A 57,671-nucleotide genomic window follows, 5' to 3' on the forward strand; every position below is an offset into this window, starting at 1 on the left:
GGCGGGGGTCGGGGTCGTGGCGGGGGTCGGGGTCGGGATGGTCGTTCCGCTCGTGGCACCACCCGGCGCCGGGCTCGGGGGCCCCGGCGAGCCGATGCCGGTGCCGGCAGGGGTGGGAGTGCCGGGGGTGGGAGTGCTGAGGGCGGGCGCGGCGGTGGCCCCGGTCGCCGTGGGCCGAGGTGCGGAGAGCAGCGGCGCCACGTAGGGCGGGGGGGTGAGGGCGTCACCGGTCGGCACGATCGGAGAGATCTGGCGGACGGGTGAGGGGGCCCGGACCGGCGCTGGTGCCCGCGGGCCGAGCCTGCGCCTGACGTCGTCGATGAGATCCAGAGCCGCATGCGCCGGTCCGACCGAGCCCACGGGAAGCGATCTCAGCAGGTTCTTCAGCCCGCGGGACTGCTCGGTGGTGAAGGCGTTCACCGTGGTCCAGGCGTCCGTGTCCCCGGCGGCGACCCGGGCCAGCAGTACCTGCGTGCCGGCGCGCACCTCGGCGATCCAGTCCCGCAGCAGCGCGTTGACCAGCTCGGGGTCGAGGCGGTCCCCGTTGCCGGGGCCGGGCGGGTCGCTCGGCGCGTCGGGGCCATCGGATTCGCCGGCGTCGCCGGAGACGGCGGGNGTGCGGGGACCGGGAGGCCACGTCCCCGCAGTGGGTGACACCGCAGCGGGTGACACCGCGATGGTCGGTGACACCGCGATGGTCGGTGGTGCGGCGGTCGCCGTGGGGNTCACCACCGGCACCCGCGGGCTCGTCTCCGGAGCGCCGGCACCGGTTTCCGGGGCGATCACCCCGCCGTCGTTCACCGTGATCGTGCGCAGTTCGCTCATCCGCAAGCCGGCCATGCCCAGCCGGGTCTTCGCCCGCTCGACCGGATCGCGGACCAGCGACACCTGGAGGTCTTCGACCTGTCGTTTGACGCCGTACAGGGTATCGCCGGGTAGCGAGTCCCCCGAGCTGACCGCGAGGGCCGCCGTGGTGACGGCGGCGGTGAGTGCTCCGGCCAGCAGCGGCCGGGCGGCCCGGGTCATCCTGCCCCGGCCGGAGACACCGCAGGCAGAGACACCGCGGGCACCGGTCCGGCGTACCCACCGCGCGTCGACCGGATCGTTTCCCGGCAGGTCAGGATCGACGCCCTCGGGAGGCGTGCGTGCGGGACGGGTTCTTGTGGGACGGGCCTCGGTCTCGTGGCCCTTCACGGAGGTGCCGGGGGAAACGGCGGCGGGGGAACGGACGGGATCGCATGCCGGGGAGCCGGTGACGGCGGCGAACAGCTGTCCGCGCAGGGCGGCGTGCCGTGCCGGATGCAGCCGCGGTGACGGCAGGTCCCGGAGGGCCGCCACGGTGTCGATCAGCCGCGCGTCGGTCTCGTCATACGGGGGGCGCTGTCCGTCCAGCAGGTCGGCGACCCGCTCGGCCCGCCGTCCACCGCCGGCCATGCCCCGCCACGACGACTCCCGCCACCACGACGACTCCCGCCACCACGACGTCGGCCGCCGCGGGCCGGCGGGCCACCGGCCACGACCACGCGCTGCCTTCACGCCGTCGTCCCCCCGGGGAAGCGGTCGCGGATCTTTCGCCCACCGCGCGATTCGTTGCACAATATGATCAACCTGGTGGAGGATGGCGGCTCAGCCGAGGGGGTCCCACGTTGTGTTGACGTGCACGGTACTTCCTTTTTCGATTTTGCNCCCGGCCTTGGCGGACTGCGATGTCNCCCGGTCGCCCGGCCCGCCGATCCAGCCGATACGGTCAATCTTCAACCCCCGGCGCTGCAGGATGTTCTCGGCTTCCCGGTAGCTCTTCCCGACCACGTTCGGCACCGGGACCTGGATCCCGCTGCCGTCGCCCCCGGAACCGTCACCGTTGTCGAACCCGTCGGCCTCGGCTACGGTGAGGGTGACGGTGCCGCCGGGTGAGATCGGCTGCCCCACGTCGGGAGAGACCCCGAAGACCTCACCGGGCTGCACGGCGTCGTTCACGGCGTCGGTGCGCTGCACCACGAGGCCGATGTTCAGGCCGACGAGCTCGGCCTTGGCCTCCTCGAACGACTTGCCGATGATGTCGGCCGGCACCGGCTTCGTCGCGGGGCCCGTCGAAGTGATCACGACGACCTGGTCCTTCGGCTTGAGCGCGGTGCCGGCCCCGGGGTTCGTACCGATCACATGGCCCGCCGGCACCGTGTCACTGGACTGTGGGCTCAGGCCGCCGAGGGTCAGGTCCACTTCGGCCAGCCGGGCCTTGGCCTGGGTCTCGGTGAGGTTCGCCAGGTCCGGCACGCGCACCGTCGCGGGGCCGGAGCTCAGCCGCAGGGTGATGAGCGCGCCCTTGTCAACCTTCGATCCGTCCCGGGGATCCTGCTGGGCGACGTGGCCGACCGGTACCGTGGCGCTGGCGACCGGGTCGAGGTAGGTGAACTGGAAGCCGGCGTCGCGCAGCATTTTCTCGGCGTCGGATCTGCTCAGGTTCGTCAGCAGCGGGACCTCGGTCCCTCCGCCGGACAGGGAACGGAACGCGAGGATCCCGAGCAGCAGGACCAGGACGGCCATGCCACCGACGACGACCGGGATGAGCCCTCGGGAGCGTGGCGATGCGGCGGCCCGTCGCCGCCCGCGCCCGCCACCGCCCCCGAGATAGGCCGTGGCGGTCGGCGAGGGCGGGGAGGCGGATCGATAGAGCGCGCCGGTGCCTGGCTGGCCCGGCCCGGCACCGGCGAACGCGCGCTCCGCGGCGGCCCCCGGCCCGGCGCCCCGGGAGTCGTCGTAGTCCTCGGCCTGGAACGGCTGGGTGTACCCGGGCTCCTGGGGGTACCCGGGCTCCCGGGCCCCTGAAGGCCGCTCGGCCAACCCGATCCGTTCGATCTCGCCGGTGAACCCGCTCGGGTAGGCGTCCTGCGGGGGCAGGAACGGCTCGATGCGCCGCAGCTCCGCCAGCAGGGCCGCACCATCGACCGGCCGGCGCGCCGGGTCGCGGGCGGTGGCCCGGAGAACAAGACCGTCCAGCTCGGCGGGAATGCCCTCGATCATGGTGGACGGCGCCGGCACGTCGCCGTGGACCGACTGGTAGGCCACCGACATCGGGGTGGCGCCGCTGTGCGGGAGCTGCCCGGTCAGGGATTCGAAGAGCACCACACCGGCGGCGTAGACGTCGCTGCGGGTGTCGGCGACGCCGTGGGTGACCTGCTCGGGGGCGAGGTACCCGACAGTGCCCATCACCACGCCGCCGGTGAGTGCCTGGGTGGGCTGGCTCACCGGACGGGCGAGGCCGAAGTCCGCGACCTTCACCTGGCCGTCGTCACCGAGCAGGATGTTCTCGGGCTTGATGTCGCGGTGGATGATGCCGGCGGCATGCGCGGCGGCGAGGGCCTCGATCACGGGCTCGATGATCTCGATGGCCTCGGTGACCGGGAGCCGACCCCGGGCGCCCAGGTGCTGGCGCAGCGACCGGCCGCGCACCAGCTCCATCACCAGGTAGTTGACCAGACCGGCGGGGATGTGGTCGGAACCCTGGTCGAGGATGGAGACGACGCGCGGGGNGTTGAGCCGTGCCACGGCCTTGGCCTCGCGATGGAAACGGGTGACGAACTCCGGGTCGTGATTGAGAGTGGGATGCATGACCTTGAGGGCGACGAGCCGGTCCAGCCGGTTGTCGTGCGCGACGTACACCGTCGCCATCCCGCCGACGGCGAGCCGTTCCTGCGCCGTGTAGCGGCCGTCGAGAAGCCGACCTACGACGGGGTCGGCCACGGTGGCATCCACGAGGGAGAGTTTACGATCGTTGTCGAAGGATGCCGCTACCGAGCCCCGCGAGGTTAACCCGGATACGTCGTTCGAGCGAGAAGTACCTCGTCGCGCAGCATGGTGTCCACCGGGTGAAACCCGGGTGCCCACATTGAATCGGTTCTCAAGGCCGCGATGATCGTCGACGGGCGTGGATCAGTGTCGCAGATCGGCGTCGCAGATCGGCGTCGCGGCGGGACACCCGAAGCCGCGGCCAGGAAGCAGCGGTTACACTGTCGATTGCTCCGGGGAGCCCACGGACGTGGGCTGAGAGGCTGGCCAGTATCCCGTCGGCGACCCGTATACCCGATCGCGGTCATGCGCGCNTGGGGAGGATGAAAGATCGTGTCGCAGCACCCCCTACGTCCTGCCGGTTCCCGTCCCGGCGATTCTCCCCCCGACGGTTCCTGTCCCGATGGCCTCGCCGGTGAAGGTTCCGCCGTCGGCGGCGGGGGTGGTGGTGAGGCCGGACCCGGTGCCGCGGGGGCGGACGATCTCGTCATCGCCGGGCGGGCCTACGGCAGCCGGCTGCTGATCGGCACCGGGAAGTTCGCGAGTCACCGGGTGATGCGGGACAGCCTCGTCGCATCCGGTGCCACCATCGTCACCGTGGCGCTGCGCCGGGTCGACATCGGCCGGATCGGTGACGGCGACGTTCTCGACTTCATCCCGCCGTCGATGACCCTGCTGCCCAACACCTCGGGCGCGGTGGACGCGGCCGAGGCGCTGCGGCTGGCCCGCCTCGGGCGGGCGGCGACGGGCACCGGTCTGGTCAAGCTGGAGGTCACCCCGGATCCGCGCACCCTGGCGCCGGATCCGCTGGAGACCCTGCGCGCCGCCGAGCTCATGGTGGCCGACGGCTTCACGGTCCTGCCCTACTGTTCGGCCGACCCGGTGCTGGCCCGCCGGCTGGAGGAGGTCGGCTGCGCCACCGTGATGCCGCTGGGCAGCTGGATCGGCTCGAACCGCGGGCTGCGCACCCGGGACGCGATCGAGGCAATCGTGGCGAGCGCCGGGGTGCCGGTGGTCGTGGACGCCGGGCTCGGGGTGCCCTCGGACGCGGCCGAGGCGATGGAGATCGGCGCGGCCGCGGTGCTGGTCAACACCGCTATCGCGGTGGCCGCCGATCCGGCGCGCATGGCGCGGGCCTTCGCGCTCGCCACCGCCGCCGGCCGGTTGGGTTTCCTGGCCGGCCGAGGGGCTGCCGGCCCGGCCACGGTGGCGTCCGCCTCCTCCCCGCTCACCGGGTTCCTCGGCGCCCACCCGTCACCGGCGTCCCACCCGTCACCGGCGTCGCCCGTGCCCTCGGTGTCCCGGGCGACGTCCCCGGCTGCGGTGGTGGGCGAGGCGTCCAGGTGAGCGCCCCGCCAGGGGAGTTCGCGCGCGAACTTGCCGGTCACGACCTGGCCGGGCTGTCCGCGATGTCGCGGCGGGCCACGTCCGCCGAGGTGGACACGGTGCTGCGGCGGGTTCGGCCCNGATCCGGNGGGNCGGCCNCCCCCCNGNTCGGNCTCGNGGNGCTGGCGATCCTGCTCTCACCCGCGGCCACCGCCCGGTTGGAGGAGCTGGCGATTGCCGCCCGGGAGGCGACCCTGCTCCGGTTCGGTCGGGCGGTCCGGCTGTTCGCCCCGATGTACGTGTCGAACGCCTGCCTGTCGTCCTGCACCTACTGCGGCTTCGCCAAGGGCCTGCCGGTGGTGCGCCGCACGCTGGACCTTGAGGAGGTGGTGGCGGAGGGACGCCTGCTGGTCGACCGGGGGTTCCGTCATCTGCTGCTCGTCTCCGGCGAGCATCGCGTCGAGGTATCGGCCGACTACCTCGTCGCGGTGGTCGAGCGGCTACGGCCGATGTTCCCCTCGATCAGCATCGAGACCCAGACCTGGTCGGACGACACCTATGCCCGGCTGGTGCGTGCCGGGTTGGAGGGAGTCGTCCATTACCAGGAGACCTACGACCGGGCCCGCTACGCCGAGGTGCACGTCGCCGGCTGGAAGCGTGACTACGACCGGCGGCTGTCCTCGTTCGAANGGGCCGCGCGGGCCGGGGTGCGCCGGCTCGGGATCGGCGCGCTGCTCGGGCTCGCCCCGGACTGGCGCGCTGACGTGCTCGCGCTGGCCGCGCACGCCTCCTTTCTCTCCCGTCGCTACTGGCGGACCGAGGTCTCGATCGCGCTGCCGCGCATCAAGCCGAGTGCCAGCGGGTTCCCGCCGGTCGTCGTCGTTGACGACGCGGAGTTCGTCCAGGCGTACGCGGCCCTGCGCCTGTTCGAGCCGGACCTCGCGCTGTCGCTGTCGACCCGGGAGCCGGCGGTGCTGCGCGACGGGCTCGTCCGCATCGCCGTGACCACCATGAGCGCCGGCTCCTCCACCGAACCCGGCGGCTACACCACGCCCGGCACGGCCCAGGAACAGTTCTCGATCTCCGACGAGCGTTCGCCGGCACAGATCGCCGCGATGCTCGCCGAAGCCGGGTACGAGCCGGTGTGGAAGGACGCCTTTCCGCTTGTCGACCCGGTGCGGTGACGGCGGCCCGGCGTCGCGGGTCGTCGATAGTCTGCTCGAATGCAGCGAATAGTCGTCGTGGGCGCGGGAATGGCGGGGGGCCGGGCCGCCGCCGAGGNGCGCGCGCGNGGNTTNGCGGGNGAGGNGATCCTGCTCGGGGCGGAGCCGCACCGGCCCTACGATCGTCCGCCGCTGTCCAAGGCGGTGCTCTCCGGCCGCATCGACGACACGACGTTGCCCTTCGACCTCGACGGGGTCGAGGTGCGCCTCGGACGGCGGGCGACGGGCCTGCGACCGGGCACTGTGGAGACCGACGCGGGGCCGCTGGACTACGACGGCCTGGTGCTGGCGACGGGAGCCGACCCGGTAACCCTGCCGGGCGACGGCCCACAGCGGGTCCTGCGTTCCATTGACGACGCCCGGGATCTGCGTGGCGCCCTGCGTCCCGGCGTCCGGCTCGTCATCGTTGGTGCCGGCTGGATCGGCGCGGAGGTCGCCACGGCGGCGGCAGCGATCGGTGCCGAGGTCACCGTCGTGGAGGCAGCCGCCTCGCCGCTGTTCGCCGCGCTCGGCGCGCAGGTGGGCCGGTGCACGATCGCGTGGTACGCCCGGGCCGGGGTTACCCTGCGCCTGGCCACGGCCGTGGAGCGGGTCACCCCCGACGGGCTGGTGCTGGCTGGCGGTGAGGAGCTGATTGCGGACGAGGTTGTCGTCGGCGTCGGGGTGCGGCCCGGCACCGCCTGGCTCGCCGGTTCCGGGCTCGCCCTCGACCGGGGAGTCGTGGTTGACGAGCATCTCGCCGCCCGGTGGACCCATGGTGCCGACGGTGCCGACGGCGACCGGCCGCCGGTGGTCGCGGTCGGTGACTGTGCTGCTTGGTGGTCGCGTCGCTACGGTCGGCGGCTGCGGGTCGAGCACTGGGACTGCGCCCAGCAGTCGCCCGCGGTCGCGGTCAGCACGCTGCTCGGCGGGGAGGCCGTCTATGACCCGGTGCCCTACTTCTGGTCGGAACAGTTCGGCCGCATGGTGCAGTTCGCGGGACTCCCTTCGGCAGAGGCTGCCCCGGTGTTCCGGGGCGATCCGGGCGTCGTCGTGCCGCCCGACGGCGGGCGTCCGTCTGGCTGGTCGGCCGGGTGGTTCGCCCCGGACGGCCGTCTCGAGGCGCTGGTCACTGTGGGGCGCCCGATGGACATGGTCGCCGGTCGCCGGTTGATGGCGGCCGACGGTATCCCGGATCGGGAGCGTTTCGCCGATATCTCCGTGTCGATGAAGGAACTGGCCGCGGCAAGTCGATGACGCCCGGTGACGACCCGGTGTTCCCGGTGCTCCGGATTTTCCAGGCGTTCCAGGCGTTCCGATCGGCCGGACGGCGGGATTTCTGGATATCAGGATCATTGGTACTCTTGCCCGGCATTGCGTTATGTATGCATCCTTGTGTAAATCTTTGCGCGGATCTTTATTTGGATCTTTGTTTGATGACCCCAATCGCCGGAACGTCGGGAACAGTCACTAGAGTGCGGAGACGTGCCTCGCATTCACCTGGTGTCGAACCTGGCCGGTGTGAACGCGCTCGGCGACCATTTGCGGGCAGCGGGTCTCGGCCCGACCTCGGCACGGTCGGCCGACGCGCTTCTCGTGCTCATCGACCGTCCGCTCGACCACGTCGAGCAGGAGTTGCTGGACCGGGCCCGGCAGACCGTCCCGGTCCTGCTCGCCGGGCCGACCATGCGGGCGCTGCCGCCGGGAAGTCCGCTCATCGAGGCGTCCGGTTTCATCCCGGGGCGGACCACCGCGCCCTACGACCTGCGGTTGACCGTCGGGCCGCAGGGCGGCGCGGTCATGGCCCGGTCCGCGGACTTCCGCCCCCGGGAGAGCTGGATCATCCCCGACAAGATTGCCGACGACGTGGAGCGGCTGCTCCTGGTCCGGCACGAGATGGGCGAGCATCCCGTCTGCACCTGGCGGCCCTCCACGGGCCTCGGCATATTCNCCCTGGGTACCGGTCCCGCCGTGCTCGCCGATCCCGCCTACCAGCGGCTCGTGGGACGTTGGCTGCGGCACTGCCTCGGCGTGCTCGACGCCGCGCCGGCCAGGGTCGGGCTGCTGGGCACCCCGGACATCACCGGGACGCACCACTCGGCGGTGGACGCGACCGAGGGCCTGGAACTCGCCGCCCTCTGCGACGGCGGTGCCGGCCGGCTCCCGGCGCACGCGGCGGGTCGCCCGCCGCGCCGCGTCGACGACCCGGACGACCTGGTCAACGATCCGGATCTCGGGGTCGTCATCGTGGCCACACCGACCCACACCCGTCTCGAATGGGCTGGTCGTGCGCTGGAGGCCGGCAAGCACGTCGTCGTGCACGCCCCGCTCTGCCTGTCGACCCCGGACGCCGACCAGCTCGCGGAGCTCGCGGAGGCCCGGTCCCTGGTGCTCGCGGTGTATCCGGAGGGTCGGGACGACCCGGGCTACCGGGCGGTCCGCGCCGCCGTGCACCGCGGCGCCGTCGGCGAGCCGCTGCGGCTGGACGCCCACCGGGGCGGCTTCCGCCGGCCAGCCGGCACCTGGCACGACGACGAGCGGATCAGTGGTGGGCAGCTCCATGATCGGGGCAGCGCCTGCGTTGACCAGATCCTCGCCCTCGTTGACGAGCCCGTCGAATGGGTCAGCGCGTCCACCGTCAAGCGGGTCTGGCACCACGTCAGCAACGCTGACCACAGCCGGCTGCTGCTGCGTTTCGCGAGTGGGGCCGAGGCGCAGGTCACGGTCTCCGATCTGACGGTGGCCCGGCGCCCGCGGTTCGAGGTGCTCGGGTCCACCGGCTCGCTGATCCTGGACGGGGCTTTCCGGGACGGCGGGGCTTTCCGGGACGGGGAGGGGAAGCTGGTGCCGCGGTTGGGACGGCACGCCGGTCGTCGGTCCGAGGTCGAGGCCGAGGCCGAGATACTCGAGGCGGAGGCGGGGTCGCTCGTGCTGATCACCCATGACGGGGTGCGCAGCCACATCCCGCTGGCACCCACCTCGGGCAGTACGTTTCACCGGGACCTGGCGGACTGTCTCGTCTCGGGCTGGCCGCTGTCCGGCTACGGCGTGCAGACCGCCCGTCCGGTGGTCGCGGTGTTGGAGGCGGCGGTGCGCTCGGCGGCCGCGGGCGGCGCCCAGGTGGCTGCGCTCTGACCCGTTCCGGCCGGACCGTCCCGGCCGGAAACCGCCTGGTCATCCCCTCGCCGAGGGGCGCGGCCAACGTCCGCGGCCGCGCCGGCACCATACGACGCCATCGAGACTTAGGTGTTTACTCTTGACCATGGACTGGCTGACCCTGCCTGACGTCGCCGATCAGCTGCAGGTTCCCGTGACCCGTGTCCGGCAGATGGTGCGCGACCGGACGCTACTGGCCCGGCGGGAGGGGGGCGTCCTGCGGGTGCCTGCCGATTTCATCCGGGACGGCGCCGTCGTCAAGGGGCTGCCCGGCTTGCTCACGGTGCTGGCCGACGCGGGGTTCACCGATGAGGATGCGCTCGACTGGATCTTCCGGGAGGATCCGAGTCTGCCGGGCACCCCCATGCAGGCACTTATCGAGAACCGTGGCAAGGAGGTCAAACGGCGGGCCCAGGCGTCGGCCTTCTAGCCCCGGCCCGGTCCCGGCCGTACCCACCGCCCGCACGGCGGGCGCTGCTCCCGTAGGGTCGAAAAATGGTCGATCGTCCGCCGCACTTGCACCCGCGTGCGCACCCGGAGCCGCTCGCCCGGGCGCGGGTCGTCGTCAATGGTGCGCCGCGGGGCATCCCGGGTGGCCAGCCGCTGCCCGACCTGCTCGCCGAGCTGGGCCTGCCGTCTGGTTCGGTGGTGGTCGAGCACAATGGCGTGGCTCTGACGCCGTCCGAGATTCCCGCCGTCCGGCTCGCCGACGGCGACATTTTGGAGATCGTGCGTGCTGTCGCCGGAGGTTGAGGGATCGTCGCCGCGCGCCGGTGGGCCAGCCCGGGCGGACNGGTTGCGGCGGCTGGCCGACGCCCGCCTGTACCTGTGCACGCCGCGTCGGGCCGAGTTCGACGCCTTCCTGAGCGCCGTGGTCGGCACGCCCGAGGCCCCCGGGGTCGATCTGATCCAGCTCCGGGAGAAGGGGCTCGAATGGGACGAGGAGCTCGGCGGGCTGCGGCGGGTGCAGGCCGCCGCCGGCGCCAGGGGAGTGCTGGTCAGCGCGAATGACCGCGCCGACCTCGCCGCCTTCGCCGGGGTCGACATCCTGCACGTCGGTCAGGGCGACATCCCGCCGCGGTTTGCCCGGCGCCTGGTGGGCCCGGACGTGCTGATCGGACAGTCGNCGCACGATCCCGACCAGTTCCTCGCGGCGCTCGCCGACCCCGACGTCGACTACGTGTGCGTGGGGCCGGTGCACGCCACGCCCACCAAGGAGGGCCGGCCGCCGGTCGGCCTGGGTCTGCCCCGGCTGGCCGCGCGGCACGCTCCTCCGTTCGCTCCGGGCGTGAAGCCGTGGTTCGTCACCGGTGGCGTCGGTCCGGATACCCTGGATCAGATTCTTGCGACGGGAGCGCGCCGCGTGGTGGTCGTGCGGGGCCTCACCGGGGTCGAGGATCCGGCCGCGAGCGCTGTTGCCCTCGCTCGGCGTCTGAGAGCTGTCTGAGAGTTGTCGATGCGCCGTCCGAGCCGCCGATGCGCCATCTGAGCTACCTCGCGGTCCTGGCGGGATGCCTGCTCGGAACGGCGCCGCTTGAGGTGTTTCTGGGCACCCGGGTGTACGCCCGGCCGGTTCGGCTGCTGCTGACCCTCGCCCCCGTCATCGTGATCTTCGTTGTCTGGGACCTGTTCGCCGTCTCCGCGGGGCACTGGAGCTTCGACCGGCGCCGCATCACCGGGATCCTGCTTCCGGGGGGCCTTCCCCTGGAGGAGCTGCTGTTCTTCGCCGTGGTGCCGATGTGCGCGATCCTGACGCTGGAGGCCGTGCGCGCGGTGCGGGGCTGGGACGTCGGCGACGAGCCCGCCCATCCGAGCGCGACGCGTTCCGATGGGACTCCCGATGGTGATCGGCCGTGAGCTACACGGCCCTGGCGGTCGTCGGGGTCGCGTTGGCGATCGCGATGGACCTGTGGGTCCTGCGGACCCGGCTGCTGACCCGGCGGGTTTTCTGGACTTCCTATGCGATCATCGCGTTGTTCCAGTTGATCTCCAATGGGATCCTCACCGGGTTCGGCATCGTCGTCTACGACCCCCGCCGGATCCTCGGCCCGCGGATCGCGCACGCTCCGGTCGAGGATCTGCTGTTCGGCTTCGCGCTGGTGACCCAGACGTTGGCATGGTGGGNCTGGTGGGGGCGCCGGCTGCGGGGCGGGCCGCCCGGCAGGCCTCGCAGCCGGCGGACCGGGGAGAGCCGGGAGGCCAGCGACAACGGCGACAACGGCGACAACGGGGTCAATGGGGAGAATCGGGGCATCCCGTCTCGNCCCGAGGGCCGAGAGAGATCTCGGCGTACTTCGTGACGGAAACGAGCGAATTGGTCCCCTAGCGAGAATCCGTCGGCTTAATCTCGTCACGATGACGCATGATGGTGCGGGGGGCCCGGGATCGCCGGGACGTCACCGTTCTCCCTGGGGGCGTTCAGGCCGGATCCTGCCGATCCGGTGGGGACGCATCATCGCTGTGGTGGCTGTGTTGGTCGTCATCGTTGCGGGTCTGGTGGTTGTGCGTGGGCGGATGGCCGGCGACCATCGTGCGGGTTCCTCCGGAGGCAGGCCGGGTGCGCCGGTCGCAGCGCCGGCACCCACGCCCGGTGACGAGGACGGGCCGGCGGACGTGACGGCGGCCCCGGTCACTGCCCGGCCGGGTGCCGGTCCGGCCCTTTCCACCGCGTCCGCGGCCTCCCCGAGCACCGGCATCGGGTCGGTTTCGCCACGGGTTGCCCCGACCGCCGCGAGGCCGCGGACCGGACCGCCGCCCGGGTCACCGGCCGTCCCGGTCGCTGCGCGGCCCGCCGGCCCGGCCCTAAGCCTGAGCTCGACCAGGGTCGACCTGGGTGACGTCGACTCCGTCTGGCGGCTTGACCTGCGTGGCGAGGGCACGGCGCCGGTCGACGTCGTGATCGGCGCCAGCCCGTCCTGGCTAACCGTGGTGCCCGGCCGGTCGCGGATCGATCCGGGGGCCGTCGTCCCCCTGGTGATCACTCTTGATCGGGCGGCGGCACCGTCCGGACCGATCGATGTGACCGTTCCAGTCAGGCCCCGCAAGGGTGATGGCGGGGGCGACGTGCGGGTCACCGCCAGGGTCGACGGCTCGCCACAGGTGGTGTCGATGGTCGCGGCGCCGACGACGCTGTACCCGTCCGGCTGCGCGCCGGCCGCGAGGGTGACCGCGTCCCCGGTGACCGCGTCCCCGGTGACCGCGTCCCCGGTGACCGCGTCCCCGGTGACCGCGTCCCCGGTGACGGTGTCCACGGTGACGGTGTCCGTCGTGGACGCGACCGGCATCTTCGCCGCGGAGCTCGTGGTGAACCTCCCCGACGGAGGCAGGGCTAGTGTGTCGCTGGTCCTTGACCGGGCGACGGGTAACCGGTCGACGTGGTCCGGCCCGGTGGGCCCGGCCCGTGTGGCCGGGGCGATCACCTACACGGCCACGGTGACCGATCTCGACGGGCGGCGCTCCCGGGCACCGGGATCCCTCACCGTTCTGCCCTGCCCCTCCTGACCGGCGCGGTGACGGTGACGGCGGTGACGGCGGTGACGGCGGGGGGGAAGTATGGCGCCGCCCCGGTCGGGGGGGACCNGGCGGNGCGGGATAGCATGACAGGTTGGCCGGGACGCGCCAAGGTTCCGTCGGGTGGCGCAGGCCCAGAGACGGGTGCCGCAGGCCCGGGGCGCCGCGGTACGCGATGCACGCGCCGTCGGGCGCCGGAGAAAACGGGTGGGTGAGGTCGTGGACGCTGCTCTCGGGGATGTCGGTGTGCCGCGTCAGACCGGGCCGCAGCCGGCCGTGGAGCGGGCCGGCCGGGACGGTGCCGCGCGGTGGCGTCGGCCCCTGCCACCGGTCGAGCAGGTGCGTCCGGGACTGTGGAGTATTCCCGTCCCGTTGCCCTGGGCCAAACCGGCGCACGTGTTCGTGTACGTTTTCGAGACCTCCACGGGCCCGTTCCTGATGGACGCGGGCTGGGACTTCGACGAGGCGTTCGACGAGCTGCAGGCCGGACTGGCGATGATCGGGATGTCGGTGGCCGACGTGCGGGGCGTCGTGGTGACCCATGCGCACCTGGACCACTACGGCCTGGCGAACCGGATCCGGGAGGCATCCGGGGCGTGGGTCTCGTTGCATCGCCTGGACGAGGCGATGCTCCGGCACTTCGAACATGGTTACGCCGACCGGATCTCCGAGCTGATGATCCGGGCCGGGGCGCCCGCCGAGATGACCGAGCGGCTGCTGGCGGGCTACCAGCAGCCGGCCCCGGGCCTATCGCGACCCGACATCCTCCTCGAAGACGGCGACCGGCCGGACATCCCGGGCTGGGATCTCACCGCGCTGTGGACACCGGGCCATTCGCCGGGACACCTCTGCTTCTGGGAGCCGACCAACCGGCTGCTGTTCTCCGGGGACCACGTCCTGCCCTCGACGGCGGTCGGGGTATCCGCGCCGGAGGAGGCCGTTCCTGATCCGCTGGGGGACTACCTGCGTTCGCTGGCCCGGCTGCGGAGCCTGCCGGCCGAGGAGGTGCTGCCGGCGCACGAGTACCGGTTCACCGGGCTGGAGCGCCGGCTCGCGGAGCTCGACGCGCATCACGCCGGCCGGCTGTCCGAGGTCGTCGAGGGACTGCGCGCGGGTGCCTCGCGGGTCTGGGACGTCGCCGGATACGTGACCTGGCATCGGCCGTTCCGCAACCTGCGGGGGGTGGCGCTGCAGAACGCCGTGATGGACACGATGTCGTACCTCGCGACGCTGGAGGCAACCGGCGCGGCGCGTTCCGAGCCGGGAACACCAGACCGGTGGCGCCTGATCGAGCCGTAGGGCCCGCCGGTCGGCAGGGCGGGGACCATTCGTACTAAGGTGAGGATATGACCTCCGTGTCGCTGTCCAAGGGCGGCAATGTCTCGCTGAGTAAGGTCGCCCCCAACCTCACTGCCGTGACGGTGGGCCTGGGGTGGCAGGTGCGGCAGACCACCGGTGCCGCCTACGATCTCGACGCCAGCGCGATCATTGTGAATGACGCCGGCCAGGTCCTCTCCGACGGCTATTTCGTGTTCTTCAACAATCTGGTGAGTCCGGACGGTGCGGTGAAGCACCTGGGTGACAACCTGGTCGGTGGCGGCGGCGGTGACGACGAGCAGATCAACGTCGACCTGCGGATGCTGACCCCGCAGGCGGCGAAGGTCGTGTTCACCGTGTCCATCTACGATGCCGACTCGCGTCGGCAGGCCTTCGGCCAGATCCGCAACGCGTTCATCCGGGTGACGGACGCGACGAACGGCGCGGAGGTGGCCCGCTACGACCTCACCGAGGACGCCTCCACGGAGACGGCGATGATCTTCGGTGAGCTGTACCGCTACGGTGGGGAATGGAAGTTCCGCGCTGTCGGTCAGGGATACGCCTCCGGGTTGCGCGGGATCGCCTTGGACTTCGGCGTCAACGTCTCCTGACCGCCCGGGCCTCGTGACCGCCCGGGCTCAGACCCGGCGCCATCCGGTTGCGGGGCGGGCGTTGCCGATCGTTGGCACGATCCGGGAGCGGGCACCTCGCGGCGCGACGACCATAACGCGCACAGAGCGTGTGTTGGCGTCGATCCGGTAGAGGATCCGCCAGGTCCGCCCGCTGGCCTCGTGCATGCCGACCTGCTCGCCGGGGATCGGAGTGCCGGCCTTGCGCGGATCGTCGCGCAGGGCACCGTCGAGGAACCGACGGACCTCGCCGCGGGTGAGCTCGGCCAGCTTCGACAGGTCCCGCTCGGCCGAGGCGGACAGCGTCACCTCGTGCTTGTCACTCACCGCCGGCTCCAGCCCCGGCGGCCAGCCGTCCCCCGGCGGCCGGAAGCGGGGAAAGCTCCACGTTCTCCACGTGAAGATCCTATGCGCCCGCCTCCACCGGGGCTCGTGCTTCTCGCCCCCGTTGCCGGGAATCGTTGCCGGGAACTGAGAAGTCCTTCCGCGGTCCGGATGAACCGGGCGGCATGGGCGGTTATGCGGGTATGCGCTTCGGAGATGACGACACCATTCGCCGCATGCTCACCGACACCGAGGTCTGGGCGGTGGTGGGGCTGTCCAACGACACCCGCCGGACCGCCTACAGCATTGCGGACTACCTGCGACGGCACGGCAAGCACGTCGTGCCGGTGCATCCTTCGGCACCCGTGGTCGCGGGGGAGCAGGGATACGCGACGTTGAGCGAGATCCCGTTTCCCGTCGACGTCGTCGACCTGTTTGTCCGGTCGGAGCTGGCCGGCCCGCTCGTCGACGAGGCGGTGAAGATCGGCGCGAAGGGGGTCTGGCTCCAGCTCGGTGTGCGGGACGAGGCTGCCGCGGCGCGTGCGGGCGAGGCCGGGCTGGACGTCGTCATGGACACCTGCCCGGCGATGGAGGCACCCCGGCTGGGGCTCGGCTGGAGCCGTTGATCCCCGGCTCCTCCGCGGGCGCCCGGCGCGATCGATTGAGCAGCACGAACCGGCGGGTCGCGAGCGCGGCGGCAGGCGGGNAGAGCACGAGGACGGGGNGNAGGNAGCGGTAGTCGAAGCACACCNTCGCGGCCGGGNCGATGAGCGTGGCGGCCCCGGCCGCCACGAGGAGGGCCATGTCCGCCCGCAGCCGTCGATCTTCGGCGGCCCGGTCCCGCAGGCCTCTCCGGCGCCGGGAGCCACGGTTCCCCGGCGGCGCACGGCGGTCCCGTCCCGGGATCATGATCGCGACGACGGCAAGGATCACCATCCCGGCCAGGGCCGGACCGGGCGTGAAGACGAGATGCTGGTAGCTCCGCAGGAAACCGGCGGACGGCTCGCGGATGACGCGGCTGGGCGCGTCCCCGTGGAAGCCGAGCAGTGGCTCGCCGTTGTGCAGGTAGCGCGGTTCGTTACCGGTCGGGAACCGCCAGGTCGCGTCCGGCCAGTCACGGTGCCCGACCGGTCGGCCCGGGGCGAAGTAGTGCGCGATCTCCCCGCCGACCATCCGGGCGTAGTCACCGAACTGATACCGGATGACCTGGCGGGTGAAGTCGCGCAGCAGCGCGTCCCGCTTGTCGTCGGGCATGTCGAGCCGCCAGTGCGGGCTGTTGCCGTTCCAGACGTAGTAGCTGGGATCGGGCCGCCCCGCCACCGGATGCGGGGAGCACAGGACGAGCTGGCGCGTGCTCAGGTGTAGGCGATCACATTCGGCGATCGGTGCCACCCGGCCGTACATCCACACCGCGTCCCCACCGGTGAGCGCGTACTTCCCGTGCGCGTGGTGGAACCAGCCCGCGTATCCGACGAGTGGAACGGCGAGCATCACGGCGAAGGCGGCGGGCCGGAGCCATCCGACGCGACGAAGAAGCAGGTAGCCCACGGCGAGCACACCCATGGCGACCCCGATGGTGCGGACCAGGCCCGCCCCGCCCAGTAACAGGCCGGCGAGCCCGCACGCCCACACCGACGGTCGTGCCGACCAGGTCAGGGCGATCATCGCGGCGACCAGCAGGACCGCGAACAGGGTCTCGGCCATCACGTAGTGCTCGAGGACCAGCTGGTAGGCGTCCAGCAGGACCGGCGCGGCGGCGAGGGCCGCCACCGGGGCCGCCACTCGGCGGTGGACCAGCAGGACGTAGATCCCCACCCCGAGCGCCAGGCCCGCGACGTGCTGGACCACCGTCACCCACCACAGGTCGCCGGTGTGCGACAGCAGGCGCAGGAAGGCCGGGTATCCGGCCGGCCGCATCGGGTCGGGCGCGTGCAGGGTGGAAAGTCGCAGGTAGGCGTAGGAGTCTCCGCTGAACTCGAACGCCGGCCGGTAGGCGTACCCGGTGACCACCCGCAGGGTCATCCCGGCGACCAGGAGAACCGCGAAGGGCAGATGCCGCGCGACCGGCTGGGCGGGTCGGGCCGGCTGGGCGGGTCGGGCCGGCTGGGCGGGTCGGGCCGGCTGGGCGGAGGCCGGACCCGATTCACGGCGCCGCGCGTTCGGGCCGTAGAGCGGGCCGGGGTGCTCCCCGGACGGCACCCGGCCCGGGGCGGCGAGGTCATCCGCGGGGTCATTCCCGGAGGCGGGGTCATCCCCGAAGACAGCGGGATCGCATAGGGAGACGGGCGCGGCGTCACCGGGCAGCGGTGGAAAGCGGCGTCTGCCCGAGACGACCATTCTGCCCAGGACGGCCATGATGAATATCCGCCGTTTTCAGAACCTGACGACCTCGGCCGGGTGTTCCGGCGCCTCGAAGCACAGGCCGAGGCCGGGCGTGTCGGCCCGTGGACCGCTCGCCTCGGCCTGGGTGGAGCCCGCGCCGGCACTCGCACCCGCACCCGCGTCAGGGCCCGTGCCGGTACCCGTGCCGGTACCCGTGCCGGTACCCGTGCCGGNCCCGTGCCGGTACCCGTGCCGGCACGGGTACCGCGGGCCGACGCCCGCTGATGCCCCCCGCTGGGTCCGGCGGTCAGCAGCCGCAGGAAGAAGGATCCGAAGGCGGTCTGCGCGCCCAACACCATCAGCGTCATCGCGAGCAGGGCCGGGCGCATCTCGTTGAGCGGTCCGAGATTGTTGACCAGCCAGCGGACGAGGACGACCACGTCCACGACAAATCCGACGATGAACAGGCCCGCGCCGAGCGCAAGCCCGCGTTCGAGGGTGAACAGGCGGTGGATGAGCGGCAGCGGCCAGCGGCGGCGCTCCTGCCAGCCGAGGGCGTGGTTGTGGACGTCGGCGCAGACCCCCAGCAGCACCAGTTGCCAGCCGAGTAGCGCCAGCAGCGCGAACAGGATCGAGAAGTGCAGGTCCAGCCGGTGGAAGCCGAGATTGAGCGAGCCGGGCAGCAGCGCCGCCTGGCCCACGATCCCGAGCGCCAGCAGCACCAGGCCGGGCAGCACGAACAGGTGCCTCGGCGCCAGCAGCAGCATGAACCGCAGGTGCCGCCAACCATCCCGCAGGGAGTGCAGCTTGGAGGCCCCGACCCGCGGATGGTAAGTGATCGGCACCTCCTCGATCCGAAGCTCGGCGCGGCCCGCGGCGATCACCAGTTCGGAGGCGAGCTCCATCCCCTCGCAGCGCAGCTGCATACGCAGGTACGCCTCTCGGCTGAAGGCCCGCATGCCCGAGTGCGCGTCGGAGGAACGGACGTCGAACAGCCGGTTCAGGATGCCGGTGAGCACAGGGTTGCCGACGTAACGGTGCAGCCAGGGCATCGCTCCCGGCAGGATCTCTCCAGCGAAGCGCGACCCGAGCACGTAGTCGGCCCGCCCGGCGCGCAGCGGAGCGAGCAGGACGCCCAGATCCGAGAAGTCGTAGGAGTCGTCGGCGTCGCCCATCACGATCAGCCGGCCTCGGGCGGCGGCGAACCCGGCCAGGTAGGCGTTGCCGTAGCCGCGCCGGGTCTCGCGGACGACCCGGGCACCTGCGGCTGCGGCGACGTCCGCCGACCGGTCCGTGGATCCGTTGTCGACAACGACGACCTCGCCCGCGGCACCCGCGGTGGCCAGTCCCGCAAGGGCCTTGCGCACACAGACGCCGACCGACTCCTGCTCGTTCAGACACGGCATGACGACCGACACCTCGACCGGCTGTCCGCCGGCACGCGGGCCGAANCCCCCGCCGGTGGGGATGCCCCCGAAGGCGTCGGTACCGGTACCGACACCCGTGGCACCGTCCATCGTCCGTACCCCCCCTTGTGGCCGGGCATGTCCGGGTCCGTGGCCGTTCACCGGTGCCTGTCCGTGGCTCTGCCGTGTCGATGCCCGGTCGCCGGGGACAACGGGCGCCGTTCATGCAGGTGGGCGCATCAGCGGAACCGGCCCACGTCATTGTTGCGGTCAGGATGGCGGAACCGCTCGGCCACCGCCCCGTAACCTACCGATCCGATGGTCCGGTCCTGTTACCGGTATCTCGCTGTAGACACCCCGTGGTCCGTCCGGCTGGTTCCCGATGTGCCGCGTTTCGCATCCGCGCTGGTCACGGCCGTTGCCCACGCTGACTTGCGAGTCAAGGGTCGCAGACACGTCGGCCCCTTCACACGCGCCTCGGTGTGACGCTTCTTACGGAGAGGCGTAACGTCTGGTGCTCGTGCAAGCTGTTCGCGTTTCAGACCCGGCATCGGCGTCCCCGGTGCCCACCGACGACCCGGAGCCCTCCTCGCCCGAGCCGTCCTCAGTTCCCCTGCCCGCTGACGCCTCACGCACAGCCGCGCTCCGGCGACGTGGTTGCCCGCACTGTCCGCCCTGCCCCACGGCGGACAGTGCGGATCGCGACGCTGCCCGGGTGGCCAGCCAGCATTGGGACCAGGGCTGGATCCTGCTGTGTAACGGGGTGATTCTGTTCGAGGACACCGGCGAGATCCTGCCGACAGGTCGCACCGTCGAGCCACGACGGGCGCTGCCCCGGCCCGGGGGCGTGGCACGGCCGCCGGCTCCGAGATGGGCGAGCCAGGCCCCGGTCGCGTTCTGACGGTCGCGTTCTGACAGGCGCGGCCTGACAGCGAGCTCCTTCTGCTCGCTCCTTCCGTGGAGTTCGGGAGGATGTGAAGTTCATCCCAGTTGATCTGGGTGTCCCCCTTACGGGTACGGTGCCGGCGTGGCGTCAAGGTCGGTGACGAGGCCGGGAAACGGGACCGCTCCCCGCTGGCCCGCGGAGAACCGGGTCGGTCGGCGCGTCCGGATCCTCATGCGCCGTGACATCGCGCTGGGCCGGACGTTCCTGCACGCCTTCACCAGTGCGGACCGGTCGCTGTTCGCGGCGCTGGCCGGCGGCAGACCGCTGCTCGACCCGGCGCTGCCGCGGCTGTCCCACGCTGCCGATCATGGTCTGCTCTGGTGGGGGGTGGCCGGGGCGCTCGGTGCGACGAAGGGACGCCGTCGCCCGGCGGCCGTCCGTGGCCTGCTCGCCCTGGGAGTCGCGAGCGTTCTCGCCAACGGGCCGATGAAGGTGGTGTTCCGCCGGGACCGCCCACCGACTCACACGATTCCCCCGCTGCGGCGGCTTCGCGAGGATCTCACGACGTTCTCGTTCCCCTCTGGGCACGCGGCGTCGGCAGCCGCCTTCGCCACCGGAGTCGCGTTGGACGCACCCGGCGCGGCGGTGCCGGTGGCTGTGCTCGCCGCCGCGGTGGCGTTCTCCCGGGTGTACGTCGGGGTGCACTATCCCGGGGACGTGGCCGCCGGCGTGCTGCTGGGGATAGGGGCGGGCCTGGCGACGACGAAGGTGATGCCGCGTCGGCCGTGGGCCCCCGCCCGGGCCAGCCCCGCGTCGGCGTGGGCGCCCGCCCTGCCCGACGGCGACGGCCTTACCGTGGTGGTGAACGCCCGTTCCGGTCCGGGTAACCACACGGACCTGCTCGCCGTGCTGCGGGCCGACCTGCCCAGGGCCCGGGTCGTCGAGGTCGACGCGGGCGGCGACGTAAGAACCGTGCTGAGGTCCGCGGCGGCGCGGTCCCGTGTGCTGGGCGTCGCCGGCGGCGACGGCACCATCAACGCGGCCGCCCAGACCGCGCTGGCGCACGGCGTGCCGCTGGCGGTCTTCCCCGCGGGCACGCTCAACCACTTCGCCGCGGACGTCGGACTCGCCGGGGCGGGTGACTCGGTGCAGGCGATACGGGAGGGTTCGGCGGTCGCCGTCGACATCGGCCGGGCCGAGGGCATCGGCGCGACGTTCAGTCGGTTCTCCCGCATCTTCGTGAACACCGCGAGCCTCGGCGGTTACCCGGACATGGTCGCCATCCGTGCGCGGTTCGAGCGCCGCATCGGCAAGTGGCCGGCGATGCTCATCGCGCTGAGCTGGGTGCTGCGCCACGAAACGCCGTTCGAGGTCGAGATCGACTCCGAGTACCGCCGGGTCTGGCTGATCTTCGTCGGCAACGGGATCTACCAGCCCGANGGNTTCNCCCCCNCCTNCCGCNCCCGCCTCGACGAAGGGCTGCTGGACCTGCGGGTGGTCGACGCCGCGGCGTCGCTTGCCCGGCTCCGGCTGGTGGGGGCGGTGCTGACCGGCCGTCTCGGGCGCAGCCGGGTGTACGAACAACACACGGTCGAACGGGTCACGATCTCATCCCGTCAGCCCGGCCCGCTGCCGTTCGCCTGTGACGGCGAGGTCACGGAGGGAGTGGAACGCATCGTCATCACTCCGGGCGGAGCCCGACTGATCGTCTACCGGCCGCGGCGGCCCGGCGCATCCGGCTGAGCCGGGCCGGTGGACCGGCAGCCGGGCGGACCGCGGCGGCGTCAGCGACCGCGGCGGTGCTGCAACGGGATGAGCGTGTGCAGCGGGCTGGTCAGCCGGGTGAACTGGTCGGTATCGAGGAGATCCTCGACGAGCAGCGCGCAGGCCAGGTCGGCGCACAGCNCCATGNCCCGCCGGTCCTCGCTCGAATCGGTGCCCCGATGGCCGCGGCAGTACGGGCACAACCGCCAGAAACCCTCGGCGGCGCTGCGCCGGACCAGGGTCCACACCCGGCGACGCCCGGTCACCACGGCGCTCGCGAAGGCGGCGTCCATCGCCATCTGATGCGCGGAGTCGTCGCGGGTGAGTGCGGACACCAGCAGGCCGTCGAAGACCTCGAGGCTGTCCGGATCGTGGCAGCGCCCGGCGAGGACCGGGAGTGCCGCGAGAACCCGCTTCACGTCCGCCGCGGCCGGGCCGAGGTCGGGTTCGTGCGAGCGCGCGCGGGGGTAGACCGTGCGCCACGGACGCATCAGTGCCGCGTACTCCGCGCGGCCGAGGATGGGCCGGGAGTAGGAGGCGGCGACCGCGTCGCGCATCGCGCGCAGAGCCGTGGCGGCGATCGTCGGTTCGACGGTGACGTACTCCGCGCCGGTGAGGTCGTCGGCGTAGATCGCGCTCAACGCGTCGAAGGCGGCCAGCACCTCGACGATCAATGGAGAGTCGGGGGAGAGCGCCTTGTCCCGGGCAGCGGCGAGGTACCCCGAGTTGCGCCAGGCGGCGGCGAGCGAGACGAGCTCCGTGTCGGTGGTGTGGACGAGTTGGGCGAGGATGCCGAGAATGCCGCGGAGGTTGGGATGTTCCTCCAGCCGCTCGATGCGACGGGCCCGCAGGATCATGCCGCCGTCCCGTCCACGCGGCTTGCGACGCCGCACTGGGACCGCCGTGGGCTCACCGCGCTCCCGCCTGTCCGCGGTTCAGGTGATGCCGCCGCGGGTGCGGTGGTCGTCGCCACACCATTCACCTCGTCCTCCTCGACCGTCGCAGCAGACGCCGCGCGGGCCTCGTCACGACCCGCAGCCGCGCGCCGGCCGGTCGGCTGGTTATCGGCTGGCCGGCCGGCTCCTGATTGACCTGACAATTGACCTGACAGCGACCTGACAGATGCCTGACCGTACCGGACCGCGACGTGGCCGTGCGATGATCGGCAGGCGGGTTTTCGTTGCTCTCCGACACCGACGGGGGCCGGGAGTACGTGCCGGAGGGCTTCGCCGCCGGCGGTTTCACAGCTGGTAACGCCGCGTGACCAACCTTTGGACATCACCCTCGAGAGACTAGTGTCCGCGGCGGCGATGCGGAACTCAACGCGTCATCAAGTGGAACATGGGGTACCGCGAAAGACCCGGGGCGTAACCGAATCGGGGACGGCGGTGGACCCCGATGAAGCCGAGCGCGGTGGAGTTCATCACGGACAGTGCCGATGCGCTGGGTAACTCCTCCGGGGGGTCCGGGCCGGGCCCGCCGGAACCGGGCGCGCCTGGATGCAGGGGGGCAACGCGGTGGGCCCGGAGAATGAAACCCGAGGTCGCGGGGCCGAGATCGGACGCCAAGGGGTTCGGTGCGCGGCCCGCTGCCCGGCCGGGGTGGCTCGGAGGTACCGATCCGAATGCGGTGGGCCGGATGGGCCGGATGGGCGGGCCTGGAGGCGATGGCCCGAACGCGGTGGGCCGGATGGGTCGGTCTGGAGGCGGTGATGCGGGCGCGGTGGGCCGGATGGGTCGGTCTGGAGGCGGTGATGCGGGCGCGGTGGGGCCGGACGGCCCGGCGGCTCCGGTGCCGTGGGATCCGGTCCGGCGGGNGNGGNGTGGNGGGNTCCNTCGCGCGGGCCCCACCTTCCGGGCCCCACCTTCCGGACCCAGCCACCCGGGCTCCGCGCCGGGTGGGCCACGCGGGGGTCCGGTCCGGCACCGTGACCTCGGGCCCCGGCGCCGGGGAGCCCGCAGGTGGCTCCGTCGGCGCCGGGGAGGTCCCGGATGGCCCGAAGGCCTGGGCAATCCGGGACCTGAGTGGTCCGGGGCCTGAGTGGGTCGGTCAGCCCGAGATCGGCCGCTCGTCCTGCTCGGCGCCGGCCACGATCCTGATGCCGGCCACGATCGCCTCGGGCCCGTCCAGGCCGGCCTTGTCGGCACGCAACCCGAATCGCCTGATCGCGTCCCCGACCGTGGTGGCCTTGACCTCACCGGCCCGGACGAGGGCTTCCAGGGTCGCGACGACGATCGACTCGGCGTCGACCTTGAAGTGCCGGCGCAGGGCGGCCCGAGTGTCGGAACGGCCGTACCCGTCGGTGCCCAGCGAGGTGAACGGCTGCGGAACCCACCGGGAGATCTGGTCGGGCACCGCGCGCATCCAGTCGGAGACCGCCACGACCGGGCCGGCGGCCCCTTCGAGGGCACGGGTCACGTACGGCACGGCGTCGTCGGCCTCGGGGTTGAGCAGGTTGGCGCGGTCGCAGTCGAGCGCATCTCGCCGAAGCTCGTTCCACGAGGTCACCGACCACAGGTCGGCGGCGACCCCGAAGTCGGCGGCAAGGATCTCCTGCGCCGCCAGCGCCCAGTGGATGGAAGTCCCGCTGGCCAGCAGTTGCGCCCGCGGCGGGGAGCCCACGCCGGCCCCCGCCGCCGGAAGCCCGCCGGCCAGGTCCTCGGCCGAGCGGAACCGGTACATCCCGGAGATGATCTGCGCCGGGTCGAGACCCGCGGGCTCGGCAGGCTGCGGCACCGGCTCGTTGTAGACAGTGAGGTAGTAGAAGACGTTGTCGTCCCGCTCGCCGTACATTCGGTCGAGCGCGTCCCGGACGATGTGTGTCAGCTCGAAGGCGAAGGCGGGGTCGTAGGCCACGCAGGCCGGGTTAGTCGACGCCAGGAGCAGGGAGTGGCCGTCCTGGTGCTGCAGGCCCTCGCCGTTGAGAGTGGNCCGACCGGCGGTCGCCCCGAGCAGGAACCCGCGGCCGAGCTGGTCGCCGAGCGCCCACATCTGGTCGCCGGTGCGCTGGAAGCCGAACATCGAGTAGAAGACGTAGACCGGGATCATGTGCTGCGCGTGGGTGGCGTACGCCGTGCCAGCGGCGATCACCGAGCCCATCGACCCGGCCTCGCTGATGCCCTCGTGCAGCATCTGACCGGTCTCGGACTCCTGGTAGGACAGCAGCAGTTCGCGGTCGACGGCCTCGTAGCGCTGCCCGTGCGGTGAGTAGATCTTCGCCGTCGGGAACATCGCGTCCATGCCGAAGGTGCGGGCCTCGTCGGGGATGACCGGCACGAAGCGCGCGCCCATCTCCTTGGTCTTCATGAGGTCCTTCAGCAGCCGGACGAAGGCCATCGTCGTGGCGACGGGCTGTTTGCCGGAGCCCTTCCGGAGTTCGTCGAAGATCTTCGCTGGCGGTTGGGGGAGCGGCTTGGCCCGCACGACCCGACGCGGGATCGACCCACCGAGCGCGGCCCGGCGTTCCCGCATGTACGCGATTTCCTCAGAGTCCGGCCCCGGGTGGCAGTAGGGCGGCAGGTCACCCGACAGGGCCGAGTCCGGGATCTCCAGATAGAGCCGGTCGCGGAACTCCTTGAGCTCGCTCTTGGTCAGCTTCTTCATCTGGTGGGTGGCGTTGCGGGCCTCGAAGTCCTTGCCCAGGGTCCAGCCCTTGATGGTGTGCGCGAGGATGACCGTGGGCTGGCCCGCGTGCTCGGTCGCCGCCTTGTAGGCCGCGTAGAGCTTGCGGTAGTCGTGGCCACCGCGGGAGAGCTTGCGCAGATCGTCGTCGGAGAGGTCCGCGACCATCCGGCGCAGCCGGGCGTCCGAGCCGAAGAAGTGCTCCCGGATGTATTCGCCCGACGACGTCGAGTAGGTCTGGAACTGCCCGTCCGGCGTGGTGTTCATGCGGTTTACCAGCACGCCGTCGGTGTCCTTGGCCAGCAGCGGGTCCCAGTCGCGGCCCCAGACCACCTTGATGACGTTCCAGCCGGCGCCCCGGAACAGCGACTCCAGCTCCTGCATGATCTTGCCGTTGCCGCGGACCGGGCCGTCGAGGCGCTGCAGGTTGCAGTTGACCACGAAGATGAGGTTGTCGAGCTCCTCGCGGGCGGCCACGCCCAGCGCGCCGATTGACTCCGGCTCGTCCATCTCGCCGTCGCCGAGGAACGCCCACACCCGGCTGCCCGAGGTGTCCTTGATCTGGCGGTTGAGCAGGTAGCGGTTGAACCGGGCCTGGTAGATGGCGCCGATCGGCCCGAGTCCCATCGAAACCGTGGGGAACTCCCAGAAATCAGGCATGAGCCGAGGGTGAGGGTAGGACGACAGGCCGCCCGACTCGCCCTCGCGCCGGAAGGCGTCGAGCTGCTTCTCCGTCAGCCGGCCTTCCAGGAAGGCGCGGGCGTAGATGCCCGGGGACGCGTGACCCTGAATAAAGATCTGGTCACCCGAGGCACTTCCCGGCGAGGAACTGAGATGGTCCTTGCCGCGGAAGAAATGGTTGAAGCCCACCTCGTAGAGGCTCGCGCTTGAGGCGTAGGTCGCGATGTGACCGCCGACATTGNACGCGGGGCGGTTGGCGCGGCTCACCATGATGGCCGCGTTCCACCGGATATAGGCCCGGATGCGGCGTTCGATGTGCTCGTTGCCGGGGAACCAGGGCTCCCGCTCCGGGCTGATGGTGTTGATGTAGTCGGTGCTGGTGAGACCGGGAACACCGACCGCCTTCTCCCGGGCCCGTTCGAGGAGCTTCAACATGAGGAAGCGGGCCCGGCCGCGGCCGGACTCCTCGATGACGGCGTCGAGCGACTCCAGCCACTCGCTGGTCTCGGAGGGATCGATATCCGGCAGCTGACTCGGTAGCCCATCGGTGATGACCGAGAACTTCCGGGGTGTGTCCTGCGCCACGCCTTCTCCTGCTCCTCGAGCTTCCCGGGGCCGTCACGACCATGCGAAAAGGTCCTGATCGTATGACCGTCGGCCCAGTGGTCACTTTCGCAACGTACCGGGGTGGAAACATGCATGATCAATGCGCCGCCGCATCCCGGCCGCTCGCTCATCCCATACGACGCCTGTGCTCTGGGTGATGGCCGACCCTCGGTGGCCGAGAGGGGGGTCACCCGGAGAACGGGCCTGTCATGGACCATCGTGCTCTATCGCAGCTGCCTCGTCACGTACGTCTTGTTACTTCCGGGTCGGGACCTGGGCGATGTGCGGTGCGTTGTTGGCATGTCGTCCGTAGTGCGGCCGATGCCGGGCCCCGCCGTGGTGGACAATCACCCTGATGGAGACCCGGATGAAGACGACGACGCTGTCCGTGCGCACCGGCCGGCGAGAAAGTGTGGTGGACCTCACACCCGATGCGCGGCGGTTCCTTGCCGGTTCCGGTGATGGGTTGCTGTCGGTCTTCGTGCCGCATGCCACGGCCGGCGTGGCCATCTTCGAGTTGGGCTCCGGTAGTGATGCCGACCTGCTCGCGGCGCTCGCGGATCTGCTCCCCGCCGACGGCAGATGGCGCCACGCACATGGAACGCTCGGTCACGGCCGCTCGCATGTGATGCCGGCCATCATCCCGCCCTCGTTGACGGTCCCGGTGATCGACGGCCGCCTCGCGCTCGGGGTCTGGCAGTCCATTGCGCTGGTGGACCTCAACGTGGACAACCCCGATCGAACGGTCCGGATGTCGTTCCTGGCGGGATGATTCCGCTCTCTCCGGGGTACTGGCGGGGNGNCACATCANGCTGACCACGCCNTCGCTTGTCCACAACCGACGGCGTGGCACTTGCGCAGTCACCGGAAGGTCCGGTGGACTAGGTCGAGGNGCACCGATCGATGAGGATCATCATTGGATGCGTCCACCGAGACGGGACGCCCTCGCGGCTACGCGGAGCGTCGACATACGAGCAGGAGGTAGTGGAGGGTGAGTCCGACCGCGGCGAACGCCGAGGGTCAGCGCCGAGCGGAGCGGCTGGGAGTCTCCGCCGGGACCCAGGTGCAGTCGCTCAACGAGGACGACGACATCGCCCAGGACCTGCTGGACGCCGTCACGAGCGCCAGCGGGACCGAGCTTGTCCCCGAGGACTCCGACGACGTCGTCGACATCGTCCTGCTGTGGTGGCGGGAGGATGACGGGGACCTGGCGAACGCCCTCATCGACGCACGGCGGCAGCTGTCCGACGACGGCGTGATCTGGCTGCTGACGCCCAAGGCCGGGCGTGCCGGCCATGTCGAGCCGAGTGACGTGCTGGACGCGGTGCCCACCGCGGGTCTCGTCCAGACCAGCACGTTGAGCGTCGCCCAGGAGTGGTCCGGCCAGCGGCTGGCGGCGCCGAAGTCGCAGCGGGTGCGTCACCGCTGACCCAGGGTGCCCGGTCCGGCCCAGCTGGGCCTGGCCGGTCCGGGCCCGGCCGGGCCTGGTCGGTTCGGCCGGGCCTGGTCGGTTCGGCCGGGCCTGGTCGGTTCGGGCCGGTTCCCCCGGTTTCGGGGTCCGGGTCGAGGCAGGCGCGCACCGCCGTGCTCGCGTGCCTCCGGGACGTACGCGGGGTGTATGGGCGTCTCTCGCCGCCGTGGGCGGCGCTCCAGGTGGGCCGGGCGGCGGGCGGTCACCGGTAGGGCGGTCACCGGTAGAGCGGCACCTGCTGGCCCTCGACCGCCCCGGGGTAGCGGTCCCAGATGCGGTTGATTCCGAACTGCAGGACCAGCGCGCCGCCGCCGATGAGGAAGAGAGCGAAGGCCAGGACCGGATTCGTCTCGGCTACCCCGGCCGCACGCTGGGCGTCGCGGACGCGGGTGCCGAGCCGCCAAGCCGCGACGAACGGCGGGACGATGATTACCCAGCCGATCAGGAAGGCCAGCAGCGACAACGTCGGGTTCACCTCGATGCGCCGGTCATACTCGGCGAGTTCCTTGTTCGTCCGGTAGATCCAGACGAACGGGTAGACACCCAGGGTGATCAGAGGAAGACCCAGCCACACCGCGAAGGGGTTACGCCTCCTCCCGAGTAGGCCGGACCCCTGGAACGTGTCGGGGGAACCAGGTGGTCCGGCCAGACCCGGTGTCCCGTAGTCGGGGGTGGCGGGGTAGCCTTGCTGCGGTTCGTGGCCGGTCAGAGACTCACGAAACGCATAGATCGGAAATCCGCCGGTGGATGTGCCCGGCCCGTCGATCGGGTGGGGTTCCCGGGCGGGGTATCCGTGCGGGGTGGAACTCTGATTGGTCAACGTGGCCCTGTCCTCATCGGTGTCCATACCAGTGGTGGCCGCGGGGCACGGCACCATGCCCCCACGCATGTCCGGCGGGTGCGGCTCCCGCGTCGATCGGCCAGACTAGGGCACTCTGGCCTCNAAANCCCGCGCNCCCGCCGCATCGGGGTCACCGGACCGGGAAGGACACCCTTCGTCCCGATCTGATCGCCGTGATCTGATTGTCGAGCATGCGTGTGAACGTCCAGGTCGGGTGCGGTTCCAGGCGGTACGGCGGAGATCCGGAAGGTCGTGTAGGGCACGCCGCGGATGGGTGGCCAGCTTCGAGGTAGCCGGCAATGGCATGCTGGATCGGGACATCCATGCCGATCGGTGAGTACCTTCGCCGGATCTGGCGCGGGGCCCGCCGCCGTAGTGATCACCCGTTGTGGTCACCGGTCCCTGATCAGTTCCCCACCGTTGTGGAGAGGAAGAGCCCATGGCCGTCGAGGTTGGCTCCGTCGCCCCGGACTTCTCGCTGAAGGACCAGAACAACGAGGTTGTCACGCTGTCCGAGTTCCAGGGTAAGCGCAACGTGGTCCTGTTGTTCTACCCGTTGACCTTCACCGGCGTCTGCCAGGGCGAGCTGTGCTCCGTGCGGGACGATCTCGCTTCGTTCCAGAACGACGACGTCCAGGTGCTGGCCGTGTCGGTCGACTCGCCGTTCGCCCACAAGGTCTGGGCCGACCAGCAGGGCTACGAGTTCCCGCTGCTCGCCGACTTCTGGCCGCACGGCGCCGTCGCGAGCGCGTACGGCGTCTTCAACGCGGAGCGGGGCATCTCCCTGCGGGGCACCTTCGTCATCGACAAGGAGGGTGTTGTCCGCTGGAAGGTCGTCAACAACATCCCCGACGCGCGGGACCAGGCCGAGTACCTCAAGGCGCTCGCCATCCTCTAAGATCGTCCTTGCGGGAGCCGGCCTGCGTCTGGGGAGTCGTGGAGGGCCGGCTCCCGCCGGGGCTCGCCGCTGCGTAGTCTTAGTCGGCCTCGTCATCTCCCGGGCGCGTAGCTCAGCGGAAGAGCGCTCGCCTTACAAGCGAGTGGTCGCAGGTTCGATCCCTGCCGCGCCCACGGGCTGGTTCCGCATGCTTGTTGATCTGCGATCAACTGCGCCAGCAGCCGCGATGCTAGTCGGGGGACGACCCCCCGAACCCCCCGACGGGGCGCCTCTGGGGCCGGGAAATCCGACCGTTTGTAGCAACCGGTGTAGCACGCCTGCCGGGCCGCCGTCGGGGGGAGTGGGGCATCTCAGCCGCCGATCAGATGATCGTCGAGACGGGTGAGCGCGGCGCGCTTGGCCGCCACCTCGCCGCGAACGGCGGCCCGGCCGACCCGGCCGAGTTGGAACGCTCCCACGTCGAAGCCTTCCTGGCGGACTACGCGGCCACCCACGCCCCGGCAACCGTGTCCCTCGTCTTCCGGGCGTTGCAGCAGTTCGGCCAGTGGCTCGCCGAGGAAGAGGATCTCGACCGGTCGCCGCTCGACCGGATGCGCCCGCCCGTCGTCCCCGAACAGCCGGTGCCCGTTCTCACCGACGATCAGATCCGGACTTTGCTCGCCGGCTGTGCCTGCCGGGACCTGGTGTCCCGCCGCGACGAGGCGATCATCCGCCTGTTCATGGACACCGGTGCGCGTCGCGCCGAGATCGCGAACCTCACCGTCGAAGACGTCGACTTCACCCAGGACGTGATCCACATCGTGGCGAAGGGCCGCCGGGCCCGTGCCGTCCCGNTCGGGACGGGCCAGCGACCCCGGGAGGCCGGGCCGGCACACCACGCACGGAGAATGGGCAGCATGAAGATTCGGCTCGAAGGCAGCGACCGTGCTCGCCGAGGTCATGGATGTGATCAGGGTGTCGTCCCCGGAGGGGGACCGTCGGTACAGCGCCGTCCGGATGCACCTCGAAGTGCGGCTTCGGGCTGGCGGCCGCGGCGAGGCGGAGGACCCGGCCGCGTAAAGCCTGTTCGACACGCTCCGCCAGGCCACGGAGGCGGTCCGGTCTGTGTGCGCCGACCGTGGATGTTGACCTTCCCGGCTCCGCGAAGGTCAACATCGGCCACCCGGGGGTTCTTTCGCAGTTCCTTCGCACTTCTTTCGCAGCGAGGGAAGGCGGGCCGACCGCGGGTGTTCTGAGTGATCTTATGGCCACCCATACGATCACATGCGGCCTCCCGGTTCGGCCGCTCAGCCTGTGTCGGCGGGGGCGCTGGCCTGCCGGCGAGCGGCCCAGTCGTGGCGGGTGATCGCGTAGATGTTCCGGGGTCTCCCGCCCCGGTCTACCGGACCTTCGGCCAGAGCGAGGCCGAGCTTCTCCGCGACACGGATCGAGGCCGCGTTCTCCGGGTGGATGATGCTGATCAGCCGCTCCCGGGCCAACACCTCGAAGGCATACTCCAGGGCCGCAGCGCCGCCTTCGGTAGCGAGGCCCTCGCCCCACCGTTCCCGGCGGATGGTCCAGGCCACCTCGGTGCCGGGCCAGCCGTACTCCTCGTACAGCCCCACCCGGCCCACGAACTCGCCGGTCGTCCGGTCATGCGCGAGCCACANCCCGAACCCCTGCAACGCCCAGTGCCCCACCTGGAAAGCGAACATTCGCCAGACCGCGCCCTCGTCTGCCGGTGAACCGGTGTACGCGCTCATATCCGGGTGGGCTGCCATCGCCGTGTACGCCGGGATGTCCACGGCTGTCCAGCCGCTGAGGCTCAGCCGGCGGGTTGTCACGGTCGGCACGTAGACCTGGGGCGTGGGCTCGGCCAGTTCCAACGTCATCAGCCCATCAAAGCGGGACGCGGGGCGGTAGTGAGCTGTTCCCGGAAAGAGGTCACCTCCGGCACCGAGCCGTACCCGGAGAGATCGTTGACGAGGCGGCAGGCGCGCGTAACGACGGTGTGCGTAGGCCGGTCCGCTACCAGCTCCAATGCGCGGCTGCCAAGCATCGCGGCTTCCGCCGGGTCCGGACGCTCACGGCGAAGCAGAGTAGTCGCCAGGACCATAAGGGCATGGCCGTGGTCCTCGAAGCCTGTGGCCCGGCCGCTATCGAACGCCTCGACAGCCTGACGCGCGAGCGGCTCGGCCTCCGTACCAGCACCCAGCCGGGCGAGCAGCCCGGCGGTGAACCAGTCGGCGTTCGCTCGGCCGAACGGGGAACTCCCCGGCCGTGGTTGTGTCTCGATGACGGCCGCATTCATGCGTGCGAGCGCCTCCCGCGTGGCCGTCGGGTCGCCGAACGCGGCGTAGGCGCGGGCCTCGTAGGCGAACAGGCGGGCCCGGGNGTAGGGGNGATCCGCGACTGCCCCAGCCTTACGGACGATCTTCGCCGCCTCGTCGTACTGCTGCCTGTAGAAGCACAGAGTGGAGTCCATCGCGGCAACAGACGCCGTCAGCACATCGTCATCGATCTGTTCGGCGTNGTCCCGGGCTTGGATCACGAGTTGCTGGGATGCGTCCTGGTCGCCCATGTTGAAGGCAAGCCGGGCGAGCATGTAAGCGGACAACCCAGCCACACGGGTCAACTTCGCGTGTGCGCGTGGCTTGACCCCGGATTCGATGTGCTTCTCCGCAGACTGCCAGGTCCTGAACACCTCGGGCGCGAGCGCGTCGTGAGGCGTGCTCGTGAAGGCGGCTGCGTGACGGTCCACCGCCCCATCAAGGCTGGCGAGGGTCAGCGCATCAGGACCGAGCCGCGCGCGCCGCCGATAGGTGTCGGCTGCAAGGGCCGCGGTGAGCTCGAAGAACGTTCGCCTGTCCGTCCCCCTCNCCTCCCCTTCCGACTCTGCGGCCTGCGGCTCGGGGATATCTNCCCCCGCCGCGGCGGTCAACTCGGTCAGCCGTACCGCCTTCTGCGCCGCGCGGATTCGTTCACCGAGGTCGGTTAGCTCGCTGCGGGTGCCGAACACCTGGTCGTACGCCTGGAGGATGTCGCGGGTCGGGAGCCGGCCGCGGTTGCGGATGGCGGAGGCGTTCTTCCGGTTGTGGGTGGTGCGTTTCTCCAGCTCAGTGCCTGTAAGGCCCTTCTCGGCCTGGAGCTGGCAGAACCGTTCGGCCAACTGCGCCTTCAGTGCCTCGACCCCATCAGCGTGCACGACGTTTCCCCTCGGCCGTCGGTGCGCCATGGGTGAGACATTTTTTCCCACCCATGGGACAGAAGATCTCACCCTCCCATCGAGGTGTCACGCGCTGTGTGATGGGTCGTGCGCGGAGGGACACACGCCGGCCACCTTCCCGGACCAGCAGAGGAGCGCATCGTGACTTCCCCCATGCGGGCGCCAGGCGGGTCCGCCGGCCGGATGCCCTCCGCCTGCCACCGGGTCCGCCTTGGCCTGCCCCTCACCGCCGCGGGGCGTTCCCTGGCCGGGCAGGGCCCCGTGGCCGGGGCGGGAGGAGGGCCAGCCGCAGACGCGAGCGGCGGCCCCCNCCCNCCCCNCCCCNCCCGGACACCGCNNGCCGTGTGGGATGCTGCGGTGGCTGACCCGGACGGGCCGCTGCGAACCCGGGTCGTCCGTGGGGTCAGGGTCGCTGAGGCTCGCCGGGCACCAGTCGACCCCGAGGGCGACCGGCTGTGGACGGTGGTCGTCCTCGACCACGACGACGACCCGGTAGGGACTGTCCTCGGCTTCCCCTCGCTGGACGCGGCCGACGACTACGCCGCGCGACACCCGGACATTCTGCGCTGGGTGTCGGTGCCGTCCCGGCCGGCGATCCCCGCCGGACTGCCCGGCCCCTGAGACGAGGGGCCGCCTCGTCGTCCACAAACCTGGCGGTCTCCTCCCGCACGGCCCTTCCACCCGAGGTGGGGCGCCTGTCGGATACAGGCGTCCCGGATTCCGGCCTGCGGGTGGGAGGCCCCACGTTCCCCGTCTGCCCCGGCGCCGACCCGCTCCGCCGCGGCAGGCGGGCCCCACCATGAGAGGACCCGTCCCGTGCAGCCGTCCAGCTTGGCCCCGGCCGACGTGACATCGCCGTGGCGCCGCCCGTCACGGATGAACCGGAACGCGGTCGACGTGGTCGAGGTAGCCCGCGGGGAGCACCGGGTCCTGATCCGCTCGTCCCTCGGCCCCCCGATAAGGATCACGCCGCAGGCGTGGGCCGATCTCGTCGCCGCGGTGAAACGCGGCGAGTACGACGACCTCTGATCGCGCCGCCGGGTAGCCGCCCGGAGGTAAACCTCAACGCGAGGGAGCACGATCATGACTGTTGTTGCTGAGGCCCCGACGTTCTTATGGCTGGAGATCACCGGCCGGTGCCAGCTCGCATGCGGCCACTGCTACGCGGACTCGTCGCCGCTCGGGGACCACGGGACGATGAGTGCGGCCGACTGGCGTGCGGTGATCGACGCCGCGGCCGAGCTCGGTGTGGGGATGGTGCAGCTGATCGGAGGGGAACCGACGCTGCACCCCGGCCTGGCCGGCCTGGTCGGCCATGCGCTGGCCGCCGGACTACAGGTGGAGATCTACACGAACCTGCTGCACGTCACGGCCGCCCTGTGGAAGGTCTTCACCCTGCCCGGGGTGCGGCTGGCGACCAGCTACACTACGCGGCCGACCCAGCCGGCCATGAGACGGTCACGGGCGGGCCGGGCTCGCATGCCCGGACCCGCGCGAACATCGCCGAAGCGGTCCGCCGCTCGGTACCGCTGCGTGTCGGCCTGATCGACACCGGTGCGGGTGCGGACATCGACGCCGCACACGCCGACCTGGTCGCCCTCGGGGTCACCGACACCGGCCGCGACCAGGCCCGCGGATTCGGTCGTGCCGCGCCGGCCGGCGTCGACGTGGCCGACACGTGCGGGGGCTGCGGGCACGGCACTGCCGCGGTTCTGCCGGATGGCACGGTGTCTCCGTGTGTNTTCACCCGCCATGCGGTCGCGGCAACGTCCGGCGGACCGGGCTCGGCGCGATCCTGGCCGGGGAGGCGTTCGGCGCCCAGGTCGAGGCGCTCGACCAGGCCCGCCGGCATGTCGGAGTGCCGATGGCGTGCAAACCGAACCCGAAGTGCGCCCCGGCGTCGTCGTGCGCCCCGTCCTGCACCCCGTCCGATACCGGTAACAAGGGGTCGAACTGCCAGCCGAAGGGGAAGTGAGCAGGCGATGAGGTGGGTGCCGGTCCGGGTCGACGACGCCTGGATGGGGTCGGTCTGGCGTGACGGCGCCGCACAGCTCGGGGTGCAGCCGCAGGGCGCGCCGGCCCTCAGCGCGTCCGGGAACGTCATCGGCGGGCCGGNCACCCNCCNCGGNGAGACGGCGNGGCTGCGGGNCGCCCCGTTCCTCGAAGACGCCATGGACGTGGAGCCGTGGCACGGTACCCGCGACGCCGGGCCCCTGACCGGGATCTGTAAACCGACGCTGCTCGACAGCGCCGAATGGACCCNCCCCGNCCCTGTGCCGGTGCCGGTCTGCGCCGAGCTGATGNCCTNCGTGCCGGNCCCGCCCGCCACACCCGGGGATCAGTACCTGGGGCGGCCGCTCGACCTGTCCTCGGCGTGGCTGGCGGACCTGCGTGCATCGTTGGACGCGCTCTCCCGGCAGCCGACCGGGCGGGAGATCTGGGGAAACCGGATCGACCGGTACACCAACCTGCTGCACGCCGTGTTCGGTCGTCCTGCACCGGCCGATGCCGTGCCAGGGTGGGGCAGCACCGAACATCTCGACCTGCACTGGGGCAACGTCACCGTCCCGAACCTGATGATCCTGGACTGGGAGCACTGGGGCACCAACGTCGCCGGCTACGGCGCGGCCCGGTTGTACTGCACCGCCCTGGCCGTCCCTGACGTTGCCTCCCGGATCTACACCACGTTCGCGNACGTGTTGTCGAGCCCGTCCGGCCGGTACGCGATCCTCGTCAACGCNGCCGACATCCTCTCCGACTTCACCCACTACCGGGACGAGGTCGGGCTCTGCCCCGCCCTCCACCGGGTCGCCGCGGAGATCCTGTCCTGATGGCGCCGGAACAGTGGCGGGCTCATGCCCNCGCCCTGGCCGGCCAGGNGACGCATCCCNGCTCCCGCTGGCACGAGCAGATCGCCGACACCCCGCGGCATCTGCTCGTGCCGTCCTGGTGGGAACGTGACGGCGGAGCATGGATGCTGCGCCGGGGTCAGCTCGCCGGCGCCTACACGGACCGGTCGCTGGTGACCCGCGCCGGGCCGGCGCACGCCGACCACGCCAGCGCCAGTGACCGGCCCGAGGGGTGTCCGATGCCCGTTCATGCGCTGGCGCGGATCCCATCCGGGTGGCACCGGGGGCAAGGGGTGCCGCGGGGCCGGCCGGTGTCCGTCCGGTACGACGGGTTGGCCTGCATGACGGCCGGGGAGTGACCGGCGTCCCCACCGCAGGAGCCACACCACGCAGGCAGGCCCGTGCTGGCCGTACGGGGCGTGGGCGCAGACATCCACGCCGTCCATCCCGGTTCGGCGGTGTGCGTGGCTGCTGGGCGGCATTCCGGGCACGTCCCGTCCGGGTGGAACGTGGCCGTCGGGTGGGTGAGGCACACCAGCTTCGACGGGTCACCGGCCGGACCGGACGCTGTGACCCGGGCCTGCTCAGCCTCGAAGGCGCGGGCGGTCTCCTTCCGGCGCAGCGGGCGTCCACCCGGGTTCATGTCGACCGGCCACCCCGTAGCAGGGTCGATGTCCAGGCCGGTCATGCCACGCGGCTCGTGGATCGTCGCGTTCGGGTCGAAGCCGCGCCGCGGCCGGCTGTGGGCGCTGCCCGCACGCGGCGGGACGAACGTCTCCAGGAACCGTGTGGGCGCCGTCTCGACCGCTGTCCGCAGGTAGGCCACCGGATCCGACACAGGCCGCGGTGTGCCGTCCTTCGCCCGCAGGACCATCGCCACCCCCTTGCCGGCAAGGTCCCGGTCGATCGTCTGCCCGGTCACCGCACGGACCAGGTCGATCAGCGTCTGGACCAGGTCGGCACCGGCGGGTACGGCGGGAGCTGACTCCCCGCCTGCCTTGCTGCCTGTGGTGGAGCTGGCCGCGCTGGGGTCGGGAGAGGGCAGCGAGGGGCGGGGATCCGGCGGGTCGTCCTCCGCGGTGCTGGCCTCGATCGGGTCGGGCGGGGTGGTTTCTGCCCTGTGGTTGGGGTTATCCACATACGGACGTTCCGCTGACGGACCATCCGAAACCGGTAGTTCCGCTGGCGTGTTCGCATCACCACTCTCTGGCATGGCCCGGACCGCCAACGGAGCCCAGATCACCCGACCACCCGGACCCGGAACCCGTCTCCGAACGAGATGCCCGGAGGATTCAAGCTCCTTGAGAGCGGCGGCAACGACCCGCCGACCCCAGCCCCGGAACTCGCGCTCGACAGCGTCCGCGTTGACGGTGGCCAAGTACTCGGGTGTGTGGGAGAGAAGCCAGATCAGGATCATCCGCGCGTACCCGCTCAGCGTTGGGTGGCTGATGATCGTGTTGGGGATGGGGGTCCAGCAGCCCCGATCTACACCGCTCGGTGGGGCTCACCCAGCTCGTGCGGATGGGCGCGGTGCGGGTAGGAGTACGGGTAGGCAGGGACTGCATACCGCTGACGGACTGCATACCGCTGACGGACGGGATGCCGCTCACGGACGGGGAGGCGAGACATGGCGCAGGTGGGAGAACGGGAAGCGCGCAGGGTCGCCGAGGCGGCCCGGGAGGCCGAGTGGCGGCTTCCCTCGTTTGGCAAGGAGCTTTTCCTCGGTCATCTCCGGCTCGATCTGATCTCCCCGCACCCGCGGCCGAAGGAGGGCGACCGGCGGCGGGGGGAGGCGTTCCTGGCCCAGCTCGAGTCGTTCCTGCGGGAAACGGTGGACCCGTTGCAGATCGAGCGGGACGGGCGGCTGCCCGAGCAGGTGATCGACGGGCTGCGGCGGATAGGCGCCCTCGGCATGAAGATCCCCGAGGAGTACGGCGGACTCGGGTTGACCACCGTGTACTACAACAGGGCGCTTGAACTGTCCAGCTCGTGGCATTCGAGCCTGCCCACGCTGCTCTCGGCGCACCAGTCGATCGGCGTGGCCGAGCCGGTCCTGGGGTTCGGTACCGAGGAGCAGAAGCGGACGTATCTGCCGAAGGTGGCCCGCGAGGAGATCAGCGCGTTCCTGCTGACCGAGCCCGATGTGGGCAGCGACCCGGCCCGGATGAGCAGCCAGGCGGTGCCGGTCGAGGGCGGCGCCGCCTACGAGCTGAGCGGCCGCAAGCTGTGGACCACCAACGGTGTGATCGCCGATCGGCTGGTGGTCATGGCGGTCGTCCCGCGCTCGGCCGGTCATCGCGGNGGCATCACGTGTTTCATCGTCGACGCCCACGCACCCGGCGTGAAGGTGGAGCACCGCAACGAGTTCATGGGTCTGCGCGGCATCGAGAACGGGGTGACCAGCTTCGAGCGGGTCCGGGTCCCGGCCGCGGACCGCCTCGGGCGGGAAGGCGATGGGCTCAAGATTGCCCTGACGACGCTGAACACCGGCCGCCTCGCCCTGCCGGCGACCTGCGTGGGCGGCGCCAAGTACGCGCTGCGCATCGCCCGGGAATGGTCGCGGGACCGCGTCCAGTGGGGCCGGCCCATCGGCCAGCACGACGCCATCGCCCAGAAGATCGCGTTCACGGCCGCCACCACGTTCGGGCTGGAGGCGATGCTGGAGCTGTCCGGCCTGATGGCCGACGAGGGACGCGGGGACATCCGGATCGAGGCTGCCCTGGCCAAGCTGTATGCCAGCGAGATGGCCTGGCTGATCGCCGATGAGCTGGTCCAGATCCGCGGCGGCCGCGGGTACGAGACCGCCCAGTCCCTGGCCAACCGGGGGGAACGACCGGTACCGGCCGAGCAGATGCTACGCGATCTGCGCATCAATCGGATCTTCGAAGGCTCCACCGAGATCATGCGGTTGCTCATCGCGCGGGAGGCCGTGGACACCCACCTCGCGGTGGCCGGCGACATCATTTCCCCGGACGCGCCGGTCGCGGCGAAGGCCCGCAGCGCCGGACGGGCGGCTGCCTTCTACGGCCGCTGGCTGCCCGGCCTCGCCGTCGGCAGTGGGACGTCGCCGCGCTCGTTCCTCGAATTCGGCCGGCTCAGCACGCACCTGCGCTTCGTGGAGCGCTCGGCGCGCAAGCTCGCCCGGTCGACCTTCTACGGGATGGCTCGCTGGCAGGGCGGGCTGGAGAAGAAGCAGGCGTTCCTCGGGCGTCTCGTCGACATCGGCGCCGAACTGTTCGCCATCAGCGCGGCGGTCGTGCGGGCCCGGATGCTCGACGAGGAGGGCGAGCCGACCGCGACCGACCTGGCCGACCTGTTCTGCCGGCAGGCGCGACGCCGGGTCGAGGCGTCCTTCGCGGCGCTGTGGCGCAACGACGACGCCCGCAACTACACGGCGGCGCAGGAGGTGCTCGCGGGCCGCTTCAGCTGGGCCGAGTCCGGCGTGATGGACCCGAGCGGCGAAGGGCCGTTCCTCGCCGCGGAGCGGCAGCGGGCGGTCCCGACTCGACCGGCCGTCGACCTGCTCGCCGCGGGCTGACCATGTGCGCCTCGCGTGATCATGCCGGGCAGGCGGCGCGGCACCAGAGGGCTTGGGCCGGCCTTCCACTACGCGGTCGGGTCGGGCCCGAGGGCCGCGTCCAGGAGCGCGCCCAGCTGGTCGAGTTGGTCGGCCGACAGGGCGCGGAACGAGGAATCGAAGACGGCGTCCACGGCGTCCTGGCCGGCCGCGCGCAGCCGCGCGCCCTCCTCGGTGAGCCGGTGTCGCACGGCACGGCCCGGCCCCGGAACCCGCTCGATCAGCCCGCGGGCGGCCATCCGGGCCGCCAGGGAGCCGAAGGACTGGTCGGTTTGGAACGTCAGCACTGCGAGGTCGTGCAGCGATGCGTCCGGGTGCCGGTGCAGGTGACGCAGGGTGTCCCACTGCGCGAGTGAGAGTCCCAATGGTGCCAGCGCGCGGCTCAGCGCGCGGTGATGGCGGTACTGCAGGCGTTTGACGGACAAGGCGACGTCCGCGGTGCGGTATCTCACGGCCTGAGCCTAGCGCGTCGAGTAAGGTTGCTTGTATCATGAAGCTGATATAAGGTTGCTTATATTCCTGTCAATAAGAGAGGAATCATGAGTACTCCGATCATGGCCGGCTCCCTCCGGCCCACCCACACCCACACCCACACGCTCCAGGTCGGCTCCGCGGGAGCGGTCGAGATCACCGTCCAGGACCGCGACCGCACCCGGCCGTTTCTGCTCCTGCACGGTGGAGGTGGCACGGTCACCATGACCGGCTTCGCCGATCTGCTCGCCGAGCGCACCCACTCCCGGGTACTGCTGCCCACTCACCCCGGCTTCGGCGGTACGCCGAAGGCCGAAGCGCTGACGGGAGTCATCGAGCTCGCCCGGATATATGTAGCGATGATCGAGCAACTCGACCTCACGGATGTGACCGTCGTCGGCAACNCCTTCGGTGGGTGGCTCGCTGCCGAGATCGCCTTGCAGCAGAGCCCCCGGGTCAGCGGCGTGGTGATCATCGACGGTATTGGTATTGACGTCGACGGCCATCCGATGCTCGATGTCCGCGGTCTCTCGCCTACTGAGATCCGGTCGTTCTCCTTCCATGACCCGAGCAAGATGCCTGCTTCGCCGGGTACCGGCGATGCCGGGCCGAGCCCGGATGTGCGAGCGCTGGTCGGGTACACGGGCCCGGTCATGTCGGACCCGACGCTGGCCGAGCGGCTGGGTGGTCTCGACATCCCAGCCCACGTTCTGTGGGGCGAAAGTGACGGCATCGTTGACCCGGAATACGGCAGGGCCTATGCCGCCGCGATCCCACTGTCGACGTTCACGCTGCTGCCCCGGTCCGGCCACCTGCCGCAGGTCGAGACGCCCGAGGAACTGCTTGGTGCACTGCTCGACGTGGGCAGTTACTGACATCCCAGCTGAACAAGGGAGAACCATCCATAGGTTCGGTGTTGGACGTCAGGGGCTCGGCGGGCCACGGTGTCTCGATTCGTCGGAGCGGTCAGTAGGCGTGCGTGCCGGGAGCGCTGCTGCCGGTGTAGGAGGCAAGACCGGATACCAGCTTCGCGAGGGCGGGGTCCTCCTCGTAGCGACGCTTGTGCAGGGCGGCGATCTTCTCGGCGATCTCCGGGTCCTTGTGGTCGGTGACGTCGAACGACACGAACGTGTCGACCAACGGGAGCCCGATCTCGTCGGTATGCCGGTGGGCGGGGTGCTTGAGGTACTCCCAGTATCCGTCGAGGTCCTCGATGACATAGGTCGCGCCCCACGCGAACTCGCCGCCGACGTCGCGGCCGACCACGAACGAGGTCACCGACGGGATGACACGACCTTGGTTGCGCAAGCTCTCGACCGCTTCTTCCACCTTGTCTGCCGGGGCGTCGGGGCGAAGGGTCATGCGGACCGTGTGGTAGATCATCGGGTGTCGTCCTTTCCTAGATGGGGTGAACGGATCAGCAGTGCCGCGGCGATCGCGCCCGCGAGGGCCGCGATCCCGGTCCAGGTGAAGGCTCCGGCGACGCCGGAGACCTCGATGCCGCCGCGAGCACGGTCGCCCGAGCGGCGCGCGTCGGGGACTCGCACAGGTGGCCCGTGGTCATGGACACCGGGACTCCCGCCGTCGAGTCGGGTAGTGGCTCGACACGAGGCTCGCACTGGTCCGGCACCGCCCGCGTCGGTGAAAACCACCTACATCGGCGCGCATACTGTTCCCGTTGTGGGGACACCGGTCCGGACGTTCGTCGGCAGGGGCGAGGAACGCCGCAGGCTCGAGGTGCTGGTCGCGGGCGCCAAGAACGGCGAGGGCGGGGTGCTGGTGCTCCGCGGCGAGGCCGGCATCGGCAAGAGCGCTCTGCTCGACCACCTGCGGCGCTCGGCGCAGGGGATGCGGGTCATCGAGGCGACCGGATCCCAGTTTGAGACCGAGCTCCCGTTCGCCGCGCTGCACCAGCTGTGCGNCCCGGCCCNGGGCGNCCTCGCGNCNCTNCCCCCGCCACACCGCGCGGCACTGGAGGCAGCGTTCGGCCTCGCCGACGGCACACCAGAGATGTTCCGCATCGGCATGGCGGCCCTGGAACTGCTGGTCACCGCGGCGGGGTCGGAACCGGTGCTGTGCCTCGTCGACGAGGCCCACTGGCTCGACGACGCATCGACACGGATACTGACGTTCCTCGCGCGGCGCATCTCGGCCGAACCGGTGGCGATGGTGCTAGCCGCACGGCACGGACTCGACGAGCTACCGAGCGTCGAGGTGACCGGGCTGGCCGACGACGACGCCCGCCGGCTGCTGGTGGACACCCGCGCCACGCTGGACGAGACCGTGCGGGACCGCGTGCTCGCCGAGGCCAGGGGCAACCCGCTCGCGCTACTCGAACTGCCCGGCGCCGGCGGCTTTGCCCTGCCCGACGCGTCCTCGGTGCCCAGCAGGGTCGAACGCAGTTTCCAGGATCGTCTCGTGCCCCTGCCCGAGGACGTGCGATTGCTGCTGACCGTGGCTAGCGCCGACCCGACCGGTGACCCCGGCCTGCTGTGGGCCGCCGCCGAACGACTCGGTGTCGGCCCGGCGGCCGGCGCGCACGCCGAGGCGTCCGGGCTGGTCGAGCTCGGCCCGCGCGTGCGGTTCTGCCACCCGCTCGCCAGGTCCGCGGTCTACCAGGCCGCCGCCGTCGAGGACCGCCACGCCGCGCACCAGGCGCTCACCGAGGTCACGGACCCGGAACGGGACCCCGACCGGCGGGCCTGGCATCGCGCGCAGGCCGGTGCCGGCCCCGACGAGGACACCGCCGCGGAACTGAACCGTTGCGCCACCCGTGCCGCGGCACGTGGGGGAGTGGCGGCTGCCGCGGCGTTCCTCGCGCGGGCCGCTGCCCTATCCCGTGACCCCGCGCGCCGCACCGAACGCACACTCGCGGCCGCGCAGGCCCACCTCGACTCCGGTGCACTCGACGCGGCGGACGGCCTGCTCACCGCGGTCACGGTGGACGGGACCGACCCCGTCGCGCTGGCCAGGGTGGAGCTGATGCGCGGGCGGATCACGTTCGTGCGCCGGCGCGACGGCGACGGTCCGGCGTTCATGCTGCGCGCGGCCCAGCGCCTCGCCGCGACCGACCCACGGTGGTCGCGGGACTGCTTTCTCGACGCCGTCGAGATGGCCCTGGTCGTCGGCCGGGCCAGCGGGGTCATGGACATGGTCGTCGAGGCAGCGCGCTCGGCGCCGCCGGCATCGGGCCCGCCGGACCTCCTGGACGCGCTGCTGCGGCTGGCGACGGAAGGACACCACGCGGCGGCGCGGCCGGTCCGCGAGATCCTCGCCTCCCGTCCACAGTGGACACGGCGACCGGCGCTCGCCGGGATGCTCGCCGTGGAGCTCTGGGACGCCGAGGCACACGGCGTGATCACCGACTGGGTGCTGGCCTCCGCCCGAGAGTCGGGGTCGCCGCTCACGCTCCGCCTCGGTCTTGGCATGGCGGCGGCCGGCGCGGTGCACACCGGTGACTTCGCCGCCGCCACGTCGGCGATCGCCGAGGAGGAGGCGGTGGCGGACGCGGTCGGGGTGGAGCCGCTGGCGTATCCGCAGCTGCACCTCGCCGCCTTGCGTGGCCGGGAGGCACAGGCGCGGGCGGTGATCGACAGTTTCACCGCCGAGGCGACCGCGAGCGGCACCGGGCAGACGATCGCCAACGCCGACTGGGCCACGGCCGTCCTGAGTAACGGCCTCACCGACTACCCGGCGGCACTTGCCGCCGCCGAGGCGGCCACCCGGCACGGCGACCTGTTCGTCGCCGCGATCGCCCTGCCGGAACTGGTCGAGGCCGCGGTCCGCTGCGGCGAGCACGAGGTGGCCCGGTCGGGTTCGGTATCGCTCACCGAACGCACCGAGGGCAGCGGCACACCGTGGGCGCTGGGCGTCGGCGCCTACACCCGCGCACTCGTCACCGGCGACGAGGACGACTTCGCCGCGGCCATAGGTCACCTCGAGAAGAGCCCGCTCGCCCCGTATCTGGCCAGGGCGCACCTGCTCTACGGCGAGTGGCTGCGCCGCCAGGGCAGGCGACGCGACGCCCGCCGGCAGCTTCGTACCGCCTNCGACCGGTTCGCCGACATCGGCATGGCGGCCTTCACCGACCGCGCCGCCGCCGAGCTGCGTGCGGCCGGCGCCGACGTGCGCGGCCGCACGTCGGGCAACACCGACGACCTCACCGCGCAGGAGACCCACATCGCCCGCCTGGTCGCGGACGGCGCCACGTCAAAGGAGGTCGCGGCACGGCTGTTCATCAGCCCCCGCACCGTCGACGCCCACCTGCGCAATATCTTCCGCAAGCTCGGCATCACGTCCCGTCGCCAGCTCCGGGACCTGCCCGCACTGCGTACCCCCACCGCCAGATGAGTGTGAGCGTGCCGCGTACCGCGGAGTCCTGGTGGGTCGAGCTGGACGGCCGCGCCGTCGATCGTGGCTTCGCCCGCTCAGGCCTTCTACTCTGGCCGCATGCCGGAGGGGTCGACAGCGCAGCGCCGCCAGCCGGGGACCAGGTCCCGGCGGCGTGGTCTGATCATGTTNGCCGGGTTGGCGGCCCTGGTGGTCGCACTGCTGGTGGTGTGGCTGATCCGGGTCAGGAGCGACCAGGCTACGGGGGCCGGTGCCGCCCGCCCGCCGGGTTCCGTTCCCGCGCCGGGCCGGGGAGCCGACTCTGCCCTGCCCCGTGGCGATGGCGGCGTCGTGGACGTGTACGCGCACGCGCGTGCCGGGATGCTGAGCCCGGTGGTCCGCGACGATCCGCCTCTCGTGTACGTCCCGAACCTGCGCGACGGCACCGTCACGGTCATCGACCAGCGCACGCTGCGGGTCGTGGACACCTACGCCGCCGGCCGCGAGCCTCAGCATGTGGTCNCCTCCTGGGACCTGCGGACCCTGTGGGTGAACAACAACCGCGGCAACAGCCTGTCACCGATCGATCCGCGGACCGGTCGGCCCGCCGGGCCCGCGGTACCGGTCGCGGACCCGTACAACCTGTACTTCACCCCCGACGGGGCCAACGCGATGGTCATCGCCGAGGCGAACCACCACATCGACTTCCGTGATCCGCACACGTTCGCCCTACGGCACAGCCTGGACGTGGGCACGGCCTGCGCGGGCGTCAACCACGTCGACTTCTCCGTCGACGGCTCCTATGCGATCGCCACCTGCGAGTTCGCCGGACGACTCGTCAAGATCGACATCCCGCGTCAGCGGGTCATCGGATATCTGGACCTCGGCCGGGACGCCGCTCCACAGGACATCAAGATCGATCCGGCCGGCCGGATCTGGTACGTGGCGGACATGAACGCCGACGGTGTCCACCTCGTTGACGGGGATCGCTTCACCAGGGTCGGTTTCGTCCGGACCGGGCCGGAGACCCACGGCCTGTACCCGAGCCGCGACGGCCGATTCCTGTACGTCGCCANCNGGGGTGGCCACATGGNCNCCATNAAACCGCCGTTCCCGCACTCCGGCGACCAGGGCTCGGTCTCGGTCATCTCCTTCGCCACCCGGACCGTCGTGGCCACCTGGCCGATCCCCGGTGGGGGAACCCCGGACATGGGCAACGTCGATGCCAACGGCTCGCGGCTGTGGCTGTCCGGCCGCCGCAGCAACGTCGTGTACGTGTTCGACACCGGCGGGCCCGGAGGNNNGNNGCCGAAGGCCGGCCGGCTGCTGGCTCGGATCCCCGTCGGCCGTGAGCCGCACGGTCTCGCGGTCTGGCCGCAACCCGGTCGCTACTCCCTCGGCCATACTGGGATCATGCGCTGAGGGTCGGACGAGCTCGGGGCCCCTCATCCTGGCCGGGAGCGACCGGGTTAACTGAAACGGATTTTCATGATCTCTTCTACTGTAGAAGATTCATTCTTGGTTTACCTTTGGGTATCTGACCGTTGCGCCTACGCGCTTAGCGTGACGTGTCGTGACTAGTGACGTGACTGTGAGGGTCGAGGGCGACGCTGCCGCGCCCGCCGTGTTGGAGCGCATTCGGGCTTTGTCGGCGTCGTTGTCGTCGGCGGAGCAGCGGGTGGCGCGGCAGGTCCTCGCGGACCCGGTTGCGATGATCCACCAGTCGGTGAGCGAGCTGGCGCAGGTGTCGGGAAGCTCGCCGGCGACGGTGGTGCGGTTCTGCCAGAGCCTGGGGCTTCGGGGCTATCAGGAACTCAAGCTGGCGCTGATCCGGGAGACGCTGCCGGTGGAGCGGCAGCTGGTGGACGAGGTGTCCGCGGCCGACGGCCCGGATGAGATTGCCGGGAAGGTGCTCGGCGGGGCGGCGAGTGCGCTGACCGAGGCGGCGCGGGGGATCGACGGTGGCGTGCTGGCGGCGATCGCCGACCTGGTCGTCGCCGCGCCGCGGACGTTGTTCGTGGCGGTGGGGACGTCGGCGCCGCTGGCGATGGATGCCGCCTACCGGCTGACCACGGTCGGGGTCGATGCGCGGTTCGCCGGGGATGCGCATGTGCAGCACGTCACCGCCCGGATGCTGGCGGCGGGTGATCTGTGCGTTGCGGTCAGCCACACCGGCTCGACGGCGGAGACACTGGCGGCGATGCGGGCGGCCGTGGACGCCGGGGCGCATACCGCCGCGATCACGAGCTTTGCCCGGTCACCGTTGACCGAGCTGGTGCGGCACGCGGTGGTGGTGGGCAGTCGGGAGACGGCGTATCGCATCGAGGCGATGACCAGCCGGATCGTGCACCTGTCGGTGCTCGACGCCCTGTTCGCCCTCGTGGTGGTGCGCAGCCCGCGCAGCCCTGGCGCGCTGGCGATGACCGCCGACGTGATCGTCGAACACCGGATGTAGCCGCCTACCAGACCCGGCGGCGCCGGTGCCGACGGTCCATGGTTCGCCCCCGCGTCCACCGAGGAACGGTATGAGCCCGCGGACCAGCGGTGGATCGGTGGTGGGCAAGGTATGTCCCGGCGGTCGGTCAGCCGCCGGCCGCATCGGTGATCAGACCGACCAGCGCGGTGACCAGCATGGCCGCGGCGCCGCCCAGCACGACGCGCAGGGTCGGACGCAGCAGCGCCATACCGGCGGCCCGCGCGGCGAGTATGCCCGCGACGGCGAGACCGATCACCGTAACCACGACGACGAGCATCAGGCGGCCCGCCCCCGCCGGGGCCGACATCCCGAGGAACGGCACCAGCCCGCCGGCCGTGAAGCTGCCCGCCGACGCGACGGCGGCCTGGACCGGGCGCGCCCGGGTGGCCTCACTCTGGCCGAGTTCGTCGCGCAGGTGCGCCTCCAGCGCACCCCGCTCGGTCAGTGTCACGGCGACCTGCGTGGCGAGGTCGCGCGGAAGGCCGCGCCGCTCGTAGATGCCGACCAGCTCGGCAAGCTCGGCCACCGGGTCGGCCGCCAGCTCCGCGCTCTCCTTGGCCCGGTCCGCGCGTTCCACGTCGGCCTGGGAGCTCACCGACACATACTCCCCGGCCGCCATCGACATCGCCCCCGCGGTCAGACCCGCGATCCCGGCGGTCAGGACCGCGCCGGTGGAGGCGCCGCTCGCGGCGACGCCGACGATGAGACTGGAGGTGGAGACCAGGCCGTCGTTCGCGCCGAGGACGGCCGCGCGCAGCCAGCCCGAACGGTTCGTGCTGTGCCGCTCCCGGTGCCGCCGCACCGCACCGAATGTCGCCATGAGGGCATTACAGCACGGTGTTGACGATCGGCATCGTCTCGGCGGCTGTGGCACAACTGTGACAATCACCCGTTCCACCAGGTGACCCGGCCTGTTCGCGCCCGGCCGAGATCGCGGCGATCAGCATGGCACACTCAACGGATCAAGAATCATCTCTGCCTGTTCCTCGAGGTAGACCGCTGGGAATCCGCTGATGAACGGCAATGATGGACAATCAAGGCTGACAGCGATCGCGCGACGTGGGATTGGTGACCTTGCCCCGACATCGTCCGATGCGGCCGGGACCGCGCACCTCGTACGAGGAGAGTTGGCTGGCCGGTGCGGAACTCGGTGAGGCGCTCACGCGCGGATGGCGTCCGCGGGCACAACCCGTGCAGATCGCGCTGGGTGCGGGTGAGGCCGTGCTGGCCCAGGCACCCGTCCGCGTCTGGCAGTACATCGGCCAGAACGTCACCTACAACCAGGGGTGGTTCGTCGCCTTCGGTAGTCCCCTTCTGCTCGGTGCGTCCCTGCTCGGCAGCGCCCTGTACAACGGCAGCCAGCGCAGGCGCGCCGAGGCGCTCGCCGCGGTCCAGTGGCGCCCTGTCTGCCAGGGGCATCTTTTTCTGACGAACTGGCGCCTCGCGCTGGCGCTCACGACCGGCTGGATCGATATCGGCTACCCGTACCTGCGGGCGTCCGGCGTGGACGGCGACAGCATGGTCATCATGCTTGCCGGCCAACCCCCCGTCCGACTGCAGGTGTGGCCGGCGCACTGGTTCTTCGTGCTCATGAGATTCCTCGCCTACGGCGAGATCGTCCGGATGGAAATTCCGTCCCACCTGCAACGAGCGGCTGCCCCTCGGGCCCTCGAACCTCCGTCTGGATCTTGAATCCCCGCCCGGACGGGGTCTGGAGAACGCCGGTGACGTCGCATGATCAGCGTCCTTCCCGGAGTGTGATCAGTGGGTACGCCCGATGGGTACGGCCGGCGGGNACCGGCGTCCGGATTTTTCCCGGGGGCTACCCCGCTAGCCCGCTACCCCGCTACCCTGCTGCCTCGTGCCGGGTCGGTACCGTGATGGCGTCCTCCGGGAAATGTTGGCGGGTATTCAAGCGTGATTCGGGTCAAGATAATGTTATTGATAAAAATATCTTTGAGATTTTCCTTCGAGTGGATTTCGGGGATATCCATGAGGCCTGCCTCGTGGATAATTTNTTTACATGCCGTTCACGGTGCACGACCTGCCGGCGCCCCGCGAACCTATACCATTAATTCGGGTTCGCCGCACGGCCATCCGNCTCGGTCGAAACCAGCCGAGAAGCAGTCGGAGGCCAGCCATGAGATTGACTGCCGTCCGGATGTGGTCCGGTATGGTCGATCGGAAGTGAGGGCTCTCATGCCATTTGTCATCACCGCCGCGTGTATCGATGTCAAGGACGGCTCCTGCCTGGAGGGGTGCCCGGCCGATTGCATCTACGAGGGTGACCGTAAGATGTACATAAATCCGGATGAGTGCACGGAGTGCGGCGCCTGCGCAGTGTCCTGCCCGGTCGGCGCGGCCATCAGCGACGACCGTGTTCCCGCGAAGGACAAGGAGTTCATCGAAAGCGAGGCGCTGTTCTTCAGTGCCGTCCTGCCCGGTCGGGACGCGCCGCTCGGCGAGCCGGGTGGCGCCACGAAACTCGGCAAGATCAAGGCTGACACGCCCTTCATTGCCGCCTACGGAAACTGACGAGGGTGACCTCGGGTATTCGCCGGGGCGGAGCACGATAAAGCGGAGCAGTAGCGGGAAAAACGAACCGAGGGAATGTGCGGAAGGGCCGGTGCTGGCGGGCCNCGGGTCCGAGGCGCCGGCCTGACGCCGAGACGTTGTGGGGGGATCCCTCCCGTAACCGGCCTGCGTTCCAGGCGATTCTATCCCGCAGGTCCGACGGAACGGGGGGGTCTGCTCGTCCAGCCCCGGATAGTTCCAGGGTGTTTCGTGGCGGGCGGGGNCGGGNGTCAGCGGACCGGTGGCGCGAGGGAGCGCAGGAGTTCACCGGCGGGNTCGTCGGNGNGNTCGGCGNGGGTCACCTCGTCGAGCGTGACCAGGAAGTTCTCCTGGGCTCGTCGCAGGAGGGGGCGCAGTCGGCAGGCGCATCGCAGCGGGCACGGGGGACCGTCGCAGGAGACGAACTCGTCCGTGCCCTCGAGGGCACGGACGATGTGCCCGACGGTGACCTGCGTCGCGCCTGGGGCGAGCAGTNCCCCGCCGGTGCGCCCGCGCACGGTGACCACGAGGTCGAGCCGCTGGAGGCGTTGCACGATCTTCGCCATGTGGGTGAGCGGAACATCGAGGGCTTTCGAGAGGTCGCGGACGGTGAGGCGATCCTCCCGGGTGGCCGTGAGCATAAGCGCCCGCAGCGCCAGGTCGGTCGACTGGGTCAGGTGCATGGGAGCGCGCCTGTCGAGGTGACGGTCACCCGACCATCTTGCCTTCTACTCTTCGTAGAAGATTGTCCCGACGGCACCTGCGTCCCACGGGTGCCGCCTGCCGAGGTCAGACCTCGGCGGGAGCGCGGCCGGGGGNGTGACACCGCGCCGGCACTGGCCGGCACCGGCCGGTGCCGGTCTCCTCATGGCGACCGCGGACCCCCGGCCGGGGGAGCCTATACGGGTGTCCGCGGCGAGGGCAGTTTCCGGACGATGGTCAGTCCGTCCGCAATGGGCAGCATGACAACCTGTACCCGGGAGTCGCCGGCGAGAAGCTCGTTGAACTGTTTGACGGCGACGACAGCAGGATTGTCCGAGTGGGAGCGCACCACGTGCCCATACTGCAGCACATTATCNACGATGATGACCCCGTTCGGGTTCATCCGGGGAAAGAGAAGCTCGTAATACCTCCTATACGAGGTCTTGTCCGCGTCGATGAACGCCAGGTCGAAGGTGGGTTCTTCGGGGAGCATGCCGAGACTGTCCGCCGCCGGTCCGAGGGCGAGGTCGATGTGATCGGAAACACCGGCCCGAGCCCAGTACTGGCGGGCGATCGAGGTCCATTCCGCGCTGATGTCCAGGCAGAGAAGTCGGCCGCCGGGGGGCAGACCCCGTGCGATGCACAGCGCGGAATAGCCGGTGAAGGTACCGATCTCGACCGCGCGGCGCGGGGCGATCGAGGCCGTCAGGATGGTCAGGAACGTCCCCTGCTCGGCCGGTACCTGCATCTCCGCCTCGGGGAGCGTCGCCGTCACGGCGGAGAGCGCGTCGAGGATCGGATCCGGAGGTGAGCTGTGCTCCGTCAGATAGCTGTGGATCGGATCGGCCAGATAGGCTGATTTCAATCCCTTGCCGTTTTTTGCGCCTTCGCGGCGAAGCGTGCCGACGCCGGTTGTCGCGACTTCACGAATCTTCTGTGCCGGACTTTTTGCCATGATCAGTGGAACTCCATCCCTGGTGGCTCAGTTCGAAAATAACTGGCCCGGGGCGCATTGTGGTTACGGACCGCTCCTCGGCTCGGAAAGAACCAGTAAAGATCATCTAGTTAATCGGGAGTCCGGTGAAGCCGTTGTCCGGTCGTCACGGCCTGTCGTCGGCCATGGCGTAATCTGTCGTGACGTAATCCACTACTTCCAGTAGTTCGTGGATGGTGGCCGATGTCCGCCGAGGGCCCGGGCCGTCCGTGCCCCCAGAACCCGGCGTGGCCGCGATGCGGGTGCCGCCCGCCGCGTCCACGGATCTCTGCGCGGGTGCCGGCCGGGCGGCCGTCGGCCGTCGGTCTGGATGTGTCCGGGGCAGGTCAAGGACGACGCACAGACCCCCGTTGTCACCCTCGGCCAGAGTGACCGTCCCGCCGTCGGCGGTCGTCAGGGCATGCACGATGGCGAGCCCGAGGCCGTTCCCGCGCCGATCGGCCCGGCCGGGCACCTCTCCTCGCTGGTCGGCTTCTCGCTGGTCGGCACTGAGGTTGGAGCTGAACCGGCGGAAGGCGGCGGCCCGCTGCTCGGCGCTCATGCCGCGTCCGCTGTCGGCGACCGTGAGCCGCGTCATGCTTTCCGCCGTCATGCTTTCCGCCGTCATGGTGCTCTGCGGCCCGGTGACGTTCATCTCGTCCAACTCGTCCGCGGCGCTCCCCGTCCCGAGGCCCGCCTCCGCGGTGCCTCCGGCGCCCACCGGGCGTGGCTGGGCCGGTGGGTTCGTCCCGGACGTGACGCTGACCCGGCCGCCGGACGGGGTGGCCTCCAGCGCGTTGCTGAGGAGATTGTCGAGGATCTGCTCCAGGTGCCCCGGGGTGCACTGGACGACCTGGTCCGCGTCGACGTCGCAGGTCAGCGTCACTCCGGCGGCGGCTGCGACCNGTCGCCAGATCAGGCATCGTTCCTCGGCGACGACCGCGAGGGGGATCGGCTGGGTCGGGATCGGCGCATGCTCGGCCCGGGAGACCGCCAGCAGCCCGTCGACCATCCGGGAGAGCCGGTGCACCTCGACCAGGGTGCCCGCGACCTCGTCGGTGGTGTCCGCGNCCACGTCCTGTTGCAGCAGCTCCAGGCGCAGGCGCATCGCCGTCAGCGGGGTGCGGATCTGGTGGGAGACGTCGGCGAGGAACCGGCGCTGGCTGTCGACCAGCAACTGGAGCCGTCCCGCCATCGCGTCGAACGTCGTGGCAAGTTTGCGTGCCTCGGGCGGGCCACCGACGGCTCTGGCCCGGATCGTGAGATCACCGGCACCGAGTTCGGTCGCTGCCTGCTCGAGCCGGCGCAGCGGCCGGCCCACCCAGCGGGCCAGCAGTATCGAGATCCCCAATGCGGCCAGCGTGACCAGGACGCCCGCGAGGGCGATCATCGTCCACCGGTGGATGATCGAGGCGCGCAGCCCGGCATCGCTGCGCGCGACGGCCAGGATGCCGACCAGACCCTGCGCGTTGGACACCGGAGCAACAAGGATCATCCGGTGTCGATTGGCCGCGTTCGGGTTGATGACCACGTTCTCCCGGCGGGCCCGATCCAGATCCCAGCCCATGATCGGGATGTCGTCACCGGTGTCGGCCACGGGCGTACCGTTCGGGTCGAACAGCCGGAGCTCGTCCGGTGGCACGGCCGTACTGTCGCGTACGGCGGCGGGCAGCGGGGCCGCGCCGGCGGACAGTCGCCGCCACTTCACCTCGGCGCAGTAGGCCTGCATCGCGGCCGTGAGCCGCAGGCCGAACAGCGCCCGGTCGTGACGGGTGGCGTCGAGCCCCATCGGGACGCACAGGCCGACAAGCAGCGCCGTCGTGAGCGCGAGCTGGGCGGCCAGGATGCGCCGGGTCATTGGATGTGCCGGGTCATCGGCCGAGGGGTGGCGCGCTCCGGTCACCGGGGGTCGGATCGGCGCCGGGTGTCGGCGGCCCGCCCAGGCGGAAGCCGACCCCGTACACCGTTTCGATCAGTTCGGGAATCCCGAGCTTGCGGCGGATCGCGCCGATGTGTACGTCGAGGACCTTCGATGAGCCGAACCAGTCGCCCCAGACAGCGGTGAAGATCTCCCGTCGGGTCCGGACCCGGCCGGGATCGCGGGCCAGGAAGGCCAGCAGANCGTACTCCCGCGCCGTCACCTGGACCGGACGGCCGTCGACGGAGATCCGCCGGCTGCGCCGGTCGAGGACGAGCGGTCCGTGCCGGACCACGTCGGAGCTCTCACCGGTGGCCCGGGCGGCGCGCCGCCGCACCGCCCGTATCCGGGCCAGCAGTTCGGCGAATCCGAATGGTTTGACCAGGTAGTCGTCGGAACCGAGGTCCAAGGCCTCGACCCGGTCCGCCTCGTCCCCCCGAGCCGTCACCACGATCACGGGGGTGTCCCCGCGCTCGCGGATGCGCCGGCACACCTCCGCGCCGTCGATGTCGGGCAGCCCCAGGTCCAGGAGCACGAGGTCGGGCGGGGACACGCCCTCGACCCGGGCGAGCGCGGCCTCCCCGGTCCGCACCCGGTCGGCGGTGTAGCCGGCCCGGTCCAGACCGCGCACGAGCTGGGTACCGAGGCCGTCGTCGTCCTCGACCACCAGTACCCGGGCGCCGGCGGGATCGGGATACCGCTGCAGGTCTGATGCGTGTGCTCGGGAGCCGTTGCCTGCAAGCGTCGCCATAGCATGACAGTAGGCGGCGCCGGGCGCGTCCGGCCGCCGGCCCCGCGGGTGCCACCGCGATTCCGCCGTCGCCAGCTCCGATTCCGTCAATATCTACTCGTTTCGCAGCGTCTGCCCATTTTGCCGGATCCAGCCCGGTCTCACCGGCTCGGCCGGCAGCGTGTCGCCGGACGACACCGCGGCGAGGATTCCCTCGAGGGCGTGCCGGGGAAGATCGATCAGTCGGGCGGCCAGCAGGTCGGGATCGCGCGCGGCCCGGGTCACGGCGGCCCGGGCGTCGCGCTGGGAGAGCGTGCGCCCCGAATCCTCCCGGACGATCCGGATGAGCCCGTCCCGCCAGACGTTGCCGATCTTGCCATGCGGGCGGTCCAGCAGCCNCCGGGCGAGCCGGTCGGCGGGGGCGAGCGCCGCCGGGCCGACGGCCGTGAACGTCACGAGCCGCAGGTCCCCGAGGTCCCGGGCGGGGGTGGCGGTCCACTTCGCCCGCAGCTGCCGCAGCGGGTCATCCTGGGCCCGCCGGCGGCGGACGCCCAGATCGGGATGATCGGAGGAGACGACGACGGCGAGCCGGTCCGCGTTGACCGCCAGGAGGAGCCTGGTCAGCCAGGGGCCCGGATCGTCCGACAGGTCGGTGGCCACGCTGACCGTTCCGTCCTCGGTTGAGGCGCCGGGGCCGGTCGAGGAGCCGGGGCCGGTCGAGGCGAACGCGGGCAGCCCCCGGTCGAACACGGTCGCGAGACGCACGTGGACCGCGTCGNCCNCCCGCCGCTCGCCAACGAACACGGCGCGACCCGCCGGGCCGGTGGCGAGGAAGGCGGCCACCGCGTCGAGGACCGGGGCGGTCAGGCGCGTCGGCCGACTCTGCGTGGACTGCCGGCCCCGGGTGTAGATGGCGGCCGTCGCGGTTGTGGCCGCCGTGGCCGAGCGGTCCAGCTGCTTCCAGGTGGCCGGGGTCGGCTGGCAGACGTACATGTCGGCTCTGGCGCCCACCGCCTCCGCGCCCTCGTAGACGTGGAAGCCTGGCCAGATGGCCTCGAACACGAAGCCCTGATCGATCAGTGCCCGCTGCACCTTCCAACCCAGCGTCGGTACCCGGTCGCTGAACCCGTAGGCCAGCAGGACGCGACCATGTTCGCGGTCCGCGAGACCCTGCGCGCCGCGCCCGGTGAACAGCGCCACGCCCTCCGGGGTGTAGGGCGGATCGGTGAATGCCAGATCGGCTGTGCCCACCACCGCCGGCGGCAGGCCGAAGCGCAGGTCGGCGTAGAGGCACCGCAGCCGGACGTCCAACGACCGGGCCGAGCTGTCCAGGTAGGCGAGCAGCTCGTCGTCGATGTCGACGACGGTCACGGTGAGCCCGTCGATCAACGAGACCGCCGCCAGCGAGGTGAGATCATGATCACCTATGCACAGCAGATGCGCGCCGCGCAGGTCGTAACGCGTCCGCAGCCAGACGGCCCGGCGCACGACGGTCGTCGCCGTCGCGGGTACGTGGTCGAGGTCGGCCCGCGGTCGGGGCGCGGCAGCGATGAGATCATGCATGGTCGTGACCAGCGGACCGTGGCGGGTGATCACGGCGGCGAGGGGATCGAGCGGAGTCTGTCCGCTCAGCNCGTCATAGCGGATCAGGCCGCGGTAGCGGTCGATCGACGCGGGGCGCAGCACGTGACGCCCGTCGGGGCCGGTCCGCAGATCGTCGCCGAGGCTGGCGAGGATCTCCTCCACGCTCCGTCGGGGCAGGCCCGAACTCTGGACCAGCTGGCGCAGGGTGCGTGGCTGCTCGGTCAGCGCCGCCACCGCCGCGCGAGGCGCCCGGGCATGCACCCGGTAGCCCGCCAGCAGGGTCGCCAACGACTCGCCGGATTCGGCCGGACCCGGCGCCCGGCCCGGGTGATCCGGTCCTGACAGGGTATGTGGAGGGGACACGCAACCAGCGTCGCACCTGCGGCGGACACACGATTCTACCGGTCCCGCCGAGGCCAGCTAATCTCTTGTCGTGCTCAGAAGGCTTGATCTGCGTGGCGCGGTGCCTGCCGCAGCCGAGATCCGACGGCTACTGNCGCGGGCCGACGTCGACGTCGACGTCGCCGTCGATGCGGTCCGGCCGGTCTGTGCGGACGTGCGGGACCGCGGCGACGCGGCCGTCCTCGCCGCCGCGGAGCGGTTCGACGGGGTCCGCCCGCCGAGCCTGCGGGTGCCCGCCCAGGTTCTCGCCGCCGCCGCGGATGTCCTGGATCCGGCCGTGCGCGACGCGCTGACCGAAGCGATCCGCCGGACTCGGCTGGTGCACCGTGCGCAGCTGCGGGAGCCGGTGGCGATCGAGGTCGCGCCCGGCACCACGGTGACGCAGCGCTGGGTGCCGGTGGAGCGGGTCGGCCTGTACGTGCCGGGCGGGCGGGTCGCCTACCCCAGCAGCGTCGTGATGAACGTCGTGCCCGCCCAGGAGGCNGGGGTCGGCTCGCTCGCGGTCTTCNCCCCGCCGCAGAAGGACAACGGCGGGCTGCCGCATCCGGTGATCCTCGCCGCCTGCGCGCTGCTCGGTGTCGAGGAGGTCTACGCGGCCGGCGGAGCCCAGGCCGTGGCGATGGCCGCCTACGGGACCACGAGCTGCCCGCCGGTCGATGTGATCACCGGGCCCGGCAACGTCTACGTCACGGCGGCCAAGCGCCTGCTGCGTGGGGTCGTCGGGGTGGACGCCGAGGCGGGCCCGACCGAGGTCGCGATCCTCGCCGACGCCACCGCGGATCCGGCCTTCGTCGCAGCCGACCTCATCGCCCAGGCCGAGCACGACCCGATGGCCGCCTGCCTGCTGATCACCCCGTCGGTGGAACTCGCCGACGCGGTCGACGTCGAGCTCGGCAAGCAGGTGCCCGCCACCCGCCACCGGGAGCGGGTGGCGGAGTCGCTCGCCGGCCAGGGGGCGGTCGCGCTCGTCGCGGACGTCGACGCGGGTCTCGCGGTGGCGGACGGCTGGGCCGCCGAGCATCTGGAGATCCACACCGCGGACGCCGCCGCGGTCGCCGCCCGGGTGCGCCACGCCGGAGCGGTCTTCGTCGGCGACTACGCTCCCGTCCCGCTCGGCGACTACCTGGCCGGGTCCAACCACGTCCTGCCCACCGGCGGCACCGCCCGGCATTCCAGCGGTCTGGCGGTCACCGCCTTCCAACGTCAGGTCCAGGTGGTCGAGTGCACGCGGGAGGGGCTCGCCGCCGTCGCCCCGCGTATCGCCGCGCTCGGCGGGGCGGAGGACCTCACAGCTCACGTCGACGCGGTGGAGGTTCGACTCCGATGATATTCAAGGCGGCCGGGAGCGGTGCCGAGGACCGGCCGTGGCGCCCGTGGGACGCTGACGGCCTGCCGCTGCGCGACAGCCTGCGCGGGCTCTCGCCCTACGGCGCTCCGCAGCTCGACGTGCCGGTGCGGCTCAACACCAACGAGAACCCGCACCCGCCGTCGGTCGGGCTGGTCGACGCCATCGGCAAGGCCGCGGCCCTCGCCGCCACCGAGGCGAACCGCTATCCCGACCGGGACGCCGAGGCGCTGCGTGCCGACCTCGCCTACTACCTGACACCGGACGCCGGCTTCGGCGTGCACACCAGTCAGGTCTGGGCCGCCAACGGCTCCAACGAGATCCTCCAGCAGCTCCTCCAGGCGTTCGGCGGGCCCGGTCGGGTGGCGCTCGGGTTCGAGCCGTCCTACTCGATGCACCGCCTCATCGCGCTGGCCACCGCCACCGAGTGGGTGGCCGGGCAGCGAGCGGAGGACTTCACGCTCTCCCCGGCCGTGGTCACCGACGCGATCGCCCGGCACCGACCCGCCCTGGTCTTCCTCTGCTCACCGAACAATCCGACGGGCACGGCCCTGCCGCCCGAGGTCGTCGCCGCCGCCTGTGAGGCGGTGGAGGCCACCGGCAGCGGCATGGTCGTCGTCGACGAGGCCTACGCCGAGTTCCGCCGGGCCGGCGTGCCCAGCACGCTGACGCTGCTGCCCCGTCATCCGCGGCTCGTCGTCACCCGGACAATGAGCAAGGCGTTCGCGCTGGCCGGTGCCCGGGTAGGCTATCTTGCCGCGCACCCCGCCGTGGTGGACTCGCTGTACCTGGTGCGGCTGCCCTACCACCT

At 71.3% G+C, this 57,671-nt stretch carries 51 protein-coding genes, 1 tRNA gene, 1 pseudogene and 1 riboswitch (1 of these 54 running past the window's edge); of the genes and pseudogenes, 33 read left to right on the forward strand and 20 right to left on the reverse strand.

Going from position 1 to position 57,671, the window contains the following annotated elements; genetic code table 11:
- Together CED_RS09410 and pknB are read right to left on the reverse strand one after the other, a co-directional pair.
- A partial coding sequence (locus tag CED_RS09410; RefSeq protein ID WP_235186990.1) for a DUF5667 domain-containing protein occupies positions 1-1,536 on the reverse strand: 1,536 nt, incomplete at its 3' end.
- Positions 1,537-1,626: 90 nt separating this feature from the next.
- The gene (gene pknB, locus CED_RS09415) at positions 1,627-3,741 is read right to left on the reverse strand and encodes a Stk1 family PASTA domain-containing Ser/Thr kinase (protein ID WP_235186991.1); all 2,115 of its coding nucleotides are present in this window, start codon (positions 3,739-3,741) and stop codon (positions 1,627-1,629) included.
- 269 nt (positions 3,742-4,010) lie between these two features.
- A riboswitch (TPP riboswitch) is annotated at positions 4,011-4,124 on the forward strand.
- On the opposite strand from pknB, the gene CED_RS09420 reads away from it, so the two are divergent.
- The 12 genes and pseudogenes from CED_RS09420 (at position 4,120) to CED_RS09475 (ending at position 14,908) form a co-directional block, all read left to right on the forward strand.
- A complete protein-coding gene (locus tag CED_RS09420) occupies positions 4,120-5,133 on the forward strand; it encodes a thiazole synthase (RefSeq protein WP_023841270.1) in 1,014 nt (337 codons plus the stop codon). Its footprint overlaps the riboswitch before it by 5 nt.
- A complete protein-coding gene (thiH, locus tag CED_RS09425; RefSeq protein ID WP_035909947.1) occupies positions 5,130-6,296 on the forward strand; it encodes a 2-iminoacetate synthase ThiH in 1,167 nt (388 codons plus the stop codon). Before CED_RS09420 ends, thiH begins: the two co-directional genes overlap by 4 nt.
- A gap of 39 nt (positions 6,297-6,335) precedes the next feature.
- Positions 6,336-7,571, forward strand: coding sequence for an NAD(P)/FAD-dependent oxidoreductase (locus CED_RS09430; RefSeq protein ID WP_035909948.1), 1,236 nt, complete (start codon positions 6,336-6,338; stop codon positions 7,569-7,571).
- A gap of 228 nt (positions 7,572-7,799) precedes the next feature.
- Positions 7,800-9,449 (forward strand): Gfo/Idh/MocA family protein, encoded by a 1,650-nt coding sequence (locus tag CED_RS09435; protein WP_035909949.1) that lies wholly within the window; start codon positions 7,800-7,802, stop codon positions 9,447-9,449.
- 127 nt (positions 9,450-9,576) lie between these two features.
- Complete coding sequence (locus CED_RS09440; protein ID WP_023841271.1) at positions 9,577-9,900, forward strand: Rv2175c family DNA-binding protein; 324 nt, start codon at positions 9,577-9,579, stop codon at positions 9,898-9,900.
- Positions 9,901-9,965: 65 nt separating this feature from the next.
- A complete protein-coding gene (gene thiS, locus CED_RS09445) occupies positions 9,966-10,223 on the forward strand; it encodes a sulfur carrier protein ThiS (RefSeq protein ID WP_011437456.1) in 258 nt (85 codons plus the stop codon).
- A complete protein-coding gene (locus tag CED_RS09450) occupies positions 10,204-10,917 on the forward strand; it encodes a thiamine phosphate synthase (RefSeq protein WP_035909950.1) in 714 nt (237 codons plus the stop codon). Before thiS ends, CED_RS09450 begins: the two co-directional genes overlap by 20 nt.
- Before the next feature lie 29 nt (positions 10,918-10,946).
- The gene (locus tag CED_RS09455) at positions 10,947-11,327 is read left to right on the forward strand and encodes a lycopene cyclase domain-containing protein (RefSeq protein WP_011437454.1); all 381 of its coding nucleotides are present in this window, start codon (positions 10,947-10,949) and stop codon (positions 11,325-11,327) included.
- A pseudogene (locus tag CED_RS26130) lies at positions 11,324-11,611 on the forward strand (lycopene cyclase domain-containing protein); the annotation flags it as partial. The gene CED_RS09455 and the pseudogene CED_RS26130, both read left to right, overlap by 4 nt.
- A gap of 322 nt (positions 11,612-11,933) precedes the next feature.
- Positions 11,934-12,971, forward strand: a complete 1,038-nt coding sequence (locus tag CED_RS09465; RefSeq protein WP_235186992.1) for a hypothetical protein — start codon at positions 11,934-11,936, stop codon at positions 12,969-12,971.
- A gap of 255 nt (positions 12,972-13,226) precedes the next feature.
- The gene (locus CED_RS09470; protein ID WP_108913763.1) at positions 13,227-14,279 is read left to right on the forward strand and encodes an MBL fold metallo-hydrolase; all 1,053 of its coding nucleotides are present in this window, start codon (positions 13,227-13,229) and stop codon (positions 14,277-14,279) included.
- Between the two features lie 47 nt (positions 14,280-14,326).
- Positions 14,327-14,908: a TerD family protein gene (locus tag CED_RS09475; protein ID WP_011437450.1), complete on the forward strand. Its 582-nt coding sequence runs from the start codon at positions 14,327-14,329 to the stop codon at positions 14,906-14,908.
- A gap of 27 nt (positions 14,909-14,935) precedes the next feature.
- Here CED_RS09475 and CED_RS09480 read toward each other — a convergent pair whose 3' ends face one another.
- Positions 14,936-15,253 carry a type II toxin-antitoxin system RelE/ParE family toxin gene (locus CED_RS09480; protein WP_011437449.1) on the reverse strand — a complete coding sequence of 106 codons (318 nt, stop codon included), beginning with the start codon at positions 15,251-15,253 and terminating at the stop codon, positions 14,936-14,938.
- Between the two features lie 200 nt (positions 15,254-15,453).
- On the opposite strand from CED_RS09480, the gene CED_RS09485 reads away from it, so the two are divergent.
- The gene (locus CED_RS09485; RefSeq protein WP_023841275.1) at positions 15,454-15,876 is read left to right on the forward strand and encodes a CoA-binding protein; all 423 of its coding nucleotides are present in this window, start codon (positions 15,454-15,456) and stop codon (positions 15,874-15,876) included.
- On the opposite strand, the gene CED_RS09490 is transcribed toward CED_RS09485, so the two are convergent.
- Both CED_RS09490 and CED_RS26135 read right to left on the reverse strand, forming a co-directional pair.
- A complete protein-coding gene (locus CED_RS09490) occupies positions 15,818-17,272 on the reverse strand; it encodes a hypothetical protein (protein ID WP_369807808.1) in 1,455 nt (484 codons plus the stop codon). The genes CED_RS09485 and CED_RS09490 overlap by 59 nt on opposite strands.
- Positions 17,269-19,089: a glycosyltransferase family 2 protein gene (locus tag CED_RS26135; protein ID WP_369807809.1), complete on the reverse strand. Its 1,821-nt coding sequence runs from the start codon at positions 19,087-19,089 to the stop codon at positions 17,269-17,271. Before CED_RS26135 ends, CED_RS09490 begins: the two co-directional genes overlap by 4 nt.
- Before the next feature lie 451 nt (positions 19,090-19,540).
- On the opposite strand from CED_RS26135, the gene CED_RS25780 reads away from it, so the two are divergent.
- Entirely contained in the window at positions 19,541-19,879 is a 339-nt protein-coding gene (locus CED_RS25780; protein WP_255353838.1) for a DUF5999 family protein, read from the forward strand.
- A gap of 216 nt (positions 19,880-20,095) precedes the next feature.
- On the forward strand, positions 20,096-21,607 hold the full coding sequence (locus tag CED_RS09505; RefSeq protein ID WP_235186998.1) for a bifunctional phosphatase PAP2/diacylglycerol kinase family protein: 1,512 nt from the start codon (positions 20,096-20,098) through the stop codon (positions 21,605-21,607).
- Between the two features lie 41 nt (positions 21,608-21,648).
- Here the strand turns inward: CED_RS09505 and CED_RS09510 are convergent, their stop codons facing one another.
- Positions 21,649-22,485: a hypothetical protein gene (locus CED_RS09510; RefSeq protein WP_035910004.1), complete on the reverse strand. Its 837-nt coding sequence runs from the start codon at positions 22,483-22,485 to the stop codon at positions 21,649-21,651.
- A 1,192-nt stretch (positions 22,486-23,677) separates the two neighbouring features.
- A complete protein-coding gene (aceE, locus tag CED_RS09515) occupies positions 23,678-26,515 on the reverse strand; it encodes a pyruvate dehydrogenase (acetyl-transferring), homodimeric type (RefSeq protein WP_035909954.1) in 2,838 nt (945 codons plus the stop codon).
- A gap of 388 nt (positions 26,516-26,903) precedes the next feature.
- Here aceE and CED_RS09520 point away from each other — a divergent pair, with 388 nt between their 5' ends.
- Together CED_RS09520 and CED_RS09525 are read left to right on the forward strand one after the other, a co-directional pair.
- Entirely contained in the window at positions 26,904-27,308 is a 405-nt protein-coding gene (locus tag CED_RS09520) for a secondary thiamine-phosphate synthase enzyme YjbQ (RefSeq protein ID WP_011437441.1), read from the forward strand.
- A 219-nt stretch (positions 27,309-27,527) separates the two neighbouring features.
- Positions 27,528-27,965, forward strand: a complete 438-nt coding sequence (locus tag CED_RS09525; RefSeq protein WP_011437440.1) for a DUF3052 domain-containing protein — start codon at positions 27,528-27,530, stop codon at positions 27,963-27,965.
- Between the two features lie 259 nt (positions 27,966-28,224).
- On the opposite strand, the gene CED_RS09530 is transcribed toward CED_RS09525, so the two are convergent.
- Positions 28,225-28,827 (reverse strand): DUF4234 domain-containing protein, encoded by a 603-nt coding sequence (locus tag CED_RS09530; RefSeq protein WP_232235024.1) that lies wholly within the window; start codon positions 28,825-28,827, stop codon positions 28,225-28,227.
- 460 nt (positions 28,828-29,287) lie between these two features.
- On the opposite strand from CED_RS09530, the gene CED_RS09535 reads away from it, so the two are divergent.
- The 3 genes from CED_RS09535 to CED_RS26140 all read left to right on the forward strand — a co-directional run bounded on the left by CED_RS09535 (position 29,288) and on the right by CED_RS26140 (position 30,981).
- Complete coding sequence (locus CED_RS09535) at positions 29,288-29,746, forward strand: peroxiredoxin (protein ID WP_011437438.1); 459 nt, start codon at positions 29,288-29,290, stop codon at positions 29,744-29,746.
- 101 nt (positions 29,747-29,847) lie between these two features.
- Positions 29,848-29,919: transfer RNA gene (locus tag CED_RS09540), tRNA-Val, on the forward strand.
- Positions 29,920-30,336: 417 nt separating this feature from the next.
- Positions 30,337-30,981: a tyrosine-type recombinase/integrase gene (locus CED_RS26140; RefSeq protein WP_369807812.1), complete on the forward strand. Its 645-nt coding sequence runs from the start codon at positions 30,337-30,339 to the stop codon at positions 30,979-30,981.
- A 51-nt stretch (positions 30,982-31,032) separates the two neighbouring features.
- On the opposite strand, the gene CED_RS09550 is transcribed toward CED_RS26140, so the two are convergent.
- Positions 31,033-31,617, reverse strand: coding sequence for a GNAT family N-acetyltransferase (locus CED_RS09550; RefSeq protein WP_035909956.1), 585 nt, complete (start codon positions 31,615-31,617; stop codon positions 31,033-31,035).
- The gene (locus CED_RS09555; protein ID WP_035910007.1) at positions 31,617-32,930 is read right to left on the reverse strand and encodes a hypothetical protein; all 1,314 of its coding nucleotides are present in this window, start codon (positions 32,928-32,930) and stop codon (positions 31,617-31,619) included. Before CED_RS09555 ends, CED_RS09550 begins: the two co-directional genes overlap by 1 nt.
- Before the next feature lie 378 nt (positions 32,931-33,308).
- Here CED_RS09555 and CED_RS09560 point away from each other — a divergent pair, with 378 nt between their 5' ends.
- The 4 genes from CED_RS09560 to CED_RS09575 all read left to right on the forward strand — a co-directional run bounded on the left by CED_RS09560 (position 33,309) and on the right by CED_RS09575 (position 35,782).
- Positions 33,309-33,572, forward strand: a complete 264-nt coding sequence (locus CED_RS09560; protein ID WP_035731635.1) for a hypothetical protein — start codon at positions 33,309-33,311, stop codon at positions 33,570-33,572.
- A gap of 195 nt (positions 33,573-33,767) precedes the next feature.
- A complete protein-coding gene (locus CED_RS09565; protein ID WP_011437433.1) occupies positions 33,768-33,980 on the forward strand; it encodes a DUF397 domain-containing protein in 213 nt (70 codons plus the stop codon).
- A gap of 54 nt (positions 33,981-34,034) precedes the next feature.
- Positions 34,035-34,496 carry a radical SAM protein gene (locus CED_RS09570; protein ID WP_011437432.1) on the forward strand — a complete coding sequence of 154 codons (462 nt, stop codon included), beginning with the start codon at positions 34,035-34,037 and terminating at the stop codon, positions 34,494-34,496.
- Between the two features lie 437 nt (positions 34,497-34,933).
- Positions 34,934-35,782 (forward strand): hypothetical protein, encoded by an 849-nt coding sequence (locus tag CED_RS09575; RefSeq protein WP_035909958.1) that lies wholly within the window; start codon positions 34,934-34,936, stop codon positions 35,780-35,782.
- 265 nt (positions 35,783-36,047) lie between these two features.
- Here CED_RS09575 and CED_RS23615 read toward each other — a convergent pair whose 3' ends face one another.
- Entirely contained in the window at positions 36,048-36,938 is an 891-nt protein-coding gene (locus CED_RS23615) for a hypothetical protein (protein WP_131728934.1), read from the reverse strand.
- 489 nt (positions 36,939-37,427) lie between these two features.
- On the opposite strand from CED_RS23615, the gene CED_RS09585 reads away from it, so the two are divergent.
- A complete protein-coding gene (locus tag CED_RS09585; RefSeq protein WP_011437427.1) occupies positions 37,428-39,338 on the forward strand; it encodes an acyl-CoA dehydrogenase family protein in 1,911 nt (636 codons plus the stop codon).
- A 68-nt stretch (positions 39,339-39,406) separates the two neighbouring features.
- Here the strand turns inward: CED_RS09585 and CED_RS09590 are convergent, their stop codons facing one another.
- Complete coding sequence (locus tag CED_RS09590; RefSeq protein ID WP_011437426.1) at positions 39,407-39,829, reverse strand: MarR family winged helix-turn-helix transcriptional regulator; 423 nt, start codon at positions 39,827-39,829, stop codon at positions 39,407-39,409.
- An 87-nt stretch (positions 39,830-39,916) separates the two neighbouring features.
- On the opposite strand from CED_RS09590, the gene CED_RS09595 reads away from it, so the two are divergent.
- Positions 39,917-40,723, forward strand: coding sequence for an alpha/beta fold hydrolase (locus tag CED_RS09595; RefSeq protein WP_035909959.1), 807 nt, complete (start codon positions 39,917-39,919; stop codon positions 40,721-40,723).
- Between the two features lie 91 nt (positions 40,724-40,814).
- Here the strand turns inward: CED_RS09595 and CED_RS09600 are convergent, their stop codons facing one another.
- Positions 40,815-41,231 carry a Dabb family protein gene (locus tag CED_RS09600; protein WP_011437424.1) on the reverse strand — a complete coding sequence of 139 codons (417 nt, stop codon included), beginning with the start codon at positions 41,229-41,231 and terminating at the stop codon, positions 40,815-40,817.
- Positions 41,228-41,395 (reverse strand): hypothetical protein, encoded by a 168-nt coding sequence (locus CED_RS24690; RefSeq protein ID WP_162238922.1) that lies wholly within the window; start codon positions 41,393-41,395, stop codon positions 41,228-41,230. The genes CED_RS09600 and CED_RS24690 overlap by 4 nt, the downstream gene beginning before the upstream one ends.
- On the opposite strand from CED_RS24690, the gene CED_RS09605 reads away from it, so the two are divergent.
- From CED_RS09605 to CED_RS09615, 3 genes are all read left to right on the forward strand, one after another.
- Positions 41,346-44,198: a LuxR family transcriptional regulator gene (locus CED_RS09605; RefSeq protein ID WP_084680755.1), complete on the forward strand. Its 2,853-nt coding sequence runs from the start codon at positions 41,346-41,348 to the stop codon at positions 44,196-44,198. The genes CED_RS24690 and CED_RS09605 overlap by 50 nt on opposite strands.
- A gap of 99 nt (positions 44,199-44,297) precedes the next feature.
- Complete coding sequence (locus CED_RS09610; RefSeq protein WP_035909961.1) at positions 44,298-45,599, forward strand: YncE family protein; 1,302 nt, start codon at positions 44,298-44,300, stop codon at positions 45,597-45,599.
- Between the two features lie 163 nt (positions 45,600-45,762).
- On the forward strand, positions 45,763-46,632 hold the full coding sequence (locus CED_RS09615; RefSeq protein WP_235186994.1) for a MurR/RpiR family transcriptional regulator: 870 nt from the start codon (positions 45,763-45,765) through the stop codon (positions 46,630-46,632).
- 127 nt (positions 46,633-46,759) lie between these two features.
- On the opposite strand, the gene CED_RS09620 is transcribed toward CED_RS09615, so the two are convergent.
- A complete protein-coding gene (locus CED_RS09620; protein ID WP_023840787.1) occupies positions 46,760-47,473 on the reverse strand; it encodes a VIT family protein in 714 nt (237 codons plus the stop codon).
- 248 nt (positions 47,474-47,721) lie between these two features.
- Here CED_RS09620 and CED_RS09625 point away from each other — a divergent pair, with 248 nt between their 5' ends.
- Together CED_RS09625 and CED_RS09630 are read left to right on the forward strand one after the other, a co-directional pair.
- Positions 47,722-48,345, forward strand: a complete 624-nt coding sequence (locus CED_RS09625; RefSeq protein WP_235186995.1) for a hypothetical protein — start codon at positions 47,722-47,724, stop codon at positions 48,343-48,345.
- Positions 48,346-48,852: 507 nt separating this feature from the next.
- Positions 48,853-49,188, forward strand: coding sequence for a ferredoxin family protein (locus CED_RS09630; RefSeq protein ID WP_011437418.1), 336 nt, complete (start codon positions 48,853-48,855; stop codon positions 49,186-49,188).
- Positions 49,189-49,457: 269 nt separating this feature from the next.
- On the opposite strand, the gene CED_RS09635 is transcribed toward CED_RS09630, so the two are convergent.
- The 5 genes from CED_RS09635 to CED_RS09655 all read right to left on the reverse strand — a co-directional run bounded on the left by CED_RS09635 (position 49,458) and on the right by CED_RS09655 (position 55,476).
- Entirely contained in the window at positions 49,458-49,889 is a 432-nt protein-coding gene (locus CED_RS09635; RefSeq protein ID WP_035909963.1) for an Rrf2 family transcriptional regulator, read from the reverse strand.
- 215 nt (positions 49,890-50,104) lie between these two features.
- A complete protein-coding gene (locus tag CED_RS09640) occupies positions 50,105-50,863 on the reverse strand; it encodes an O-methyltransferase (protein ID WP_011437416.1) in 759 nt (252 codons plus the stop codon).
- Between the two features lie 145 nt (positions 50,864-51,008).
- Positions 51,009-52,739: a HAMP domain-containing sensor histidine kinase gene (locus tag CED_RS09645; protein WP_035910011.1), complete on the reverse strand. Its 1,731-nt coding sequence runs from the start codon at positions 52,737-52,739 to the stop codon at positions 51,009-51,011.
- Positions 52,740-52,752: 13 nt separating this feature from the next.
- Positions 52,753-53,550, reverse strand: coding sequence for a response regulator transcription factor (locus CED_RS09650; protein ID WP_035909964.1), 798 nt, complete (start codon positions 53,548-53,550; stop codon positions 52,753-52,755).
- Positions 53,551-53,643: 93 nt separating this feature from the next.
- On the reverse strand, positions 53,644-55,476 hold the full coding sequence (locus tag CED_RS09655; protein WP_051868742.1) for a bis-aminopropyl spermidine synthase family protein: 1,833 nt from the start codon (positions 55,474-55,476) through the stop codon (positions 53,644-53,646).
- A 70-nt stretch (positions 55,477-55,546) separates the two neighbouring features.
- Here CED_RS09655 and hisD point away from each other — a divergent pair, with 70 nt between their 5' ends.
- Positions 55,547-56,842, forward strand: a complete 1,296-nt coding sequence (gene hisD / locus CED_RS09660; RefSeq protein WP_035909965.1) for a histidinol dehydrogenase — start codon at positions 55,547-55,549, stop codon at positions 56,840-56,842.
- Positions 56,839-57,671 carry the 5' portion of a histidinol-phosphate transaminase gene (locus CED_RS09665; RefSeq protein WP_011437411.1) on the forward strand. Its footprint extends 361 nt past the window's final position, so only the first 833 of its 1,194 coding nucleotides appear in the window; it begins with the start codon at positions 56,839-56,841; the stop codon falls past the right edge of the window. The genes hisD and CED_RS09665 overlap by 4 nt, the downstream gene beginning before the upstream one ends.

Origin of the sequence: Frankia sp. CeD, from assembly GCF_000732115.1 — a bacterium.
Taxonomy (GTDB): Bacteria; Actinomycetota; Actinomycetes; order Frankiales; family Frankiaceae; genus Frankia; species Frankia casuarinae.

Coding starts and splice junctions, on each gene's coding strand:
- CED_RS09630 (WP_011437418.1), top strand. CDS start 48,853: ATGCCATTTGTCATCACCGCCGCGTGTATCGATGTCAAGGACGGCTCC.
- CED_RS09600 (WP_011437424.1), bottom strand. CDS start 41,231: ATGATCTACCACACGGTCCGCATGACCCTTCGCCCCGACGCCCCGGCA.
- CED_RS09535 (WP_011437438.1), top strand. CDS start 29,288: ATGGCCGTCGAGGTTGGCTCCGTCGCCCCGGACTTCTCGCTGAAGGAC.
- CED_RS09485 (WP_023841275.1), top strand. CDS start 15,454: ATGCGCTTCGGAGATGACGACACCATTCGCCGCATGCTCACCGACACC.
- CED_RS09475 (WP_011437450.1), top strand. CDS start 14,327: ATGACCTCCGTGTCGCTGTCCAAGGGCGGCAATGTCTCGCTGAGTAAG.
- CED_RS09520 (WP_011437441.1), top strand. CDS start 26,904: ATGAAGACGACGACGCTGTCCGTGCGCACCGGCCGGCGAGAAAGTGTG.
- CED_RS09570 (WP_011437432.1), top strand. CDS start 34,035: ATGACTGTTGTTGCTGAGGCCCCGACGTTCTTATGGCTGGAGATCACC.
- CED_RS09620 (WP_023840787.1), bottom strand. CDS start 47,473: ATGGCGACATTCGGTGCGGTGCGGCGGCACCGGGAGCGGCACAGCACG.
- CED_RS09440 (WP_023841271.1), top strand. CDS start 9,577: ATGGACTGGCTGACCCTGCCTGACGTCGCCGATCAGCTGCAGGTTCCC.
- thiS (WP_011437456.1), top strand. CDS start 9,966: ATGGTCGATCGTCCGCCGCACTTGCACCCGCGTGCGCACCCGGAGCCG.
- CED_RS09455 (WP_011437454.1), top strand. CDS start 10,947: ATGCGCCATCTGAGCTACCTCGCGGTCCTGGCGGGATGCCTGCTCGGA.